This window comes from Clostridium tunisiense TJ, from assembly GCF_000300195.1.
Lineage (GTDB): Bacteria > Bacillota > Clostridia > Clostridiales > Clostridiaceae > Clostridium_J > Clostridium_J tunisiense.
This window is the reverse complement of the sequence record NZ_AMQH01000019.1, coordinates 57672-115342: the sequence shown is the minus strand read 5'-3', so window position 1 is coordinate 115342 and position 57671 is coordinate 57672. Positions and strand designations below refer to the sequence as shown.

Annotated in this window: 41 protein-coding genes and 1 riboswitch (2 of these 42 cut by a window edge); of the genes, 14 read left to right on the top strand and 27 right to left on the bottom strand. The window is 31.0% G+C overall.

Features of this window, described 5'->3' with window-relative positions; genetic code table 11:
* Window positions 1-692, top strand: the final stretch of a protein-coding gene (locus tag C661_RS0119125) for a hypothetical protein (RefSeq protein WP_017416950.1). The gene continues 946 nt to the left of window position 1, outside the view; the window shows 692 of its 1638 coding nt (coding positions 947-1638); the start codon falls outside the window, past its left edge; it ends in the stop codon at window positions 690-692.
* 149 nt (window positions 693-841) lie between these two features.
* Here the strand turns inward: C661_RS0119125 and C661_RS0119120 are convergent, their stop codons facing one another.
* Both C661_RS0119120 and C661_RS0119115 read right to left on the bottom strand, forming a co-directional pair.
* The gene (locus C661_RS0119120; RefSeq protein ID WP_017416949.1) at window positions 842-1987 is read right to left on the bottom strand and encodes a double-cubane-cluster-containing anaerobic reductase; all 1146 of its coding nucleotides are present in this window, start codon (window positions 1985-1987) and stop codon (window positions 842-844) included.
* Between the two features lie 149 nt (window positions 1988-2136).
* A complete protein-coding gene (locus tag C661_RS0119115) occupies window positions 2137-2895 on the bottom strand; it encodes an acyl-CoA dehydratase activase (protein WP_017416948.1) in 759 nt (252 codons plus the stop codon).
* A gap of 412 nt (window positions 2896-3307) precedes the next feature.
* Window positions 3308-3476: riboswitch (cobalamin riboswitch) on the top strand.
* A 388-nt stretch (window positions 3477-3864) separates the two neighbouring features.
* Between C661_RS0119115 and hemA the strand changes: the two genes are divergently transcribed.
* Both hemA and hemL read left to right on the top strand, forming a co-directional pair.
* Window positions 3865-5100, top strand: coding sequence for a glutamyl-tRNA reductase (hemA, locus tag C661_RS0119105; RefSeq protein ID WP_017416946.1), 1236 nt, complete (start codon window positions 3865-3867; stop codon window positions 5098-5100).
* A 36-nt stretch (window positions 5101-5136) separates the two neighbouring features.
* Window positions 5137-6420, top strand: a complete 1284-nt coding sequence (gene hemL, locus C661_RS0119100) for a glutamate-1-semialdehyde 2,1-aminomutase (protein WP_017416945.1) — start codon at window positions 5137-5139, stop codon at window positions 6418-6420.
* 121 nt (window positions 6421-6541) lie between these two features.
* On the opposite strand, the gene C661_RS0119095 is transcribed toward hemL, so the two are convergent.
* Both C661_RS0119095 and abc-f read right to left on the bottom strand, forming a co-directional pair.
* Entirely contained in the window at window positions 6542-6976 is a 435-nt protein-coding gene (locus C661_RS0119095; protein WP_017416944.1) for a GNAT family N-acetyltransferase, read from the bottom strand.
* A gap of 45 nt (window positions 6977-7021) precedes the next feature.
* Window positions 7022-8938: a ribosomal protection-like ABC-F family protein gene (gene abc-f / locus C661_RS0119090; protein ID WP_017416943.1), complete on the bottom strand. Its 1917-nt coding sequence runs from the start codon at window positions 8936-8938 to the stop codon at window positions 7022-7024.
* A gap of 649 nt (window positions 8939-9587) precedes the next feature.
* Between abc-f and C661_RS0119085 the strand changes: the two genes are divergently transcribed.
* Both C661_RS0119085 and C661_RS0119080 read left to right on the top strand, forming a co-directional pair.
* Entirely contained in the window at window positions 9588-11048 is a 1461-nt protein-coding gene (locus tag C661_RS0119085) for an aminotransferase-like domain-containing protein (protein ID WP_017416942.1), read from the top strand.
* Window positions 11049-11422: 374 nt separating this feature from the next.
* Window positions 11423-12562 (top strand): alanine/ornithine racemase family PLP-dependent enzyme, encoded by a 1140-nt coding sequence (locus C661_RS0119080; RefSeq protein WP_050551849.1) that lies wholly within the window; start codon window positions 11423-11425, stop codon window positions 12560-12562.
* A gap of 171 nt (window positions 12563-12733) precedes the next feature.
* Here the strand turns inward: C661_RS0119080 and C661_RS0119075 are convergent, their stop codons facing one another.
* Window positions 12734-14785, bottom strand: coding sequence for a YgiQ family radical SAM protein (locus C661_RS0119075; RefSeq protein ID WP_017416940.1), 2052 nt, complete (start codon window positions 14783-14785; stop codon window positions 12734-12736).
* A 605-nt stretch (window positions 14786-15390) separates the two neighbouring features.
* Between C661_RS0119075 and C661_RS0119070 the strand changes: the two genes are divergently transcribed.
* Window positions 15391-15936: a DsbA family oxidoreductase gene (locus C661_RS0119070; protein ID WP_083861721.1), complete on the top strand. Its 546-nt coding sequence runs from the start codon at window positions 15391-15393 to the stop codon at window positions 15934-15936.
* Window positions 15936-16769 carry a PHP domain-containing protein gene (locus C661_RS0119065; RefSeq protein ID WP_017416938.1) on the top strand — a complete coding sequence of 278 codons (834 nt, stop codon included), beginning with the start codon at window positions 15936-15938 and terminating at the stop codon, window positions 16767-16769. The genes C661_RS0119070 and C661_RS0119065 overlap by 1 nt, the downstream gene beginning before the upstream one ends.
* Before the next feature lie 126 nt (window positions 16770-16895).
* On the opposite strand, the gene C661_RS0119060 is transcribed toward C661_RS0119065, so the two are convergent.
* Both C661_RS0119060 and C661_RS0119055 read right to left on the bottom strand, forming a co-directional pair.
* A complete protein-coding gene (locus C661_RS0119060; RefSeq protein ID WP_100218839.1) occupies window positions 16896-18890 on the bottom strand; it encodes a S8 family peptidase in 1995 nt (664 codons plus the stop codon).
* A gap of 243 nt (window positions 18891-19133) precedes the next feature.
* Window positions 19134-22151, bottom strand: coding sequence for an exonuclease domain-containing protein (locus C661_RS0119055; protein WP_017416936.1), 3018 nt, complete (start codon window positions 22149-22151; stop codon window positions 19134-19136).
* Between the two features lie 190 nt (window positions 22152-22341).
* Between C661_RS0119055 and C661_RS0119050 the strand changes: the two genes are divergently transcribed.
* Window positions 22342-22587, top strand: coding sequence for a hypothetical protein (locus C661_RS0119050; protein ID WP_017416935.1), 246 nt, complete (start codon window positions 22342-22344; stop codon window positions 22585-22587).
* Between the two features lie 120 nt (window positions 22588-22707).
* The gene (locus C661_RS0119045) at window positions 22708-24042 is read left to right on the top strand and encodes a CoA-disulfide reductase (RefSeq protein WP_017416934.1); all 1335 of its coding nucleotides are present in this window, start codon (window positions 22708-22710) and stop codon (window positions 24040-24042) included.
* Window positions 24043-24085: 43 nt separating this feature from the next.
* On the opposite strand, the gene C661_RS0119040 is transcribed toward C661_RS0119045, so the two are convergent.
* Window positions 24086-27340, bottom strand: coding sequence for a DEAD/DEAH box helicase (locus tag C661_RS0119040; protein WP_017416933.1), 3255 nt, complete (start codon window positions 27338-27340; stop codon window positions 24086-24088).
* 485 nt (window positions 27341-27825) lie between these two features.
* Here C661_RS0119040 and C661_RS0119035 point away from each other — a divergent pair, with 485 nt between their 5' ends.
* Complete coding sequence (locus tag C661_RS0119035; RefSeq protein WP_017416932.1) at window positions 27826-28404, top strand: hypothetical protein; 579 nt, start codon at window positions 27826-27828, stop codon at window positions 28402-28404.
* 90 nt (window positions 28405-28494) lie between these two features.
* Here C661_RS0119035 and C661_RS0119030 read toward each other — a convergent pair whose 3' ends face one another.
* The 12 genes from C661_RS0119030 to C661_RS22365 form a co-directional block, all read right to left on the bottom strand.
* Entirely contained in the window at window positions 28495-29220 is a 726-nt protein-coding gene (locus C661_RS0119030) for a class I SAM-dependent methyltransferase (RefSeq protein WP_017416931.1), read from the bottom strand.
* A 117-nt stretch (window positions 29221-29337) separates the two neighbouring features.
* On the bottom strand, window positions 29338-29553 hold the full coding sequence (locus tag C661_RS0119025) for a 4Fe-4S dicluster domain-containing protein (RefSeq protein ID WP_017416930.1): 216 nt from the start codon (window positions 29551-29553) through the stop codon (window positions 29338-29340).
* Window positions 29553-30716, bottom strand: a complete 1164-nt coding sequence (hgcA, locus tag C661_RS22370) for a mercury methylation corrinoid protein HgcA (protein WP_252989038.1) — start codon at window positions 30714-30716, stop codon at window positions 29553-29555. Before hgcA ends, C661_RS0119025 begins: the two co-directional genes overlap by 1 nt.
* 69 nt (window positions 30717-30785) lie before the next feature.
* The gene (gene truA / locus C661_RS0119015) at window positions 30786-31523 is read right to left on the bottom strand and encodes a tRNA pseudouridine(38-40) synthase TruA (RefSeq protein WP_017416928.1); all 738 of its coding nucleotides are present in this window, start codon (window positions 31521-31523) and stop codon (window positions 30786-30788) included.
* A 178-nt stretch (window positions 31524-31701) separates the two neighbouring features.
* Window positions 31702-31947: an NAD(P)H-dependent oxidoreductase subunit E gene (locus C661_RS0119010; protein WP_017416927.1), complete on the bottom strand. Its 246-nt coding sequence runs from the start codon at window positions 31945-31947 to the stop codon at window positions 31702-31704.
* A 5-nt stretch (window positions 31948-31952) separates the two neighbouring features.
* Window positions 31953-33641, bottom strand: coding sequence for a [FeFe] hydrogenase, group A (locus C661_RS0119005; protein WP_017416926.1), 1689 nt, complete (start codon window positions 33639-33641; stop codon window positions 31953-31955).
* Between the two features lie 4 nt (window positions 33642-33645).
* Window positions 33646-35520: an NADH-quinone oxidoreductase subunit NuoF gene (gene nuoF / locus C661_RS0119000; protein WP_017416925.1), complete on the bottom strand. Its 1875-nt coding sequence runs from the start codon at window positions 35518-35520 to the stop codon at window positions 33646-33648.
* On the bottom strand, window positions 35521-35997 hold the full coding sequence (locus tag C661_RS0118995) for a complex I 24 kDa subunit family protein (protein WP_017416924.1): 477 nt from the start codon (window positions 35995-35997) through the stop codon (window positions 35521-35523). It abuts the gene before it with no gap.
* A 646-nt stretch (window positions 35998-36643) separates the two neighbouring features.
* On the bottom strand, window positions 36644-40102 hold the full coding sequence (locus tag C661_RS0118990) for an ATP-binding protein (protein ID WP_017416923.1): 3459 nt from the start codon (window positions 40100-40102) through the stop codon (window positions 36644-36646).
* Window positions 40103-40353: 251 nt separating this feature from the next.
* A complete protein-coding gene (locus tag C661_RS0118985) occupies window positions 40354-41559 on the bottom strand; it encodes an FprA family A-type flavoprotein (RefSeq protein WP_017416922.1) in 1206 nt (401 codons plus the stop codon).
* Between the two features lie 447 nt (window positions 41560-42006).
* Window positions 42007-42282, bottom strand: coding sequence for a hypothetical protein (locus C661_RS0118980; RefSeq protein ID WP_017416921.1), 276 nt, complete (start codon window positions 42280-42282; stop codon window positions 42007-42009).
* A gap of 364 nt (window positions 42283-42646) precedes the next feature.
* A complete protein-coding gene (locus C661_RS22365) occupies window positions 42647-44098 on the bottom strand; it encodes an amino acid permease (RefSeq protein ID WP_017416920.1) in 1452 nt (483 codons plus the stop codon).
* Between the two features lie 597 nt (window positions 44099-44695).
* Between C661_RS22365 and nadA the strand changes: the two genes are divergently transcribed.
* Genes nadA through nadC form a run of 3 tightly spaced genes read left to right on the top strand, consistent with a single transcriptional unit; the run spans window position 44696 to window position 47730 of the window.
* Window positions 44696-45601: a quinolinate synthase NadA gene (nadA, locus tag C661_RS0118965; protein ID WP_017416919.1), complete on the top strand. Its 906-nt coding sequence runs from the start codon at window positions 44696-44698 to the stop codon at window positions 45599-45601.
* A gap of 4 nt (window positions 45602-45605) precedes the next feature.
* On the top strand, window positions 45606-46952 hold the full coding sequence (locus C661_RS0118960) for an L-aspartate oxidase (RefSeq protein ID WP_017416918.1): 1347 nt from the start codon (window positions 45606-45608) through the stop codon (window positions 46950-46952).
* Window positions 46885-47730 (top strand): carboxylating nicotinate-nucleotide diphosphorylase, encoded by an 846-nt coding sequence (gene nadC, locus C661_RS0118955; RefSeq protein WP_017416917.1) that lies wholly within the window; start codon window positions 46885-46887, stop codon window positions 47728-47730. The genes C661_RS0118960 and nadC overlap by 68 nt, the downstream gene beginning before the upstream one ends.
* A 241-nt stretch (window positions 47731-47971) precedes the next feature.
* On the opposite strand, the gene C661_RS0118950 is transcribed toward nadC, so the two are convergent.
* The 7 genes from C661_RS0118950 to C661_RS0118920 all read right to left on the bottom strand — a co-directional run bounded on the left by C661_RS0118950 (window position 47972) and on the right by C661_RS0118920 (window position 56907).
* The gene (locus C661_RS0118950) at window positions 47972-48328 is read right to left on the bottom strand and encodes a DUF2512 family protein (RefSeq protein WP_017416916.1); all 357 of its coding nucleotides are present in this window, start codon (window positions 48326-48328) and stop codon (window positions 47972-47974) included.
* Between the two features lie 149 nt (window positions 48329-48477).
* Entirely contained in the window at window positions 48478-49887 is a 1410-nt protein-coding gene (locus tag C661_RS0118945) for an amidase family protein (protein WP_017416915.1), read from the bottom strand.
* Between the two features lie 343 nt (window positions 49888-50230).
* Window positions 50231-51982 (bottom strand): methyl-accepting chemotaxis protein, encoded by a 1752-nt coding sequence (locus C661_RS0118940; protein WP_017416914.1) that lies wholly within the window; start codon window positions 51980-51982, stop codon window positions 50231-50233.
* Between the two features lie 279 nt (window positions 51983-52261).
* Window positions 52262-52867, bottom strand: coding sequence for a DUF3793 family protein (locus C661_RS0118935; RefSeq protein ID WP_017416913.1), 606 nt, complete (start codon window positions 52865-52867; stop codon window positions 52262-52264).
* A gap of 137 nt (window positions 52868-53004) precedes the next feature.
* Window positions 53005-53430 (bottom strand): flavodoxin, encoded by a 426-nt coding sequence (locus tag C661_RS0118930; RefSeq protein WP_017416912.1) that lies wholly within the window; start codon window positions 53428-53430, stop codon window positions 53005-53007.
* Between the two features lie 276 nt (window positions 53431-53706).
* Window positions 53707-55989, bottom strand: coding sequence for an RNA polymerase recycling motor HelD (helD, locus tag C661_RS0118925; protein WP_017416911.1), 2283 nt, complete (start codon window positions 55987-55989; stop codon window positions 53707-53709).
* 546 nt (window positions 55990-56535) lie between these two features.
* Complete coding sequence (locus C661_RS0118920; RefSeq protein WP_017416910.1) at window positions 56536-56907, bottom strand: winged helix-turn-helix transcriptional regulator; 372 nt, start codon at window positions 56905-56907, stop codon at window positions 56536-56538.
* 157 nt (window positions 56908-57064) lie between these two features.
* Between C661_RS0118920 and C661_RS0118915 the strand changes: the two genes are divergently transcribed.
* A protein-coding gene (locus C661_RS0118915; protein WP_017416909.1) for a flavodoxin family protein crosses the window boundary here: on the top strand, window positions 57065-57671 show its 5' portion. The gene runs 20 nt beyond the window's last position; 607 of the gene's 627 nt are visible here — the first part of the coding sequence; the start codon lies at window positions 57065-57067; its stop codon lies off the right edge, out of view.

Below are 57671 nucleotides of genomic sequence, written 5' to 3'. Positions count from 1 at the left end.
AATTATTTTCTCTCATTAATTCTAGCGACACTTTAGTTTTAGATTTTCGTGGTGGCACTGATTTAGATTTTTCAATTGAAATTTTAGATTATATATTACCAAAGGATATAGAGCATTATAACTATAAGATTTTTAAAAAAGGTAAAGTAAATGATAAATATATTGAAGCCTTAAGAAGTAAATTAAATCCTTATATCCAAGAAGTTACTTCTCCTATTGACAGTTTAGAAAAAGCTTATCCTTTATCTAAGTACTATATTTTTAAAGAGCAAATCTTGAAAATCAATGGTGAAAATAAGTATAATGGGAAAGTTTTTGCACTTCATGATGGCTCAGTATACTCGGATAAAATTATCGAATTACTTAGTGAAGTTACTGAAAATAGTCTAGCTACTGTTATTTCCAATGTTAAACTTTACTCAAGGGACTTAAACTACGACTCTATGATATCTTTTACCCTTCCAAACTCCAACTTAACAATACAAACTAATAGTGGCAAAAGAGTTGATATCAATGGTGATTTTATTGGTAATAAAGTTGTTACGCCCCAAGTTTTAATTACCAAAGATATAAAACCTATTTTAGATGATTTAAGAAATGGAAAAGGTGTCAACTGGGATTTAGCGTTTAAGGATAGATATGGTAGTAAAGATGAATATTTTAATGAGGTTCTAAAACAGTATAAAAAATAAGACCCGCTTTCTCAGCGAGTCTTATTTGTATTTCAAGTTATTATATGATTCATATTATAAATCTTTAAGTGTAAGTATCTATATTGATGTATCTAATAATGTATTGATTAATATTCAATACAAATCTCACAATTATAAAACTTGCTAAACTACATCATTTCTATAAATGCTTCAATTCTTGTTTTAATTTGTCCTACATCAGATGGTGAATAGTTTGTTTCTATATTTAAATAAGGTTTTCCCTTTTCTTTGTTTACAAATTCTTTTACACTAAAGCTTTCTACTGCATAAGTATGACAAGCTTGTAGGGTTATATCAACTACTCCATCCACACTGTATTCGTCAATTAATTGGTCTAAGAAGTCTAATCTTCCAGTATTTGGTGACATAACTGAGCATGGAACACTCAAATATTTTTCTGCAAGAGCATCTATTGGATCAATATCCTCTCTAACAAGTTTATGTTTTTCTTTTATTCCAGTGCAGTTTTCTAAACAAACAACTACTCCACCACATTCTTCAATGGTTTTAATTACTTTATCTAAAACCCCACCACTTGGACATCCAGTAATTAATATTCTCTTAGCATCTTTATTTACTGGACTTTCTCCTCTTGCATATTTTTCTTTAAGATCTTTAATCATTTCTGTGAATTGCTCAGCTTGAAGCTTCTTATCCATACTAAAGTTTGAACCATCTATAACCTTGTGTAAATCATAACCCCAAAGTGCAGGTGGATTTAACTTAGATAAAGAATAAAACTCTTTTAATAATTCTCTCTCATTATTTCTAATTCTTATTGCTTCCTTAATTTTCTCCTCTGTTATTTCCACATCAAAATCTTTTTCTAATCTTTCTTTAAGCTTTATAATTTCAGCTTTCCATAATTCTAAAGAAGTTTTGTCCTGTGAATTTTGAGGAAGCTGCATAACATGCATATTCTTTTTTTGTCCTAAAAGTTCGTACATTTTTTTCTTTCCATCACAAGTAGTTTCCCCTACTAGCATGTCTGAAAAATAAATATATGGACATTTATCTGTGATTGCAAAGCCATAAGAAGATTTAATTAAAGGACATAAATTTTTAGGAAGATGTTGTTCTGCCTCTTCTGTAGTTTCATCACTCATTCCGCAAACAGATATTGGAATTGCTCCAGCTGCATAAATTACTTCCCATGGTGTGAAAGTACAAAAGGTTCCTACTATTTTCTTTCCTTCATCCTTAGCATTTTTCACTTTAATAAAACCATTTCTTCTTGCTTCTGCAAAGGTTTCAAAGTTTTTTGGCATATTCATTATTAATCCACCCCATCTAATATAATTTAAACTATGTTTAGAAATATATTGTTAATCTAGCGTACTACTTAAATTTTTAAGAAAGATTAGCACACCACTATTACCTTAAAAATAAATTAGCATATTTATTGAATACAAAACTGAAATTTCTATTTTATATTACTTGCAATTAAAGCTGCTCCTATAGCACCAGCATATCTTCCTAGTGGAGAGGATATAACCTCAGCATTAAGTTTTTCACTTAAAAATCCTAAGATAACTTGATTTTCACATAATCCACCAGTTAAAAAGTATTTCTTATCTTTGCTGTGCCTTTGGCATAGGGAAACGACTTTACTACATACTGAGTTTAATACAGCATAGGCAATGTTTTCTCTTGGCACTCCTTGTCCTATTAAACTTATAACTTCTGACTCTGCAAATACAGTGCACATGGAGCTTATAGTGACATCTCCCCCATTTTTAGCTAAATCTGATAGTTCCTCTATAGTTACACCCATTCTATTAGCCATAACCTCAATAAATTTTCCAGTACCAGCAGAGCACTTATCATTCATGATAAAGTCCTTAACCATACCTTCCTCTATTGATATTACTTTTGTATCTTGTCCTCCAACATCTATGATTGTGCCCCCAGCTTTGAAGATATAGGCAGCACCCTTTCCATGACAGGTAATTTCCGTAACAGATTTATTAGCATAAGGAACGGAAACCCTTCCATAGCCTGTGGCTACAATTTTGCTATTGGTCTCATTAACCCCAAGTTTTTTCAAACTTTCTAAAATTCCTTTGGCTGTTTCTAAGCTACTCCATCCTGTAGGACAAAGCATTTTTTCTATTAGTTTTTCATTTTTAAAAACTGCCACCTTACAGCTAGTTGATCCTATATCAATTCCTACAGAATACATTGCCATTCCTCCTATAGCCAACTCTATTATGTAAATACTAGGTTTTATTTATCTATTGGAAATAAAAATAACAGATAATATTTTATTTCTGTTTTTTTATCTGTGTAAATATATTAGAATTTTTATAAAACATACTCTTTTTCCATTGTTTCAAATTTAAATTATTTTTTCCATAAATATTAAAAACTTATATAAGTGTTACGACTTGTATTTGAAAAAGTAATACTAAAATATAAAAGATTATTTTTTTATTTGTAGCACAAGTGATTTTTAAAATTATAAGTAAAAGTACTTTATCTGAATTAAATTGATTCCTTAAGGCTTTTTAAACAATAGTTTTCCCCTTGACTTTCTGTTAGTTTTATTAAATTTACTTGCCAATTTAACAGAATTAGTGTTAAAATAGATTGAATTGAATATAGTTGTTTATGGTACACATTTGTTTAATAGGGAAAGTGGTAATTCCACTGCAGCCCCCGCTACTGTAACGAGGACAAATCTTAGACCACTGAATTTATTTTGGGAAGGTAAGATAAGGATGATTCGCAAGCCAGGAGACCTGCCATAAATTTGCTAACTCTTCGGTGGGAAGAAAACTGGCAGGAAACACTTTATTATTTTTCTGTTGAATATATTTGTGCCTTTTTACTCACTTTAAGAAGTGAGTTTTTATTTTTTGCAAATTTTATTAACTATTTTGCAAACTATATTATAAACACAGTGATTAAATTAATAGCTTAAAAGTATGGCGTTGTAAATAGATTATTCACCAAAACAGGTGTTACCTAGGCACGTATGTAGAAGCCTTATTTAAGATATTAATTTCATCTGTATAGAATGCAATTAATAAAACAAATAATTTTTTTAGTTTGCATTCTCATTAAAAACAAATTGCTTACAATTAGAGAACCTGTACATACCTTGTACTGCAGCTTGTATTTTAAATAATATTTTTAGGAGTTAATTTATATGATTCATTTAATTGGAATTGGAAAAGACGTGGATTTAACCATAAGAAGTGCTCTCTCTATAGATACTTTCAGCTTGAGAGATAAATTATTACTTTTAGGAGAGTTTTCTGAAGAGGTTGTAATTATAAGTACGTGCAATAGAACAGAAGTATATTTAAATTCTTCACTCAGTGAAGATAACCTGTTAAATAAAGTTTTCACTACGCTAAATTGGCCAACAGAATATAAATCTTTTATTTTTTATTGTAATGAGAAAACTGCTGCATCACACCTTTTTGAAGTTAGTTGTGGTTTTCACTCAAAAATTCTTGGAGAAGACCAGATTTTAGGTCAAATAAGATCAGCCTATGAAGATAGTTGCTCACTGCAATTAGTTAAGGGTGATCTAATGAAACTTTTTCAACTAGCTATTGCTTGTGGTAAAGAGTTTAAAACCACTACTATGCTCTATAAAATGCCAGTATCCTACTCATCAATAGCTGTTAAAAAAGCTCTATCTGAAAATAAAAAGAATTTTTTAATTGTAGGTTTTGGAAATATGGCTAGTTTATGCCTAAACTATCTACTTTCCAATTTGAAATCTGTTGATAATATTTATATCGCTGTAAGAAATTTAACCAAAACCCTAGAAACTGACTTTGTTAAGAGTAATATAGAACACTTAGAAAGTGGAAAAATAAAAATAGTTTCCCTAGATTTAATGAGAAATTATTACGATGAAGTAGATACTATTATTTGTTGCACGGCATCACCTACTCCTGTGGTTTTGGAGAAAGATCTTCCAAAGAAAGATTTGTTAATCTTTGACTTATCCTTGCCTATAAATGTTGAAGCAAGTGTAAAAAACATAGAGGCTATAACTTTATATAATATTGATGTTCTGCATTTAATGGATGAGGAAAATAAAGCTTTGCGAAAAGAAGTTATGGAAAACCATAGAACTGTTATTTATAAATATCTAAATAAATTTTATGAATACCAAAAGTTCAAGAAAATAAATAGCAAAATAATTAGTTTGAAGGTAATTGGAAATCAAGTGTCAGAAAAGCGGTATAAAGTTTATGAAAACAAAAAACATACTAAGGATAACAATGCTTTGGTAAAAACTCTTTTGCAAAGCACTAGTAACTCTTATATTAATAAAGCTATTGAGGTACTTAAGGAAGAAACTTATAAAGGAAATGAAGAAATCGCATTATCCATTATAGAAAAAATTTTTGGAAGCTGTGAATAATCATAAAGAAAACTAACTATTGCAAGGAGGATTATAATGAACAACTACTCAATTTTTGAAGAAAGCAAAAAATACATTCCTGGCGGAGTAAATAGTCCAGTGAGAGCTTATAAAGATATGGGGATTACACCTCCAGTTATTTCAAGTGGCTCAGGTGCTTTAATATTTGATGAGGATGGAAATCAGTACATAGATTTTGTTGGAGCATGGGGCCCAATGATTTTGGGACATTGTGACAAGGATGTAGTAGAAGCTATTACCTCAACTGCTTCCAAAGCGCTAGCCTTTGGCGCTCCTACTAAACTTGAATTGGAACTTGCTAAATTAATTTGTACAACTACAGACATTGATCTTATTCGAATGGTGAATTCTGGGACTGAAGCTACGATGAGTGCTGTAAAGTTAGCAAGAGGATATACAGGTAAAAACAAAATTGTGAAATTTGCTGGCTGTTATCATGGACACTACGAAGGTTTTCTTGTAAGTGCTGGATCTGGTGTTATGACAGAAGGCATACCAGGAAGTGCTGGAATTCCTCAAGATCATGTAAAAAACACAATCATTGCACAGTACAACGATTGCCAAAGTATAGAAGAAATATTTAAAGTTCATGGTGACGATATTGCTTGTGTAATCATCGAACCAGTAGCTGGAAATATGGGAGTAATAAAAGCAAAGGATGAATTCATGGATAAACTTCACAGTCTTTGTGTAAAGCATAATTCCTTAATAATTTTTGATGAAGTAATGTGTGGCTTTAGAGTTGCTTATAAAGGCGCACAAACCCTGTTTAAATTCAAGCCTGACCTTGTAACCTATGGTAAAATTATTGGTGGTGGGCTTCCTTGCGGTGCTTATGGTGGAAGAAAAGAAATAATGGAGATGCTCTCTCCAATGGGGCCAGTTTATCAAGCTGGAACAATGTCTGGTAACCCACTAGTAATGGCTGCTGGAATAGCAACACTTAAGAAACTTCATCTGGACTCTAAAAACTATGATAAATTAAACGATTTAGGAAAACTTTTAGAGGATGGAATAATTAAAATTGCTGAGAGTAATAAACTTCCTGTGAAGGTTAATAGAGTTGGTGCTATGCTAACTATTTTCTTCACAGATTTATCAGAGGTTAGCAATTATGATGACGCACAAAAATGCAATGTAGACATGTTTAAAAAATACTTTAAACATATGCTTTCAAGTGGGTTTAATCTGCCACCATCCCAGTTCGAGGCTTTATTTTTATCTTTAGCTCATACTGAAGAGCATATCCACAAATTTTTGGAGGCTTTTCAAGGTTTTTGCTCTAAATTCTCACTATAAAACTTAAATATCTAAAGTTTTAAATAAAAAGCTATAGGAATTCCAGCAATACAAAAGTATTATTGCTGAATTCCTATAGCTTTTATTTACATTTCCAACTTATCAAAATATTGGTTTTCATCTACCGCCTACTAGAAGGCTTAAGTGCTTTCCTAAAAAAGTATTGACTGTATCCATTAATGCACTTTTCTAAAGTTCCAAATAATTCATAGTTCATTCTCTTATAAAATTCTGGACCTTGAAACTCAAAAGTGTTAAGCCAAATAACCACACATCCACTTCTTTCTGCAACATCTTCTAGATGATTTACTAATACTCTTCCCAAGCCCTTTCCTCTTTTATCTTCATCAACCCATAAAAAATCTATAGTCATACACTCATTATCCTTTGATGCTATAATTCCACCAATAATTTTCCCTTTATGGTCTTTTAAGCAAAATTTAAATTCCTGAAAATGTGTTATAAACTTAATATTATGTTCTATCAACTTTTCATGTATATAAGTTGCTTCTTCTTCATTACAATCTAAAACTAAATCTAATCTATCACTATCCAATAATATCTCCCCCTAAGTCAAACATATTGATTAAATCAGTTAAGTTTAGTTATTGCTTTCTTTATTTTCATCATTATAAGTAATCCAAATTTCAATGGCTTCATCTAATTTATTTTTCAATTCACTCTTTTTAATAAACAACTTATTTAATTCAGTGTAATCTTCTGCAGCTAAGTTCATTTTATCATCCATATCTTTAATTTCTGCCTCTAAATCCGCTATTGTGTCTTCTAATTTCCATATTTCCTTTTCTCGTTTTTTTGTTTCGTCTATTACCCTTACTTTTTGTGGTTTTTCCTTAACTATTTTTTGCTGCTCAGTTACCTGAACTCTTAATTTATTCTTTTCATTTTTGTAATATTCATAGTTTCCAATGTAGTTTTTAAACTGCTTATTCTCTACTGCAATTATTCTGTTAGCCATTTTATTTATAAAATACCTATCATGGGATATAAATAATATGGTTCCTTTAAAATCTTCTAATGCTGCTTCCAGAGCTTCTATAGATTCAATATCCAGATGATTTGTGGGCTCATCTAGGATTAGGAAATTTATGTCTTCATACAAAAGTTTACTTAACTTTAGTCTAACTTTTTCACCTCCAGATAAATGCTTTACCTTTTTGAAGACACTGGAGCCATAGAACATAAACTTTGATAAATATTCCCTAGCCTTCCCCTCAAGGATCATAACATCTTCTCTGAAACATTCGACAACTGTTAATTCTTCATTGCTAAACTGGATATTTTGTGGTAAATATGCTAATTTTACACTTTCTCCAATTTTCACTGAACCCTCATCGCTAACCTCCTCACCAAGAACTATCTTTAAAAATGTAGTTTTACCGCTTCCATTTGCCCCAATAAGTGCAGTTCTTTCTCCATAGCTAACTAGTAAGTCTAGATTTGTGAAAAGTTCTTTGTCTTTGTATCTTTTTGACATGGCCTTAGCTACAATAACCTCATTTCCTGATCTACCTGTTTCTTTAAAATTCAGTTTCATTGTCTCATTTTCAAGCCTAGGCTTTTGAATTTTTTGCATTTTATCTAATCTAATTTGTATACTAGCAGCCCTTTTGAAGAATTTATTATTATCAGCTCTTATAGCCCAATCTCTTAATTCTTTTATGGCCTTTTCCATTGCTTTAATTTGTTTTTGCTGTTCTTTAAATTGTTGGAATTGTAAAAGCATATTTTCTTCCTTTTGTTTTACAAACTCCGAATAATTTCCTTTATAAGTTTCACACTCCATATCTTCTATCTCAATAATTTTTGTTGTTACATTATCTAAAAAGTATCTATCATGAGATACTATAATAACTATTCCTCTATAGGTTTTTAGGAAGCTTTCTAGCCATTCAATTGACTCCATATCAAGATGGTTTGTAGGTTCATCTAAAAGCAATATATCAGGATTTTCTAATAGGATTTTTCCCAGCATTACAATAGTTTTTTCTCCTCCGCTGAGTATATCAAAATCTTTACTAAGAAAGCTTGGGCTAAAATTTAACCCACTACATACCTTGCTAAGCTTCTCATTCTTTTCATATCCTCCTTTAATTTCATATTGTTGTTGTATTTCTCCATACCTCTTTAAGGCCTTTTCCAAGTCTATCTCTTCTAAATCCTTCATTTGTTCTTCCATCAATTTCATCTGTGCCTCAAGTCCTTCAATTTCTTTGAAAGCCAAATTTAAAACTTCTTCTACTTTAACATTTTCAAGAAATATTGGAACCTGCTGAAGATATCCTACGGTCTTTCCTCTAGGCATAGAAATACAGCCCTTATCATCTCTTGTCATAGGCTCAACACCAGCAATTATCTTTAAAATTGTGGTTTTCCCGCTACCATTTACCCCAACTATTCCTACTCTTTCATTATCATATATATTAAAAGATATATCTTTAAGTACTAAAGTAGCATCTAGATACTTCATTACATTATTAAATGATAATTCCATCATAACAAAATCCCTCATTTCAACATTTTCATAAAATATAATCGCTAACTAATTCTTTACTTTTTAACTAATTAATAAGTAAAAAGACTATAAGAAGACAAATCTCCTTATAGTCTAAAACAATTCATAAAACTCTTATAATAAGATAAATCCAATGAATATTCCTAGGTATTTCTAAGAATTTTTAGGAACATTCTTTATCGAAATTATAATTTAATTTTAATAGTTTAGTAGTATAAGTTATCCTCCAAATTGCCAACATCTTAAAAGAGCACTATAAATAATCCTAACCATATGTTATGACATAAGGCCCTCTTAAAAATAATCATTAACTTTTGAAAAAATTAATTTTAATTAGCAATTTGCTGGTATCATAACATATACCCCTTTCAGTAATATTCTCTTACAATTATACCACATTATTACATTAGTGCAATATTCTATTTTTTCTAATACATTATAACACTGATAATTTATAGTTATACTAGAATATTGTCTATAGGGTTTAAAGATGATATTTTTAAATTGGTTTTCATAGTTACATCTCATCATATTATTTACTCATTGTATTTACTAAATATATTCATTACAATTAGTGTATGAATTTTTCTGTAAAATTTATTTTATTTCGATAAGGAGAATTTGATAAATTATGTTAAATTTAGACTGGAAACCTAATAAAGCCTCTTCAAAAGCACTTTACTTACAAATAGCCGATTACATCAAATTTAAAATTAGTACCGCCGAATGGCCTGTGGGGTTTGTTATTCCTCCTCAACGTGAGTTATCAAAGCTTTTTAATGTAAATAGAAGCACTTTAGTTTCAGCTTTAGATGAATTAAAGGCTGAAGGTCTGCTAGAGGGAAATGGTAAAGGTGGTACAAAAATAATAAATAATATATCTCAACTTTTAAATAATATACAGCCCAATTGGCAATCTTACATAGAGGAAGGCATTCATATGCCTAATTTTAAGACTATTAAGCAAATTAACGACTTAGAATTCAAAAGTGACTATATTAGATTAAGTACAGGAGAAGCTTCTCCTGAAATGTTTCCACAAGAGAAAATGTCTGTAGTTTTAAATGAAGTTACTAAATCAATGAAAAACTTAGGTTATGAAGGCCCTAAAGGCATGTTATATCTTAGAGAACAAATTAGTAAGTATTTGAATACTTTTGGCATTAAAGCGCCTGCATCTTCTATATTAATCGTTTCTGGTGCTCTTCAAGCAATTCAACTAATTACTATAGGGTTGTTACAGCAAGGAGCCACAGTATTTTTAGAGGACCCTTCCTACATGTATTCTCTCCAAACATTTCAATCCTTAGGTATGAGGAGGAGTGGCATTCCAATTGATGAGGAAGGAATTAAAGCTTCACTAATTCCAGAGTATAAAAAGAAAAATAATTCTTCCATTTTATATACCATACCAAACTTCCAAAACCCAACTGGAACTGTTATGTCACAAAACAGAAGACAGGAGTTAATGAAAGTATGTCAAAAAGAAAAGCTCCCAATTATTGAAGATGATGTGTATAGAGAATTATGGATTGACACCCCACCACCTAAACCAATAAAAAGTATAGACAAAACAGGGCTTGTTCTATATGTGGGAAGTGTTTCAAAAACCTTAAGCCCTGGATTAAGAATTGGATGGATTGTTGGTCCTGAACCAGTTATTGAAAGATTAAGTGATATTAAAATGCAAACGGACTATGGTTCTAGCTCCCTATCCCAACTCACTGTAGCTAAATGGATAGAAACAGGTCTATATTTTGACCATATAGAAACCTTAAGAAAACAGCTTTCTCTGAGAAGGCAAGTAACCCTTGAGGTTTTACAAAAGTACTTTTCTGAAATAGCTACTTGGAATATTCCTTCAGGAGGATATTATGTGTGGGTTACACTAAAATACAAAATAGGAATGTATAAACTTTTTAATGAGGCTTGCAGAATAGGAATTTTGTTATATCCAGGTTATATATATGACTCCAATTTTAATTATTCTCTAAGAATTTCTTATTCCTATGCTCCCATAGAGGAATTGCAGCAAGGATTGTATAAGCTATCAAAGTTAATAAAAAAATTAATAAACTCTAAAGATACCTAATAATTATGAGTTTATTTTATTAATGCCTAAAAAGGCATATTAAACTTTATAGCCTTCACACTTGATTCAAGGATTTTTCTAAATTATAACTTTCCTCAACCATAAACTTATTTTCAAGTTTATGGTTTTTTATTTTTATAATTTGAAGCCTTCAGAGTCCAAACACGTTGACCTCTTGATAATAAAAGCTTCTGTTATAGTTACATTTCTTTAGACTTAAATAACCAGAACTCTAATATATTCCTCATAGATACCTTAGTCCAACTTTTGGTTGGTATTATTTTATTTAATATGGATGGAGATGTAGTGTTTGAATTTTCTTATAATATACTCATCAGAGGGGATTAAGTATGTTAACTCAAGGGGGATTAAGTATGTTTCAAGTAGCTTCAAAAGAATTGTTAAAAGAAAAAGAAATCGAGTCTAGTACAAGTTATCCACTATTAGAAGTAAATCTTACAAAAGTTTATGAGAATGCAAAATATACTGTGGATTTATGTAATTCTGTAGGTATTAATGTTGCTGGTGTTGTTAAAGGCTTTAATGCACTACCACCAGTGGTAGAAGAATTTATAAAAGCTGGGTGCCAGTATATAGCTCACTCAAGAATGGATCAAATAATCAAATTAAGGCAGCAAGGTTATAACATTCCTATGATGCTTATTCGTGTTCCTATGCTAAGTGAAATAGAAAATTTGGTTAAATATGTGGACATAAGCTTAAATTCTGAATTAGAAACTCTCAATAAAATTCAAAGGCAATGTGAATTGCAGAATAAAACTCACAAGGTAATACTTATGGTAGATTTAGGCGATTTAAGAGAAGGTTTATTTAATGAAGATGAAATAGTTCAGCTAGCACTTTATGTAGAAAATCACCTTAAAGACGTTAAGCTTTATGGTATTGGTACAAACTTAGGTTGTTACGGGTCGATTAAGCCAACAGAAATAAATCTAGGAAAACTATGTAGTATTGCTGAAACTATTGAATCAAAAATAAATAGAAAACTAGACATAATCTCTGGTGGTGCCACTTCTTCTTTAACAGTTATAATGGATGGTAAAATGCCCAAAAGAGTAAATAACTTACGACTTGGGGAAGGAATTTTAAATGCCAGAGATTTAGATGATTTTTGGCAATATGACATGAGTAAATTCCATAAAGATGCCTTCCTATTAAAAGCAGAAATAGTGGAGATAAAGCAAAAACCCTCACATCCAGTAGGTGAAATTTTTATAGATGCTTTTGGTAATAAACCAACCTATGAAGATAGAGGTATTCGTAAAAGAGCATTATTAGCTGTTGGTAAGCAGGATTTTGCTTTTCAACACAGCTTACTTCCACGAACTAAAGGTATAGAGGTAATAGGCAGTAGTAGCGACCATCTTATTATTGATATTGAAAATTGCAGTGAAAATTTAAAGGTTGGAGATATTCTTACCTTCGACATATATTATCCTAATATGCTTTATTTAAGCGGTTCTACTGGCATAAATAAAGTTTTCGTAAAATAATTTTAATTTAGTAAGATTTAATTTATCCATTTTCGGTTTAAACAAAAACTTAATAAAAAGATTTTTAAGATTTTAAAGGGTCTGTCTCATAATGCATAAAAATGCAATGTGAGAAGACCCTTATTTGTACTATAATAAAGCTTGTCTAAATTTATCAAAAACAACTTCTAATTATCTTCTCGTAACCTTTCTTCCTTCAATATGCTTACTTGGTCTATTGCTTTTTTTCCCTAAGCCTTCTTTAATGAAACTTTTTTCTTTTTTATTTCCTGCTTTTGTTTTATTATTTGTGGTTTTATCTTTAGATCCTTTTAATTTACCCTTCTCTTTGCCATATTCACTTTTACATGAGGTTTGATTTTTTTCACAGTTTCTTATATTTCTTAAACTATCTTTATTACCCTCTCTTTTAACTCCATCTTTCTTTGCTCTTGGCTTAATTAAACAATTAGGCCCAAATCCGATTAGATCTTCTCTTCCTGCTTCAACTAACGCAGAATACACTAAATCATATTTCATTGGGTCCTTATACTGAAGCAGGGCTCTTTGCATTGCCTTCTCATGCCTAGTCTTAGGGATATGAACCTCCTCCAAAGTCAAAGGATCTAACCCCGTATAAAACATTGTGGTAGAAAGTGTTCCTGGTGTTGGATAAAAATCCTGAACTTGCTCCGGCTGATATTTAATATCTCTCAAATACTCTGCTAGCTCTACAGCATCTTTTACAGTGCATCCTGGATGACTAGACATTAAATAAGGGACAATATACTGCTTCTTACCCATTTCGCAATTTATTTTATAAAACTTATCCATAAACTTATCATAAGTTTTTCCTGCTGGCTTACCCATAAATTTTAGAACCACAGGAGAAACGTGTTCTGGTGCAACCTTTAATTTTCCACTTACATGATATTTAATAAGCTCTTTAAAAAATGTATCTTTATTATCTGCCATCATATAATCATATCTTAACCCTGATCTTACAAATACCTTTTTAATTCCCGGTAATTCTCTTACATTCTTAAGGATTTCAAGATACTCAATATGATCCACATCTAAATTCTTACAGGGGCTTGGATACAAACATTGTTTATCCTTGCAAGCACCAACCTTTAATTGCTTTTTACATGCAGGATATCTAAAGTTTGCTGTGGGACCTCCCACATCATGAATATATCCTTTAAACTCTTTAAACTTTGTAATTTCTTTCGCTTCTTCTACAATTGAATCTTGGCTTCTACTTTGCACAATTCTCCCCTGATGGAAGGTTATAGCACAAAAGGCACAACTTCCAAAACATCCTCTCGAACTAACTATACTAAATTTCACTTCTTCAATAGCTGGTATTCCACCTAACTCCTCATATTCAGGATGATAGTTTTTTTCATAGGGCAAAGCATATACCTTATCCAGTTCTTCTCTGGTAAGCGGTAATTCAGGTTTGTTTTGAACTAAATATCCACTAGTATGTTTTTGAACAACGGTCTTGCCCCTAACTGGGTCTTGCTCATCATACTGTATTTTAAAAGCCTGTGCATATTTTATTTTTTCTTTACAAACTTCTTTATAAGAAGGTATTTCCATATAGTTTTCAACTTCATCCAAGTTTTCTGCTATATAGCAAGTACCTGGTATATTAGTAATTTGCTTTATAGGTTCACCTTCACTTAACCTTTTAGCTACCTCTACAACTTGTTTTTCACTCATTCCATAGATCAATAGATCTGCTCCACTATCAACTAGCATAGATTTTCGAACCTTGTCACTCCAAAAATCATAGTGAGCAAAACGTCTTAAACTGGCTTCTATTCCCCCTATTATAAGGGGAACACCTTTAAAGGCTTCTCGAATTTTATTACAATATACAATAGTTGCTCTATCTGGCCTTAAACCCATCTGTCCACCAGGTGAATACATATCTTTATCTCTTAACTTCTTGCTAACAGTATAATGATTTACCATAGAATCCATGTTACCCGAGTTAACTAGAAATCCTAATCTTGGTGCTCCTAACTTTTTAAAATCTTCTGTGTCCTTCCAGCTAGGTTGAGCAATTATACCAACCTTATATCCTTCATTCTCTAAAACTCTCGAAATTATTGCAGCTCCAAAACTGTGATGATCCACGTAGGCATCACCAGTTACTAAGATAAAGTCCAGTTGCTCCCAACCTCTTTCCAATATATCTTCCTTACTCATTGGTAAAAATCTATTACTCACCATAGTTCCCCCATTTTTCTTATATATTTAACTTTGATAATATTCTACAGAGATTTTTTTGAATCAGGTTTATATTATATCATTTTTCGACATAAATTTCTTTATAAATGTTTTTATTATTTTATATAAGAAAATTCAAATTGCGAATTTTAATAACTTTCATCAATGTACATTATGATTTAAAATCTTCCAAATTATAACTGGTGATGGTGGTGAAAAGCTTTAAAATAAATATAAGGATAAAAAAGGAGTCATAGTTAAACCTAAGGCAGTAAATCACTTTCTGATAGTTGATGTAAATAATACATCCTTAAGCATTAAAGTTATATCTGTTGATGGAAAAACAATTGATTGCTTTGCAATAAATAATTAGCTTATAAACTCTTTAAAACTTAGAAGCATTTCAATTTATTAATTATTCCTGGAATATTCCTTTCAGCCATAGTAAATCCTTTAAATATATATTAAGAGTACTTATTTTATATTGTTTTCTTGGATTTAAAGTGTTATTGTTTATTCAATTAATAGTAATTAAACATCGAAAGGAATGACCTTAAATGAAATATAATATGAAAATATTCTCAGACTTTATTTGACCCTTTTGTTATATAGCAACAGGTATAGTTGCGGAGTTAAAAAACTACTATAATATTGAAGATACCTGGTATAGTTTTGAACTACATCCTGAGGTTCCTCCTTTTGGAGAAGATTTATCTGAGGTATTCCCTAATATGGATCTTCAAAGAATGTATAAAATGCTAAATGCTAATGGAAATCCATATGAAATTGAATTTGGTAATTTTACTAAACTGTCAAATTCTAACCTTGCAATACAAGCTAGTGAGTATGCAAGAGATATGGGAACTTACCATAAGTTTCATGAACTAATGTTTAAAGCTTATTTTTCAGAATGCAAAGATATTGGTAATATGGAAGTTATAGATGAGGTGGCTTTAAAGTGCAATCTAGACTTAGATGCGCTTCATAAGAGTATAGCGGAAAAACATTACAAACAACGGCTTAAAAACATTAAGTTAGAAGCTGAGAAATACGGTATAAATAGTATGCCTACTTTTATAATTAATGGTGAAAAAAAAGTGGTAGGCGCTGTAAGTATTGATGAATTCAAAAGAGTATTAAAGGATGTGTTCTAATGAATGTAAGAGCAGAATTTCACTGTCATACTACCGCCTCTGATGGTCGTCTCTCTCCTTCTCAAGTAGTAGAACTTGCAAAGGAAAAATCAGTAAAACTTCTAGCCATAACTGATCATGATACTACTGAAGGCATTGAAGAAGCTTTAAATAGAGGTAAAGAACTAGGTGTAACTATTATTCCTGGTATTGAGCTAAGTTGTCTACACAATGGAGAAAGTGTCCACATTTTAGGATATTTTAAAGGTGAAGGATATAAAGATTCAGAACTATTAACCTATCTTTCCTCTTTAAAAAAATCTCGTCTAGAAAGAGCAACTTTAATGGTTCAAAACTTAGAAAAATACTTTGATTTAAAGGTTGATTTAAATAGGGTTTTAGAACTTGGTGAAGGTGTAGTTGCAAGACCTCATTTAGCTCAAGCAATAATAGAAGCTGGTTATAACTATGAATGGAATTATATTTTTGATAAGTTTATTAGTAAAAATAGTCCTGCTTACGTAGAAAATAAGAAGATTTCTATACCTGAAGGCATTGCTTTTCTTAAAAGATATGATTGTATTGTTATTTTGGCCCATCCAAAACTAATTAAAAAAAGTCCTATTAAAGAATTTTTAAACTTTGGTTTTGATGGATTAGAAGCTGTTTACTTTCAAAATTTCAAAAGAGAAACTGATGAACTCGTAAGTCTATGCAGATATAATAATTTACTCATTACCTGCGGTTCAGATTTTCACGGAATTTTTTCTGGAGATACAAAGCATGGTGTCCTAGGAGATATGAATATAGACGAAGAATACTTTAATAAATTTCTTTACAGATATAACAGTTAGTTTACTTAAACCATTTCTTATACTTGAAATCGTATAGTTTATATGTAATTTCTTAACACTTATTATAGTTTAAAAAGCTTCTCTATTTAGGCTTTAGAGAAGCTTTTATTTGTTCATTTTAAAATATTAATCATTAATTATTTTGTCTTTTAATCTTCTGCAAAGTTCTTTTGGTATGGAAATAAATAAGCCTTTCAAACTCCCCTTAACCTTTTTACTTGCTACTTCCCTCTTTCTTCTCTCTTCACTAGATACCTGGTTTAAAATTTCAAATAACCTCTTTATATTAAGAACTCCAAATCCTGTTTCAATATTTGGATAAACTTGCCCTTCCTCTCTCTCTGCTGCTGAGATGAGATAACTTTTTATCTTAGAATAGTATATATTTATATCATTACCAAGAATTATTCCCCATTGATACATAAGGGTTACTATTCCAGTAAGAATAGCTCCTGCTACTGCCGTGCCACTTACCACCATAGATTTATTGTTTACTCCTATAGTTCTGATGGTTTTTCCTGGTATTGCAATTGTAGGTACGATTCTTCCATCTCTAGTAAATCCTTTACCTGACTCAGGAAACACTTTCCCCTCTAACTGATTATATGATGCACAAACAATTATATTTTGGGAAGTAGCCGGTGTCATTAAGGTTGTATTTGGTATTGCACCTATGAACCCAGTACCTTCTTTTAAAAATTGCTTTTGTTCTAACCACAAATCATATTCTCCATTAAAAAGATATTCTCCAAAAATAATAATTGTCCAAATTCCTCCTACAGCATTTCTTATAAAAAAATCTAATCTTTGATCTAATCTATTGACCCCAGGTCCTTTCCTTTCTGTAAAATACTGTATAGTAATTCTGCTCTCTCCTAGTGAAAGGCTTATTTCTTGACCATTTATAGGCTGAATATTAACCTTCTCTACCTTTTCTCCAGTTGGTGAAATAATTCCTATAGATACCTGATCGGGCGCTATAACATACAAGAAAAAATTTAAATTTTTTTGTTCTTCACCAACTTGAAGTTGAACTTCCTTTCTAGTATCACTTTCTGAAAAGGAACCTCTTAAATGTATTGGTCTATCCCCTTGATTTCCTGTACTTGTAACAAAAGTGAAATTCCTATTGTTTGTGATGCTATCTATATACCTCTCTGCTATTGCACCACCATCATGACCACCTAAGTTGGTTCCTGTTGCTGAATATACCACTAATGGTCTTCTAAGCCTTTGCTGTATTTCATCAAGATACCTAAAAGCTGCTACTATATCATTGCTATCATAAATACTGTTTTCATAGTCCTCTATTCCCCAAAGTTCAGCATTGCTCTTTTTTATTGGTTTAAGTTTTACAATAATAAATTCACAGTTTGGTGCAAAGCTAGTTATAATATCCATGTCCCTTAAATTTCTTCCCCCAACTATACCTGCTATCGCAGTTCCATATCCAGTCTCATCTTTATGACTTACAACTTCATAAGGATTTTGGCCACTCTCACTAGCTTTGATGGCTTCATTTATGTTTTCTCTAGTAAATTGAGTCCCAAACACAAGACCTGGTGGAGTATTTCCTTCATTAATGGATTGATCCCAGATTGTAATTATTCGTGTAGTATTATCAGAATTCATGAATCTTGGGTTTAGGTAATCTATTCCAGTACCCACTATGGCTACAATAACACCAGTACCATCTAAAGTAGTATCACCTCTATTAATCACTACATCAGCAACATTACCATCTTCATATAAATCAAATAGTGTAAAAGGAGCACTTCTTTCCAGATTTATAATTTGAGGAAACCTCTTAAGAACTTCGCTTATCATTCCTTTTTTAACAAATAGAATCGCAAAAAACCGGTTTGTACTAAAAAGATGAGCGAAATCCACATTGTTAATTTCACTTGGCAAATCTCCTACGTACTCTACAAAATAAGTTTGATAGTTTTCGTCAAAATAATACTTCTCAGCTTCTTCTGGAGTAATCCCAATTTGTTCCTCTGATTCTCTTGTGTTTTTCAGACACAGCCCAAAGGGTTTTTCACCTATGTTAAACATTACACTATCACCTACCTCTAATAAACCTTCAGAATGATATATAAAATATATTAATGAATCCATAAATGACCAAATAATATAAGTCCTAGCCAAATCAAAGGTTTTATATATTTTATGATAAGTTATATTGTTTTGTTCAACAAAAATATAATCCTTGCCTCTAATTTTTATTAATTACCTGAAAACTTTTTCTACCCCTCTAATGTTTTTGTTTTTTTTACTCGTTCTTTATAAAAATCTGATAACTTTATAAAAATAAACTTTCTTTTATACAAAAAAGAAGCTTTATTCTAATAAAGCTTCCTTCTAAAGTACATCCTTAAAATACTTAAATATCTTTTCCTTATTGTTTCCTAAATCAATATACTCTCCATTAATTCTTATTTTAACCTCGTCTTCCAACTCAATGTTTACATCCCAAAATAGTTTCCTTTTTTCATACTCTCTGCTTAAATATGATTCAAAATATTTCTCAATATGTTTTATGTTGTTTAACTCATTTTTACATTTGCTTAACCTAATTTCCTCTTTTAATTCATCCTTAACTTCTCCTAAAATTTTGAATAAATTCATAGTCTTCCATCGGAGTGTTTTAATTCTTAAATCTCTAAAGGTATTCTTTAAGTCTCCCCTAATAATAGGAACTCCATGAAGAAGTTTCTCCACTTTGTTAACTGTAGTATTTTTAGTGCTACTATTGTTAAATTTATCTAAAATGAATAAAGCACCATAATCATATTCTGTTCTTATTAATCTTCCATAAATTTGTTTTAAGTCAATGGACACAATTGGAAAATTAATATTTTCATAGGCTTGCCAATAAGTTTTGCCTTTGTTTATCTCACTTTCTATCAGTGCTTGAAAAAAGGGTTCATTACTATTTATATTGGGCAACTTATCTAATATCACATTAGTCATCACATCTCCTGGAATATCTACACCTTCAAAAAAACCTTTTGATCCAAGAAAAATATATCTATGATCTCTAGCTTTAAGTTTCTCAATTTCCCTTTTATTTTGTAATATCCTTATGCCCAAATTATTAAGTTCAATGCCTGCTTCCCGTTTAAATGCGTTCAGTCTTTTTTTGCTTGTAAAAAGTATTAATATATTTCCTTGTGTATTCTTTAATAGTTGTAAAACAAATTCCTTCATCTTAGGGATAAAAGCTTCCATTTCCTCTCCGCATAAAATATCTGGTGCATAAATAGCACTTCTTTTACTGTAGTTAAACACAGGTTTCACAGGCTCAACTTCTATTATTTTTTTATTTTGAGATTTTGCTATATCAATACCTAGGGTTGCCCTAAATCTACCATATCCTCTGTCAGTAGCTAATGTTGCTGAGATAAAAGAGCAACTTCTCACTTCACTTAAAACCTTATCATAAAAAATCCTAGATACATCCAAAGGAATACTTGATATTTTCCACCACTTTATATTCCGTTCTACTTCAAAGTAGTAGCAGTAATCTTTCTTTTTTTGATCTATCATATCTTCTACTAGAGAAATGTATCCATTAATTCCTTCTACTTTTTCCACTAAAATCTTTAATCTTTTATCTCGTTCAAGATTGGAAATCTCTTTCAAAAGTCCTATTGCTTTATCTAAATATATATTTAAAGTAATTAAATTTTCTTTAAGCTGTCCCAAACAACTATTTATCTCTCTGTATTTATAATCATTAACTTCCAATTGTTCTTTTAGGTTATATTCCATATAAATATTGAACTGGGCTATGTGTCTTTCAAAACTCTCCTTTACCATGTATATGCTTTTATAGCAAACTTTAAGGTTTCTCTCTATGTCCTCCATAGGCAAACTTTTAACATTACCTTTTTTAATAAGATAAAACAAATATCCCGTTTTATTTTCTTTATCATAGACCTCTTCTAAATACCTTACCAATTCATCTGACACTAAAGTATTTTCAAAAGCATCAAAAGCCTCCTTTGAAAGATTGTGTGCTTCATCTACTACTATATTTTTTATTGGAAGAATCCCTTTATAAGGCCATTTTAATAAAAGAGAATGATTTACCACCACCAGTTGGGCTTCTTTAAGTTCCTTGACTTTCCCTGCATAATAGCATTCTTCTTTAAACCTACAAGTATTCACATCACAAAATTCTCCATCACAATTGCACTGCAGAATTAAGGATTCCAAGTTAAAAGCTTTTCTTATTGCAAAGTTTATTAGTTCAATATCCCCTAATCCCTTTTCTCTTATATATCTTTTAATATAAATATATCCAAGTAGAGTATTAATGTCTTTAGGGTATTCTATTTCTAAAAATCTCTCTAGGCAAAAATAATTTCCCTTTCCTTTTATCAAAGTATGTTTAACCTCTTGACTTAAATTTAAAGCTTCTAGAAGATTTGGGATATCCTTTTCAACTAACTGAGCTTGCAAACCCTTGGTATTAGTTGAAATTACCACTTTCTCTTCATCTTTATCTCTATTTAAATAAGTATATATTGCTGAGGGCAATATATACGCCAAGCTTTTACCTAAGCCCGTTGGAGCCTCCATTATGGTGATATTGCCTTCCTGAAGTCCTCTCCTCATATGCTTTGATCCTTGTATTTGCTCAGGTCTCTCAGTATAAGCTTTACCACTTCTCCTCCATATATCCAAATTTGCAAAGAGCTTTTCATAGTCCTTTAAAGCAAAATTTATATATTGTTTTGAAATTACCTTGGAGCTGACCTTTGGTTTACTCTTAACAAAACGATCAACATATTCAGCTTTTAAGTTAGTTAAGTATTTATACCACTTCCAGTTCTCCAATTCTAAAATGCTCATTGGAAGTGCATAACCATTCTCTATATAAAGCTTGCTTAATACACAGTTTAAAACCTCCATGGTTTCTTCTGCGTCACTTAATGCCCTGTGATTTTCTTCTTTAGGATAAGGCAAAAACTTCTTCATCAGATATTGAAGACTGAATTCTGGTAGTTCAGGATAAAGAATCGCTACAAGTTCCATAGAGTCCAAAAACTCATTTTCAACCTTTAAAAAACTCTTTTCAAAGGTTGCATTGTGACACACTAATGGGAAATCTTCAATGAATCCTAGTAACTTTTTCATTGCCACATCTATGGTACAAGAGTTCTCAAGATCCTCTATTCTTATTCCTTTACATAAATCAAATATATTTAAGGGCACTTCTCTTTCTGGATTCACTAAAATATTAAATTTAATTACTTCATTATCTTTAACCTTTACTGCACCTATTTCTATTATTCTATCCTTATAAGGATCTATTCCCGTAGTTTCTATATCTAAAAATATTACATTTTGAAGTAACGAATGGGGGTTCATAAATACCACACCTTTGTCTATTATTAGAATTCATAGTTCTTTGTTATAAACTTATTATTTACAAATTTCATATATAGTTTAATAAATTTTTCTTCTTTGGTAAAGTTATATTTATATTGCACTTTGTAATTGGTAAATTATGTAGTATAATTATGTACCATGAATAAATACACTTATAAGGAGGACTTCTATGAAAATTACTATAAAAGAAACTGAGGACAAGGTTTTAAACTATCTTTATGAAAGCAGAGACTCATCACCACAAAGTCTAACTAAAATTAGATTAGCTCTTAATCTTTCTGATAACAAAGAACACATTAGAACTTTAAAACTATGTCTTGAAGATTTAATTAAAAAAGGGTTTATAAAAAAACAATCGGATAGAGGCAATTACAAAATTGACACTAAAGGCATAGAACATGCTGAAATAAAATAATTATCTACATTTGTCAAGTTTACTTTAATTATTAATTAAAACCTGGTTAAAAAGGTAACTTTAAGGTAAAATTATCCTTGTATTTAATTTACTATTAACACATAAGAAGGAGGCTTAACTATGAGAATTGTTATAATAGGTGGAGTTGCTGCTGGAATGAGTGCAGCTGCAAAAGCAAAACGAATTAATAAGAATGCTGATATAATAGTTTATGAAAGAACTGAAGTGGTTTCATGGGGCGCATGTGGTCTTCCATACTTTCTAGGGGATTTTTTCACAGATCCTGAAGTGATGATAGCTAGAACCAAGGAAGAATTCAAGGAAAATGGCATAGAAGTTAATATAAAACATGAAGTGTTAAATATTGATGTGAATAATAAAACTTTAAAAGTTGTAGACCTGAACACTGGTAAGGAATTTCAAGATAATTTTGATAGATTAATGATTGCCACTGGAGCTAGTCCTGTTATCCCCCCAATTGAAAATGTTAACCTTGAAAACGTGTTTACTTTGAAAGAGTTTGAGGATGGCATAGCTATAAAAGAACAACTTAAAAAGGAAGAAGTTAAAAATGTAGTAATAATTGGTGCTGGATATATTGGAATAGAAGCTGCAGAAGCTATGAAAAAATTAGGAAAGAACTGCCGCTTAATTCAACTAGATGCTAGGGTACTTCCTGATTCCTTCGATAAGGAAATTACAGATATTATGGAAGAAGCACTAATTAATCACGGTGTAGACTTACACCTTAAAGAAATGGTAAAGCAATTAGAAGGTGAGGGTAAGGTACGTGAAGTTGTAACTGATAAAGGAAGTTATTCCGCTGATTTGGTAATAATTTGCACTGGAGTTAGACCAAACACTGCTTTTCTTAAGGATGTAGGCTTTGAAATGCTTAGAAATGGTGCTTTAATTATAGATAATTATGGTGAAACTAACATAAAAGATATTTATGCTGCTGGAGATTGTGCTAGTGTATATCACTTAGTTAGGAAGGATAACATTTACATTCCTCTTGCAACTACTGCTAACAAGATTGGAAGAATTGTAGGTGAAAACCTAGCTGGCAAAAAAAACTATTTTCAAGGAACTTTAGGCTCTGGAGCTATTAAGGTTATGGATTTAGAAGCTGCACGGACAGGTATATCTGAAAATGAAGCTATTAAAAATAATATTCCCTATAAAACTATTTTCATCGAAGAAAAAAATCAAACTAGCTATTATCCTGGTCAATGTGACCTCTATATAAAACTAATTTATGATCCGAATACCAAAGTAATTCTAGGTGGACAGATTATAGGTAAAGATGATGCCGTATTAAGAGTAGATGTAATAGCAACAGCCATATTTAATAACATGACTACTGAACAACTTGGAATGTTAGATTTATGCTATGCTCCTCCCTTTGCTAGAACTTGGGATGCAGTAAATGTTGCTGGAAATGTAGCTAAATAAATAGTTTAAAATAAAAGCATAGCCCTTTTAGTGGCTATGCTTCTTATTTGCTTTGTACCTGGAACAGCTCTAAAATCTCTCCTTCACTTAAAGCAGAAAACCCTTCTCCACTTGAAAACTCATCTCCCATAAGTTCAGATATTAATTTTTTCTTCTCCTCCTGAAGCTGAAGAATTTTTTCCTCAATAGTACCTTTTGCTATGATTTTTATCACCTCTACCACATTCTCTTGCCCTATTCTATGTGCTCTATCCGTAGCTTGGTCTTCTACAGCAGGATTCCACCAAGGATCAAAATGAATTACTATATCTGCTGAAGTTAAATTTAGCCCTGTACCTCCAGCCTTTAAACTTATAAGGAATACAGAATTTTCTCCCTCATTAAAGTTTTTTACCATATCCATTCTTTTTTCTAAGGGTACTGCCCCATCTAAATAGCTATAAGTTATACCTTCGCTAGATATCCTTGACCCAATATTTTTTAATACAGAGGTGAATTGCGAAAACACCAGTACTCTATGTCCTCCTCCTATACTCTTGTGAAGTAATTCAACCAAGGCCTCTACCTTTCCACTTTCTCCCGTATAATCACTCATCAGTACCTTGGGATCAAGACAGATTTGTCTTAGCTTAGTAATGTACGAAAGTATTTCAATTTTACTAGTTTCAAATTCTTCATTTCTTACTTTCTTTTCAATTAATTCCATGGCATACCCAGCATAAACTTTATAAATTTTTTTTTGCTCTTCATTTAAACTAACCCTAATGGTTTTCTCTATCTTTTCAGGCAACTCCTTAATAACATCACTTTTTCTTCGTCTTAGTATGAAGGGGTTAACTAGTTTTCTTAGTTCTTCTAAAATCTCAGGTCCTTCTTTAAGTTTTTTATGATATCTCACACTAAATCGCTTTTCATCATATAAGTATCCTGGCATAACAAAATCGAATATAGACCATAATTCCATAAGGGAATTTTCAATAGGTGTCCCTGTCAGCGCAAATCTATTCTTCCCTTTGATTTCCTTAACAGCCCTGGCATTTTGAGAATTGGCATTTTTTATATTTTGAGCTTCATCTAGTATTACATTATAAAATTCTATTTTATTGTAGGACTGCAAATCTCTCTTTAAAAGATTATAGCTAGTTATAGCAACATCAAACTGCTCTAAGTTTTCAATTATCAGCTCTCTTTCACCTTTTGTTCCACTTATAGCAACAACTTTGCAGTTCGGAGCGAATTTTTCAAACTCCTCCACCCAATTGTACACCAAGGATGTTGGTGTAATAATTAAAGCTTTAGTTTTTTTACAAGAGGCCACGTATGCAATGGTTTGGAAAGTTTTCCCTAGCCCCATTTCATCTCCTAAAATTCCCCCAAAACCTAAGTATTCTAAAGTCTTGAGCCAATTATATCCTACCTTTTGATACTCTCTTAAGGTTCCCTTTAAGTCTGTAACTTCCTTAAACTCTAATTTATCAATTTTTTTTATTTTCTCTGTTATTTCCTTTAATTTTGATTTTCCTTTTATATATCTAATAGAATTTTCTTCTAAATAAGTTTCCAAATAAAGTGCTTTATTTTTAGTAATCTCTAATTTATTGTTCTCTATATTATCTTCTGATAAGCTATCTAACAATTTTAAAAACTTATTCATTTCTAATTCTTCTAAGTCTAAGTATTCTCCAGTTTTTAATTTGTAGTATTTAAGGTTATCTCTAAAAGCTCTAAGAATTTTAGTAGTTTCTTTTGAATCCACATTTCCAATTTGAAAGTCCATCTCAAAGTAGTTATGCTTTCCTGAGCTTATAACTGCGTTTATTCCTTTTGTTCCAATTGATTTTATACCTTTGAAATTTTCAGAATAGTAAACCTCTCCTATTTCTTGAAGCTTGTGCACCTCACTTTTAAAAAAGTTGAATATGTAATCTTCACCTCTTCTAAAATAAAACTTTCCTCTTATCTCCTCAAATCCTAGCCTTTTAATAGTTCCAATAACTTGTGCTTCGCTTTTATGATCTCTATATATTACTTTTTCCGTAAAATCTTCTAATATATTAAACTCATAAGTTTCATATTTAACCTTCAAAGTTACGGTGATATCTTTTCGCCTCTGATCAAAGTAAAATTTAAAACAACAACTTCCCATGACAATTTTATCTCTTACAGACTTTGCTAAAGTAACTTTAGGTGATAGCATATTAAGATTTGGAATTAATTTTCTTAAGATGGTATCCTCCTCTGCCATATCAATAGATATTACCTTATCATCACTAAATACTTGAAGGTAAGGTTTAATTTTATAACAAAACTCATAATTAGGAAGATATATTGTAGTTCCATATAGAAAAACATCATCATTTATGCCTAAGACCTTAGGCATACCTCCTGGAGATTTAAGAACATAGTTAGTCTTGATTGTTTTTATATCAAAATCTATAAAAGGAGCTTCTAATAGAATTTCAGTTTCTGTAGTTCTACTGAAAAAACCTTCATTTAAATAAACCCTGTGCATTCTTATTGTGTTGAAAAATTCTCTTACTAGATAGTTAGGAATATTAATGTACTTCCCCTCCACTACAGGTTTTCTATCTCTATTTCCATATTTACCGTTTCCTTCAATGGTTTTTAGCATTTTAATAAAATCTATAAGCTTCTTATCCTTTGGGCTAAGTTTATGGTTATCCCTATAAAAGTTAAAATTTTTACTATATGTCACTGGAAAACTATTATCGCAAGCTAATAAAAACTGATTAATATCTCTCATTACATATAACTCGCTAGAACCCATAGATCTGAAGCCCACTTTAAACTCAGCTGTTAGTTCATCATCCCACTGACTTTTATTTATGTAAACTTCTATTTTAATCTCTTCTTTGTCTTCCTCATCCCCTAAAAGCATAGACAATATATTTCCTTTATGCTTATAAGCAAGGTTCTTTGTCTCCTCTTCATGGCTCAATAAAGGATGCTTAACTAAATTGTCTATAGAACTAAAGAAGGTGGCAACTAAATGTTTACAACAATAATTGCTACTTTTATATCCATTTTTCTCAAAATCAGCACAAGTACAACCTGTTGATATGAAATTCTTACTTCTTCCATTCATCTCAATTTTTGTGCTATACTCATTAAAAAGATTTTCTGAAATCACATTACCAGTTATACAAATTAAATCTTCATCTGCAATAATATCTACTGATGAAACCAGCTCATTATTAAGGATTCTTTGACCTTTTATATGATTTTTACCACTAGTTTCTTCAGTAAATATTTGTAATAACATATCTTCTGTTACCATACATTCTCCTTAATAAACCACATGAATTTTTACATATCATTTTATCTATTGTGTGAAAAGCCTCATTATCATTTTTATTAAATCTTTATAAAAACCCAACATTTATTGTCAAAGTTTTATTTAGTTCTGTTTTAATAATACTATATAAAATTATTTTGAATTTATAAATGTAGCTCAATTTAAACCAATAAGTCACAATAGATTATTCATCATTTTTCTGTTTTCTAATTCCTTTATTATACCATACTGAAACAACTGTTAATCAAGGAAAAACTTTAATTCTATATATCTATAACCAAATTTACACTTTATTAATTTTACAGAATTTATGACAATTTATCTATGGTTTATACATATATATAATTTACAAATTTTACATAAACCTCTTTTATGTAAAATTCTTTAATTTTGTTATTGTTTTTTGTGAAATTTATGCTATACTAAGCTTGTGAAATAAAATACATATTTTTAGGGGGACTTAAAACATGAAAGCAAAAGCTATTTTATTATCTATAGTAATGGCTACTACAGTACTTGTTGGATGTGGAGCTAAAGAAGAAGCTAAAACACCAGCACCAGCTACTCAACAAACTCAACCTGCAGCTACTGATAAGAAAGCTGACGTAGTAACAACAGCTTCAATAGTAAAGGAAACTGAAGCATTTGAAAAAGCTTTAGGAAAAGAAGGAACTTGGATTATCGCTTCATTAAACGATATCACTTCAACTAAAGATCTAGTATTAGATGGCGAATTCAAGAATGGTAAAAAAGATAAAGATGGTAAAGATGTTATTCAAAGAAAAATAGCTCTTTACACTCAAGATGCTGACAAAAAAGTAACAGATAGATTTACTTTAACAGCTCCAAAATTAACTATAAAGAGCCCAAATGCTAGAATTCAAAGCGGAACTTTCAAGGGTGATCTTTATGTTGAAACTAAAGATTTCCAATTAGTAGATGCTAAAATTGAAGGAAATGTTTACTTTGCAAATGAAGAAGCAAAAGCTGGCTTCAAAATGGATGCTACTTCTTCAATAAGCGGAAAACAAGAAATAAAAAAATAATATAGCTTATTAAGACAAGCTATAAAGATAAAAAAGCAGCTAAATTATTTAATTAATAACTTAGCTGCTTTTTATTTGTTAATTTTCTTATTATGATGCAACAATAACTAAAGCATATGAATCATCTTTGTTGAATTTGTTCTCCTTAAAATCTCCATATAGGCTAACTTCTTTAAACCCAACAGAATTTAAAATCTTTATCAGGTCTTCAGATAACAATGGATATAGTGGAATTTCATTTTCTAGTTTCTGTCCTTCTACTTGTAGAATAGTTTTAAATAAAACTTTATTTAAATTTTCATCATATTTATAGATACGTTGAAAGGTTAATCCCACTTCCTGATTTTCTATGGTAGGAAGTGACGTAATATTTTGAGATAACACTCTGTCATAATTAATTATTTGAATTACAAGTTTTCCGCGTTTCCTTAACAGAACTTTCATATCTTTTAAAAAGCTTTGAATTTCCTTTTCTCTATCTAAATGAACCAAAGAATTCCCTATACAGAAAGCTAAATCATATTGAGACTTTATGTTATCACTTAATTCTAGCATATTTTCGCAGAATGCATTTATTTGCAAGTTTCCTTCAACGGCTTTATTTTTTAGCTCTTCTATCATCTTTTCATCTAAATCCACTGCTGTTAGCTTGTGACCTAGTTTTGCTAATTCTATAGAATATCCCCCAGTTCCACAAGCAATGTCCAATACATCTTTCGATGGTTCCCCAATAAATTTACTTAAAAACTTAATTTGTGCCTTCCCAGTAGGGAAAATATAATCATAATACTTTGATATTTCTTCATAAAATTTCATTATACCTTCTCCTTTTATGCTTCATTTCGCATATAAAAACTAATAAACTATCTAATATTAACAACAGTTAGAATTTTTCCCACTACCAGTGAGAATGCCTTTAACAACCGCCATAACTCATCCTACACCTTGAGAAACAGTAATAGCTTTAGGCTCACAATTATTCATACACCCACCACACTCTATACAATTATCTTTGTTTACTATTATTGCTTTTTTGTTTTCTATAGCAAATACATTGTGGGGACATACCGTAACACAGAGTCCACAGCCTACACACTTTTCGATATCAAGTTTAAGGGTTACTACATTTTTAATATATTTTTGCTTCATCACACCACTCTCCCTTGCACTAAGCTTATAATCATAAGAATTGCACCTATTATGGCAAAAGCTATGCATGCTGGAAGTGCCCATAAAGTTTCCTTTACCACACCTGAGAAAGAAGTATAGGTTGTACTCCCTGTGAAATTTAAGCATATATTAGTAACTAACGCTACAGTAATCAGACTATACCCAAGGAAGTACATATTATTCTGTATCATAAAATTATAGCTCATACTACTGAGTATACCTAAAAAAACCAAAGACAACACAAAACCTTTTAATGCAAAAGATTTAAAAGGAATAACTGGTAGTACAATAGGAAAAATCATTGCAGCAACTACTGTAGCTAGAAGCATTGGAATGCTCTGAATTATAGTAATTTTTATTAGTTCTCCAATTCCAAAAGATACAGCGCCTCTAATAGCATTCATTAGTAGAATTATTACTAAAGCTACAAAGTAATACTTAATATTCTGTACAAAACTTAAAGGTGTAAGCTTCGCCCTATCACTAATAGTAAATTTCACATTTCTCATTTCCTTCGATGCTTTGAACTTATTCTTAATATAATCCTCAATATCCTCGCTTCTTATTGGCCCAAACATCCCTCTAAAACCCGTTTCCTTTTTTAGTTTTGAAACATCTACTCCAGATGCTCCTAACTGAGGAAGTATTAATACCCTGTGGTTAACTAGGGACTCTAACTTTACTTTTCTTATTCTTCTGATAAGTTCCTCCGTACCAAAGGTTCCCTTCCCCGAGGCACACCATACATTAACTCCATTAGTTTCAAGAATTAAAAGCCAACAATCTACGTTTTTTAAATCTTTTCTTAATATATCAAAGGTAAGTTTATAATTACAGGATACTATTACAGGGGAGCTAGGTTTTGGGTTTCCTATAGCATATATCCCTGGTTTTATCATATAATTGTTCCTTTTATATCCCCACATAACCCCAAAATGTTCCAACTTATCTTTATATAGAAGTTCACTACTTATAGAACTTATGCTTCCTATTGGAGTATCTAAATACTCAGCAGTAATTGGTGTTATATCTCTATAGAATTCTTCATTAACATCTTGACCGCTTTTAATCATTAAGTCCATCCTGGACGTTATTTCCTTAGGTGTTCAGCAAGCCTTATCCATTAATTTATCCTTTTCCATAGTCTTTCTCCTTTTATTCAATTTTAATAAATTTAAAAACTTAGTTCATATTACAACTTTATAAAAATATTAATATCTAACCTCTTTTAAACATAGACCCTTTCCTTGTGCAATTGGACCATTTTCTGGTCTTTTCTTATTATTTAATACTCTTTCCACATCCTTTATTTTTAGTTCTCCTATTCCAACTTGTAAAAGATATCCAATAATATTATTTGCCATATTCCATAGGAAATCATTTGCGTTTGTTTCTATCTCTACTATACCATGATTTTCACGTATATCTATGTAATTAATAGTTTTAACAGTAGATTTTGAGTTAGGTTTTAATGTTGTGAAGCTTTGAAAATCATTTGTTCCCACTAAAAACTCTGATGCATTTCTCATTGCTTCTAAATCAAGCTTTTCATCAATATGATAACAATATTTTCTATTAAACACACTTCTAAATCTTTTATTATTTATTGTATATGTATAAGTTAAAGATTTTCTATTATATCTAGCATGAAATCTTTCATCTACCTCTTCAATATCTTTTACTACAATGTCTTCTGGCAAAAATTCATATAAATAATCTAGCATAGCATTTACACTGTATCTGCAATTAGTATGAAAATTAGCTATATAGTTTTCTGCATGCACACCTATTTCAGTTTTTCCGCAACCTATTAATTCAATTTTCTCTTCTGCCATTTTTGACAAAACATTTTCTAATTTGCTTTGTATTGTTAAGTCATTATCCTTTAGTTTTTGCCACCCTTTATATTTACTTCCATCAAATTCAATTACCATTCTTAAGTTTCTCATATTAACCACCTTTAATTTATTGTATTCTTTACCACTTAATTTTACTATTAATACTTCAATCATACCCATGGTACTTAATATAAGCAATAGAAAATATTTTAATTTAATCGGAAAGTTAAATAAAGACTGCCCACAATATAATTGTGAACAGTCTTACATACTTAAATAGAAATTCTCACTATAACTTTGCTATTACTTCTGTTTCAAAAAACTTTCTAGCACTAAGTCCTGAAACACTATGAACTTCGCCATCATCTATTTTTACAGATACACCATTAGTACAGTTTCCTAAGCAAAATACTGCCTCAACCTTAACTTTTTCTGAAAGTTTATGCTCTTCAATGGCTTGTTGAAAAGTGTTAATAACATTGTAAGAGCCTTTAATATGGCAGGATGTTCCCACGCAAATACGTAGAGTTACCATAAAATCTACTCCCTTCCTTTATAGTGTACGTGTAATAAATCATGAACTCTTCCCTTTAATAATCCTGAGTATAAAGAAATCATCACTGGGTTTTCCTCAGAACGTTTTATACTGCTCATTCTATCAGCTTCATATAATCCCGCACCACGTTTAGCTTTTCCTTCATTCATGGTAAACGGTTGTCCTGCACCAGAAACGCATCCACCAGGACATGCCATAACTTCTACGAAATCATAATGTACCTCTCCAGCTTTAATCCTTTGTACTAAATCATCTGCATTTTTAAGTCCACTTACCACTGCAATTTTTAGTTCACGGCCTTCAACAGTAATACTTGCTTCCTTAAGTCCTTCCATACCTCTTACACCATTGAATGCAATGCTGCGTAAAGTAGGAGTAGATTTGTCGTCCATTACTCTACGAATAACAGCCTCTGTAACCCCTCCAGTTACTCCAAAGATAACTCCAGCTCCACTGCTAACTCCAAATGGCATATCAACAGCTTCTGGCTCCACCTCTGAGAACACAATTCCTGATTCTTTAATCATTTGGATAAGTTCTTGTGTAGTTATTACATAATCTACATAAGGAATTCCATCTTCCTTAAATTCATCTCTTTGAGCTTCAAACTTTTTAGCTGTACATGGCATAATTGCTACCACTACAACTTTCTTACTTGAATGTTTATAGTGCTCTTTTAAAACAGACGAGAACATTTGCATTGGTGAGCGGCAGGTTGAAATATTAGTTAATAAATCTGGGTGAGTATTTTCTGCATAGCTTACCCAAGCTGGACAGCAAGATGTGAATAATGGTAACTTTTCATTTTTCTCAAGTCTTGCTAGGAATTCTCCTGTTTCTTCTAACACTGTAAGATCAGCACCTGTAGATGTGTCAAACACTGCATTAAAGCCCATTTTCCTAAGTGCTCCAACGATTTTACCCATTACATTTTCTCCATCTTTGCAGCCTAGTTCCTTGCTTATTCCAACTCTTACTGCTGGAGCAATTTGTACAACTACCTTTGTATCTTTATCACTTAGCTCTTTCCATAATTTTGAAGTGTCATTTTTAATTACAAGAGCACCTGTTGGACATACTGCAGCACATTGACCACAACCAACACAATTTGATTCTGCTAATGGCTCATCATATGCTGTGCTTACAGTCATTTCTGAACCCCTTCCAACAAAATCGATAGCTCCAACATTTTGAACTTCATCACACATTCTTACACAGTCACCACATAGTATGCACTTACTTTTATCTCTTACTATGCTTACTGAAGATTTGTCTAATGCTGGTTCTTCAGAAGTATTGTTGAATCTTATTTCTTTAATTCCAAAACGTTGTGCTAGATCTTGAAGCTTACAATAACCATTCTTTTCACAAGTTGTACAATCTCTACAATGGTGTGAAAGAAGTAGCTCAAGAATCATTTTTCTATATTTTCTTAGTCTTGGAGTGTTTGTATATACTTCCATACCAGCTTTAGGTGGTGTAGAACAAGCAGCTTCAATTTCTCCCCACTTGTTTTCTACCATACACATACGGCATGCTCCATAAACTGAAAGCTCTGAGTAATAGCAGAAGGTAGGTAAATCTATACCTGCTTTTCTTACTAATTCAAGTACATTTTTTTCTCCATTTATCTCAACAGGCATGTTATCTATAAGCATAAACTGTCCGTTCATTCTGTTAATCCTCCTTTATAGCTTTGAAGGCACAAGATTCAATACAAGCACCACATTTAATACACTTATCTTTATCTATCACAAATGGTTCTTTAACTTTACCTGAAATTGCACCTACAGGACATAGTCTTGAACACTTAGTACATCCTTTACAAGCATCTTTTTCAATATAAATAGTTTTAAGCTTTTGACAAGTTTTTGATGGACATTTCTTATCCACAATATGAGTTATATACTCCTCACGGAAGTTTTTAATAGTACTTACTACTGGGAATGCAGCTGTTTTTCCAAGTCCGCATAGTGCTGTTGAAGAAATTGTATCTGCAAGTTCTAAAAGCATATCTATATCTTCTAATACCCCTTGTCCTGCTACAATTCTCTCTAGAATTTCAAGCATTCTCTTTGTACCTTCACGGCAAGGAACACATTTTCCACAAGATTCATTTTGTGTAAAGTTCATAAAGAATCTTGCTACTTCTACCATGCAAGTATGCTCATCCATAACAACAAGACCACCTGAACCTATCATAGCTCCAGCTTTTTTAAGGGAGTCAAAATCTAGTGGTAAATCTAAATGCTCTTTTGTAAGACATCCACCTGATGGACCTCCTATTTGCACAGCCTTAAATTCTGTACCTCCACGCATTCCTCCACCAATATCAAAAATTATCTCTCTTAATGTTGTACCCATTGGTACTTCAATAAGCCCCGTATTTTCAATGTTTCCAGTTAATGCAAATGCCTTTGTTCCTGGGCTCTTTTCTGGTCCAATTCCTCTATACCACTCTGCTCCATTTATAATTACTGATGGAACGTTAGCAAAGGTTTCTACATTGTTAAGTACTGTTGGTTTTCCAAATAAACCTTGTTCAACAGTTCTTGGCGGCTTAACCCTTGGCATACCTCTTTTTCCTTCGATAGAAGCTGTAAGAGCACTTCCCTCACCACACACAAAGGCACCAGCACCTCTATTAATCTTTAAATCAAAACTGAAGTTAGTTCCAAGTATATTTTCTCCAAGTATTCCATATTCTCTTGCTTGCTTAATTGCATTATTAAGTCTGCTAACTGCAAGTGGATACTCAGCACGAACGTAAATATAACCTTCTTGTGCACCACAGGCTATACCTGCAATCATCATTCCTTCAATTACTCTATGTGGGTCACCTTCCATGATACTTCTATCCATGAAAGCACCTGGGTCACCTTCGTCTCCATTACAAACTACATACTTAGTCTTTTCTTGTTGACGTTTAACTTGAGACCACTTACGCCCTGCTAAGAAGCCACCGCCTCCACGTCCTCTTAAGTTTGACTCTTCTATTTGTTTAACAATTTCATCTGATTCCATTTCAAATAAAGCTTTTTCAAGTGCTTTATATCCGCCTACTGCTAAATATTCTTCTATAGAAGTAGCATCAATATGTCCACAATGCTCTAAAGCAAGTCTAGTTTGCTTTTTATAGAAAGGAATTTCCTCTTGTTTCCTATGTATTTCACCATCTTTTTTGTAAGCAAGTCTTTCAACACACTGATCATTCATTATGGTTTTTTCTATAATTTCTTCACAGTCTTCTGGTTTAACTTTTATATATAAATATCCCCAAGGTTCAATTCTTACCAATGGTCCCATTTCACAAAATCCGTGACATCCACTCTTTTTCATTCCTACAGATTCATCATGTGGCTCTTTTTCAAGACTTACGTCACATTTTATACCTTTTTCATTCATTATTCTTAAAAATTCATCATATATGTCTAAAGCACCACCAGCTACACAACCTGTACCTGCACATATAAGAATTTTCTTAGTTTGCATTTTTAAACTGTTACTATATAAATTTGAAAGTTCAATTAATTCTTGTTTGTTGCGAAGCATTTATTTTACCTCCTTTAAAGTTTTTAGAAGTTCTGCAACTTTTTCTGGAGTCATAGCAGGATGAACTTTTTCATTAACTGTTATAACTGGAGCAAGTCCACAGGCGCCAAGGCAAGAAACCGTTTCCACAGTAAACATTAAGTCGTCAGTAGTTGTTTTTACGTCTGAAAGACCAAGCTCTTTTCTTAACTTATCTAATATTGGAATAGACTTTCTTACGTGACATGCCGTTCCATCACACACTTTTATTACATATTCCCCTCTTGGTTCAAGTGAAAAGTTTTCATAAAATGTAGCAACACTGTAAATTTTGGCTCTACTAATGTGAAGCTTTTCTGAAAGATATGCGAATACTTCCTTTGGTAAATATCTATATGCTTCTTGAGTATCTTGTAATATTGCAATTATACTGCTTGCTTTATAATCATGATTTTCTAATATTCTGTCTAAGGCACTATAATCAAATGTCTTATTCATTATTTTCCCCCCTGAAATATTGTTAAATTATTATCACAAATTTATATTATAATATACTCCACAACATTGCAATAGTGAAAATATTCACAAGTTTACAAAAACAAGTTTATATTTTTACAATTTTATCATTTTTGATTTTTAATTATTTTATTCCTTCAACAACTAAAATTAAATGATTTTTTTATAATTGACAATTCAATCTAAATAAATTATGGGGCCTTCTAAGGATTTAAAAATTAATAATTATCCCATTTTTACTAGAGTTTATATATATAAATATACCTTTTATTGTATTTAAGCAAATAAAATCAGAAATACTATTAGGGAATATTTATTATTTTCCTTAAAGAATATTGAAATAATTGCAAGTAATCCACCAATACCTTGCTAAAAATTTAACTATTTGTTCATTTATATTTCTATGGTAATTCCATTAATTTTGTCTTATGTTTTTATGAACTTATCATCAATCTTAATGTACTTTTCATTCCAACCCTTGATAACGAGTCAAACACTAATCCACTCAGCATCTTTATGGCCAAATTATTACTAACAAAAACTCCCATCTTAAAGATGGGAGTTTTAATCCACAATAATTTATAATATATTTTATATACTAAATACTCTCCTTATTCAAAATAATAGTTTATTTAGAATATATATCTGAAAACTCTATATACAATCGTTCCTCGTATTTTGATCTAGCTACTTCTTTGCTAATTATATTATGTTTTTCTTCCTCCTGGCTTAATACCCTTACTGGAAGTGAAATAGTGAATTCACTTCCTTTATTAATTTCACTATTTACAGAAATTTTTCCTCCGTGCATTTCCACTAAAGATTTTACAAGAGCAAGGCCTATACCGCTTCCTTCATTTTGCCTTGTAGTTGATTTATCTATTTGAGCAAATCGTTGAAAAATAAACTCTAATTTATCTTTAGGAATACCTATGCCTGTATCTTTTATAGATATTTCTATAAAGTCACCCTTATCATAAATATTAACAAAAATCGTTCCATTTTTAGGTGTAAATTTTATTGAATTTGACAAGATATTTAAGATAATTCTCTCTATCTTCTCTTCATCAAAAGCTATGATTTTTTCTTCCACTTCTGTATCAAAAATAAGTGTTATTTCATGGGTTTTTATGTATTCTGCTACAGATTGTGATATTTCTTCTATTATATAAACTATATCACCATTGCATAAATTCAGATTAATATATCCACCTTCTACTTTTGTTGTATCTATAAGGTTATTTATTAATCTTAATAACCTAAGAGAATTTTGGTTCATTATAGAAAAATAATACTGAATTTTTTCATCCCTTAGACTTCTTGACTTATCTAATGAGGATAATAATTGTATGGTGCTTGAAATTACATTTAATGGTGTCCTAAGTTCATGAGATATATTGGCAAAGAATTCCGTTCTCAAATTTTCATACTCAATAAGTTCCTCTACTCTTTTAGTTGTTCTTTCATTATTAAGACTTAAATTTTCCACCTGTTCATTCGCAATTGTTATCTCCTCAGTTAAACTTAAGGCTTTTCCTACAGAGTCCTTTAAGGTTAATAAGGTATTAACTCTGGAATTTAGTTCATATTTATTAAAAGGTTTCTTTAAATAATCATTAGCTCCACATTGGAAGGATAACACTAAGTTTTCTAGACTATTATCAGCAGTCATTATTAAAACAGGCAGTTGGAAAAGTGAGTAACTTTTCCTAATAACCTCACAAACTTCATAGCCTAAAAAGTCTGGCATCATCATATCAAGGATTACTAAATCTAAATCCTTATGTTCTTCTATTAATAAAAGTGCCTCTTTTCCGTTAAAAGCTTCTAGTATTATGTACTTATCCATTGAAAAATGATTTCTTAATACTTTTATATTTACATACTCATCATCAACTATTAGTATTTTATGTTTCCTTAATGTATCAGTATTTAAGTTATATTTTTCTTTATAGTTTATATAATCATTAATATTTTTACCTTCTTCTAAGCCCTTTAGGTAACTTGGATATAACATTTGATTATACTCATTATTATCATTCTTTGATACCTTATACATATGTGTTTTTTGTATTTTATCATTTTTTTTCACTTCTATATCTTCTAGTGCTCTACAGTCTACACATTCCTCCATACTTTCCTGTGTATATAAGGGAAGTGTAAAAACAAATTTGGTTCCCTTTTCAATCTTTGATGCTACAGTGATGGTACCACCATGAAGTTCTACTATCTTTTTAGTTATATATAACCCCAGTCCTGTCCCACCATACTTTTCTGAAATCCCTTCTACTTGCTCATAAAGGTCAAAAATTTTATGAATTTTCTCTTCAGCAATTCCAATTCCTGTATCTTCAACATAGACTTGCAAAAATTCATCCTGTATATTATATCCAATAGTAATTTCCCCTTCATGGGTAAACTTCACTGCATTGCCTATTAAGTTATGAAAAATCTGTTGAATCCTATTTTCATCACCAAATACATTCGGTGTATTGATATCCATCAAATTCCATATCGAGACATTTTTGTTATTGCTATAAGCCTCTGAAAACTTAATGACCATATCTACAATTTTTCTAACATTTACTGGTTTTCTTTGTAGCTTTATTTCATTATTTTTAAGGCTAGAAAATATTAGCATGTCGTTGACCAAATTCGATAACCTCTTTGCACTAGAATTAATCAAATTCAAGTCAGATATTCCATTGTAATCCAGCCCAGTACTATCATTACTTACAAGTGTTTCTGAAAGACCTATAATTCCATTTAAAGGTGTTTTTAATTCATGAGAAGTTACTGCTAAAAATTCATCTTTTAATTTATTTAATGTTTTAAGATTTTCACTTGTATCTTCAACTTTTGAAAATGCCATACCTTGACTTTCCGCTAAAACAAAATAATTTGCTAGTATAAAAGCCAAAATTCCTAATGCTGCAAATGATCCTGTTATTATAATGCTATACTCATATAAAATATCATTAATTCTTACTATAAACAAAGCAAAAAGCCCTGCTACAGCTATGTATTCACTTTGTTCATTTTTAAAATATAATTTAGAAATTTTAATGATCATATGACCAAGCATAAATAATGCAAATATTTCGAAAGGAATTATATAATCCAAGTACACACCATAGGGAAAAAATATTACTATAGCCGTATATATTACAATGGACCAATTAGATAATTTCATAAGCTTTTCTGACAAGATACCTCCATAACAGTAGTTTATAAATAAAACTATGAATGGAATATATAAATAAAAGGTTAGTACCTTTATTTTTCCTGAAATCACATATCCAAAACTAGGAAATAAGGATAATAAAAAGCCCTCACCTACAAAAATAGTTCTAATAGCAACTATTATACATACTATTGCGAAATATAGGGAAGCTTTATCTTTTCTTCTAATATGAAATATTCCCAGACTATAAATTGCAGCTATCACGGAGCACCCAAAAAGGAATAAATCAAAGGCTAATTTTTTATCTCCATAAGCTTTTATTTGATTTGAAGTTCCTAATAGTATAGTATCTATAAAACCATAATTATTATAAAAATTACTTACCTGTAAGGTAAGATATGCCTCACCCTTTTCAGTATGAAAAAAACCTAACTTTGGAGCTAGTTCCGGCACCATTTCTTCTTTATCTTTTCCTACTTTTCCGGCCAACATTACTTCATGATTATTAGCCCAAAGTTTATATGCACTTTGAATAAAGTCTATTTTGATAGAAAAGAGCTCTTCCTCATCACTAAAAAGCAATTTCACCCTATATGTACCATACCCTTGATTAGGAAATACCCCTGGAATATTAGCATACTTAAAATTCCTTAGCCCATTGTTTTCAAAATCCTTTGGCCAAAGAATTTGATTTTCATAGAACTCCCACTGACCATCCACTCTCAACATTCCATCTTCTTTAAAGCTCCATTGCCGTAAATCTAGAACCCCATTTTCAGCTGTAGGTACATCTTTGCTTGTACTATTAACATTTGCACTATTTTTAATTATTAATAACAAGATTGTAAGTGTTGCTATCAACAATACAGCAAATTTTACTTTTGTAACTTTTCTACATACCATAATATACTCCTTATCCCCCCTGTACTTTTATACTCACTACATAAATAGTTTTTTATTAGATAAATCTCCGCTTAATTATTATAACATCACATTAGTTATTATAATATATTAATTATTGCCTGACGCTTATATATTATAGGATTATTTTATTAAACTTATGCCACTGGCTACAATAATCTGAAAATTAATAAAAGAGCTATTGAAGCCAATAGCTCTTTTGTAAAATTTTTAGTAGCTTTACTTTTAAGGGACTAAACTCTCCCAATTATGAGTTTTTGGGCCATTTCAGCTGCAATATTAGTGCATGCCTGATAATTTTCCTCCTTAGGAGATGATTTTGCCTCCACAGAAATCCCTACTTGTTGCCATTTTATTCTTTGAGCAAACAAATTCAAATTAGAGACACCACCTCCACTCCAGGTAGAGGTTCCAAAAATGCCTAGATATCTATTTTTAAGTTGAGAACTTTCAATCTTATGTATTACAGTTTCCATAGCAGGAAATAACCCTGTATTGTAAGCACAACTTCCTAATATTACACCTTTAAACCTCCAAATATCACTAATTATATATGAGACATGAGTTTTAGAAGCATCATATATACGGATATTCTTAATCCCAAGCTTCGAAAGTTCCCTTGCCATAAAATCCGCCATTTTTTGAGTGTTGCCATACATAGAACCATATACGATAACAACCCCCTCTTCAGCTTCTCCCTTTGACCATAAATCATAATATTCTATAATAGTAGCTGGGGTGTTCCTCCATACAGGACCATGAGTAGGTGCAACAACTTTAATATCAACATCTGCATCTCTTAACTTTTTTAAAGCTTTTTGAACCATAGCTCCATACTTTCCAACAATATTAGAATAATAACGTCTAATCTCATCTGTGTAAAACTCTAGATTTATTTCATCATCGAAAATCCCACCATCTAAGGTTCCGAATCCACCAAAAGCATCCCCAGAAAAAACAATATTATCTTTCATGTCATATGTCATCATAGTTTCTGGCCAGTGAATCATAGGTGTTAAATAAAACTTTAGCACATGAGTCCCTAGGCTTAAGGTATCCCCATCTTCTACTATAAGGTAATTTTCCATTGCACCATAAAAGCTCTCTAAAATTTCAAAGGTTTTCTTATTACCAACTATAGTAATGTCTGGATATTTTTCAGTTACTTCTTTTATAGCTCCAGAGTGATCTGGCTCCATATGATTAATGATTAGATAATCAATAGATTTACCATTAATAAGACCTTCTATCTTCTCAATAAAAGTATCAATTTTTGTATTCTTAACAGTATCTATTATTGCTATTTTTTCATCACTAATTAAATAAGAGTTATATGAAACTCCTTTATCTAAGGGCCATAAGTTTTCAAACAGATAGGTTTCTCTGTCATTTACTCCTATGTAATACACTTCATTACTTATATTTACTGTATTTATCATGTCTTTCCCCCTATAAATTTTATTGTTATTTTTGCTTTTATTTAAACTACATTGATTGTTAATAATATAAAATTATATCTAATAACATAAATTTTTCCCAACTACTATTATGTTTATGTTTGTTATTGGCGTGCTTTTGTGTAAAATAAAAGTTATTCCTCTTAACTCCTCTACAATTTCTAATAATGTACAGGTACTATAAGTACTATTATTAATTTTAAATACTGAAGTGGTTATTTTCTTTGATATCAATAAAAATTATAACATATTTTTTCTATATTATTCCACAACTAGCGCAAAACTAACTTTCTAGTTAATATATTAATTCACTTGAAAAATTAAAAACTCTACATAATCTTATTACTAAGGATTACATAGAGCTTTTATCTAATGAAATTTTTCTTTTACTTTTATCAGTATGAATTTTTACTCCAATTCTATTTGGAGTTAATTCAAAATCAAATTTCTTTGCTTAACCTTTGCAATTGCCTCTTCAACTTTGAATAAATCGCTAATTAGAACATTAGCTGGAGATAATACATTTACCTTACCGTTATATTTCATGAAAATACATATAGCCTTTTGTTCATTACCATCTTTGTTCCAATCCACAGTACCATAAAATACGTGATAAAATATATCGCTTTGCCCACTATGACTGCTTAATACTTCCTCAAAATCAATCTCCTTATAAACTTTTCCATTCATAAGCTTTCTTTCCACAATATCCTCCAGATAAAATTAGTTATCTATTATATATTATGCGTTAGAACTAAACAATAGTCGTTATTTAATTGTTTTTTTCCATATACTTCTATATTTTAATTAAAATATTTATTACAATCCTTTCTCTCACAGCAACAAACTTTTTTCCAACTATAGGAATCGCATCTACAGATTTCATATTAGCACCAGTTTTATTATTGCATTTACTATATATTATAAAAAGAAAAAAGGTTGTAAATATAGTCTTCCAGGAAAAATACTATTAAAAACTCCACAGTTAAGAGCATTTACTCTCTTTTCTGTGGAGTTTCTTTATTAATAATTAATATCTAAGTAGCATGTACATTTCTAGTTTAAACTATTATACTGCCTCACTCTTAGATTCTTCTTTATTAGAATTTCTAGCTATTAACGGAAGTATTAATCCTAATCCTAATAGTACTACTGGAGTTAACACATTAAGTGTCATTTGGAACTTCCACTGGCTAGAGAACATTTCTACCCCTTTAGGGAACATTCCCATGATGCAAGCAAAAGCTGTAAATCCAAAGCACCATAATCCCACTATGAAACCAACTGTTTTATTTTTAGTAAATTTGTAAGTTGATTCGAATCTTCCTTCTGCAGCCTTCTTTAATGCCATATAAGCAAAGAATACCCATAAGTATCTTAATGGCATAACTACCGCATTAAGTCTTAATAACCAGTTAAACAATGATGTCATGTCGCCTATTCCAAAGGCTGGAACTATTATAAGAATTCCAACAAGAACAGCTGTCATTTTATAACCATTTACTGGTGTTCCATTTTCATTAACTTTTGTTAATGCTTTTGGTATAAATCTACTATCAACGTCAGCTAATAAAACTTTTATTGGCGCATCAATTGAGAAAGCTAATGCAGAAATTTGTGCCATCATATTAGCAAGGGCATATATTACTAAGAATAGATTGCCTACTCCATAGTATTGTCCTAATTTTTGGAATGAGTAATAAGCACCATTCATCATTAAGTCTTTTGGAATGTTGTTTGGATCAAACATCATTCCCATTGCAAAAGTTCCAAGTAAAGCTGTAACAGCTACCATCACTGCAAGTGCTATCATTCCTTTTGGGAAATCTTTTGATGGATTTTTCATATTGTTAACATATGGTGATATCTTTTCACATCCACCAACTGCAAATACCAATATAGCTAAGCTTGTTAAATACTCAAAATTAAAATCTGGCATAAGGTTTTTCATGCTAAAATCAATGCTAAATGTTTGAGCATCTGTTATTGCAGGTGCTGCTATTGCTAATACTACATAAAGAAGGGACATAACAAACATTGATGTTCCTGCTATAGTACCAATTCTTTTTATTGAGCTTACTCCTTTAGATGATATCCATAAGAATGCTAGGAATATAACTAAGCATATTAATTGTAATACCATTGGATTCATACTCTTTACTAAACTACCATCTTGTTTAACAGCCCATCCTAGAGCAATTAATACTCCTTGTGGTTTTTGAGCTAAGTAAGGAACGTGAACTACCCAGTATGTCCATCCAGCTAAAAAAGCTAATTTAGCTCCAGAAGTTGTTCTAATCCAAGAACTAACTCCACCTTTGCCCTCTTTAAAAGTTGATCCCATTTCCCCTACCATAAGAGCATATGGTACAAAGTACAATGCGAACATTAGTATCCATGAAATAACTACTTTCATACCTTGGGTTGCAAAACCGTTTACTACGTTTCCAAATCCCCAAACACTTACAAAAGCCATTAATGCAAGGTTATTCCAACTTAATTTTTTGCTGTTGTCTGACATGGAACTCTCCTCCTCAAAAAAATATTTTTTAAAAATACCGAATAATTATACCAATCATTTCGTTGTTTTATATGATAGCATGGTTTTTTTTACTTTACAATGACAATTTTGAACACGTTTTTTTATTTTTTAGTATTATTCTATATTTTTTGACAGAACAAAATTATCAAACTTCAATTGATAGGTATTCCTATGTATTTATTAATAAATAATAATTTAAATTAAAACAAATTTAATATTATTGCTATTTTTATACATAATATATAATTTCAATTCCAAATTCACTATAGAATAAGAAACTGAAGTTATTACTATAATTTTGAAATTCTTGAATATATTTAATTTGATTTAAAATATTCAAATAAACAACTTTTCAAATGTTTAAAATTTTATTTTTTTTAATATTGCGTATTTTAAAATTATACTGATTTGACTCATTTTTTAACATATTACCTATCTAATTATTCTATTATCAAATGTTACCTGTGTTTTTAGATCCTTATTATATTTTTACCAAGGTTGCTATACTAACCTATCGATGTTATAATGTTTACAAGTGTATATACACTTGTAAACTAAACTATGGAAGTGATATGTATGTCATTATTAGAAAACATAATTAAACTGAAGAAAGAAAAAAAAGCCCTAATTTTAGCCCATTATTATCAACGGCCAGAAGTCCAAGATATTGCAGATTACGTGGGTGATTCTTACTACTTAAGTAAAATTGCTAAAGATTCGCCAGAACAAATAATAGTATTTTGTGGTGTGAGATTTATGGCCGAGAGCGCTAAAATTCTGTCTCCTGAAAAAACTATTCTTCTGCCCGCTTTAGATGCTGGCTGTCCTATGGCTGACATGGCTGATGGAGAAGCTCTTTTAGAATTGAAAAAGGAGCATCCTAATGCTGCTGTTGTTTGCTATATAAATTCTACTGCAGAAGTAAAAGCACACTGTGATGTTTCTGTCACTTCTTCAAATGCAGTTAAAATTCTAAGAAAATTGGACAAGGATGAAATTATATTTCTACCAGATAAAAACCTTGGTTCTTATTTAGCAGAACAAATGCCTGATAAAAAATTCATACTCTGGCCTGGCTTTTGCATAACTCATAGAAAGGTAAATCCTTCTCATATTCTGGACATAAAAAGAATAAAGCCTGAAGCATTGGCACTTGCGCATCCTGAATGTGAAAAAGAGGTGAGAGATATATCTGACTTTATTGGAAGCACCTCCGAAATCATTGAATATGCAACTAATAATAGCTCAAGGGATTTTATCATTGTAACAGAACAAGGTGTCCTCCACGAACTAAAAAAGAGAAATCCTAGTAAGAACTTTTATACCCCTGGTAGCACTATGACCTGTGTAAACATGAAAAAAACAACCCTAGAGGATGTATATGAATGTCTTCTAGATTTATCTAATTCTATTGAAGTAGATGAGGAAACTAGAGTTGGAGCTCTAAACTCCTTAGTTAATATGCACAATTATGCGAGGTAATAAAATGGACATTTGTACTGATGTATTAATTATTGGAACAGGTGCTGCTGGACTTTACTCTGCTCTAAATCTAGATGAAAAACTAAATATCCTTATGGTTAGCAAAGGACTTCCTACTGAATGTAACTCTTATTTAGCTCAGGGTGGAATTTCTGTGGCTGTTGACCAAGAAGATGTCACTCCCTTCATTGAAGATACGCTGAAAGCAGGTAATTTCAAAAATCAGCGTGAAAGTGTAGAAATACTTTGTAGAGAATCTATAGAAACCTTGGAAAACTTAACTAACTTTGGTACGCCCTTTAATAAAGAGGAGAACCAAATATGCTATACACGAGAGGGTGCTCATAGTAGGCCAAGAATAGTTTATTGCAAAGATAACACAGGAAAGCATTTAGTTGATACCCTGCTAAACAAGGTAAAAAAGAAAAAAAACATATCTTTAATGGAGCATTGTCAGGTAGTAGATCTAATCACTGAAGGTAATTTATGCTTAGGTGCTGTTCTTATTCAGGGTACAAAGCAATTAAATATTTTTTGCAAGTCAGTTATTTTAGCAACTGGCGGCATTGGAGGTCTATTTAAAAACTCTACTAATGAAAGATCTATTACTGGTGATGGGTTATTTTTAGCACTAAAGCACCATATTGAGCTAAAAGATATTTCCTATATTCAATTTCACCCTACTGCTCTATATAGCAATGCTCATAATGGAAGAAGATTTTTAATTTCTGAATCCTTAAGGGGTGAAGGGGGCAAACTTTATAACTTTAATAAAGAATATTTTGTTAATGAACTTTTGCCTCGAGATGTTGTAAGTAAGGCCATTGAAAAAGAAATTCATACTCTAGGTGTTCCCTATGTCTATTTGGACATATCTCATTTACCCTCAGAATATGTGAAAAGCAGATTTCCTTCTATCTATAAAGAATGTCTACTTCAAGGAATTGATATAACTAAAGCTCCAATTCCAGTATCTCCAGCACAACATTACTTTATGGGTGGAATTAAAGTAAATATGTTGTCTGAAACATCAATGACAAATCTTTACGCCGTTGGAGAAACTGCATGCACCGGAGTACATGGAAGTAACAGGTTAGCTAGCAACTCCTTACTCGAAGCTTTAGTTTTTTCTAAAAGAGCTGCAATAAAAATTAATACTCAGGCTTCTAGTATTACTGTTAAAGTAAAAAAGGTACCAAAGATAGTATCAAAAATTGATACCATCGAAACTTATTCTAGAAAAGTTGTTATAGAAGAATTGAAAAGGAGGGCACCACATTTAAATGATGAATTATTCAGTTATAGACAAGATAATATTAAATGCACTAGAGGAGGATATGCCTTGGTATGATATATCCACCTCAGCTATTTTAAAAGAAGATACTCAATGTAGTGTTCAATTAATCTCTAAAGATACAGGTATTATAGCTGGACTTGTGATATTCAAAAGAGTGTTTGAATTACTAGGAAAAGTTGAGATAAAGTTCTATAAAGAAGATGGGGATAAGGTTAATAATGGAGAACTTATTGCTGAGCTTTCAGGCTGCACTTCAAATATACTATCAGGTGAACGTACAGCTCTTAACTTTTTACAGCGAATGAGTGGTATTGCTACCTTAACTTCAAAATTTGTCTCCCAATTAGAAGGTACAAGTTCAAAGCTTTTAGACACCAGAAAAACTACTCCTGGTCTTAGAATACTCGAAAAATATGCAGTTAAAATTGGTGGAGGCTATAATCACAGATTTAACTTATCTGATGGAGTTATGCTAAAAGATAACCACATTGCAGCAGCAGGTGGAATCAAAAAGGCTGTGGACTTAGTTAGATCAAAGGGATGCTATGGAAAACAAATTGAAGTGGAAGTAGAAAACTTAGATATGGTAGAAGAAGCTTTAGATGCAAAGGCTGATATTATAATGCTAGATAACATGAATATTGAAACAATGAAAGAAGCTATAAGAATAATAGCTAAGAGAGCAATCAGCGAATGTTCTGGTAACGTTAACTTAAAAACTATTAAAGACATGGCATTAACGGGAGTAGACTACATTTCCGTAGGTGAGCTTACTCACTCCGCAGATATTTTAGATTTCTCAATGAAAAATTTAGTTATTAAAAATAAGTAGCTCACATTTAATCTTTTTATATTTATATATCATATGTTTTATTTACAATACTCATAATTATACATTATATGTTTGTTAAATATAAGCAATTCTATTTGATAACTTTATTGAAACTTATATATTATTATAATATTTCCTATAAAAGGATCAAAATATTTGAGATTTAATAATTAAAAGGCTAGGACTATAAAACAAATAAAACGTCCTAGCCTTTTAATATTATATTTATTAAACCATTCTATTATTGTTCTCTACTTAGAAAAACATTATTAGCCACGTATTTGTGAAAAAACCATTCTCCTGCTCCTACCACTACTGCGGCTATCAATGAATCTGTTAGTGATATTCTACTAATATTCCAAGCATAATTAAAAGCATAAATAGTAACTAAAGTTAGCCCAACATCTGCTATTGTTGCTATAGTGTTATTTGTCATAGAGAGTACAAAAATATCTCCTACAATATAAGCCAAAATTGTTACAGTTGCAGCTATATATAAGATGTCAGTGAAAGTTAGGGTTGTTAACATACTAAGAACCACTTCTAAAGCAATAGCAATCATTGCAAACTTTATAAGCAAAGCAATAATATGCCTCATTCTTTTCACCTCCCTCCAAAACTTTCAAGTAAAACTATTATTCCTCTGTTAAGAAAAAGTATCCCCTAGAAAACTGTAGGCAAACCTAGTAAAACCTCTATACAACGGATTGTATAGAGGTTTTTATTTGAAAAACTTTTATTTATAACTTAAATTAATGGACTTTTCCTCTTATTATATGCACACTCATAAGCATAAGCATAAGATAGCAACTTATCTTCCGTAAATCCAGTAGCTGTAAAGGTTAAGCCTATAGGTCTATTATCTTTTGTATATCCAGCTGGGACTGTAACTGACGGATATCCAACCTTTGCCGCAATACCAACCCCACTTGTATTTAAAAAAACTAACGCATCTAACTTATATTCTTTTACTATATAATCTATTTCTCTTCCGTAGCTTATACTACTTCTTAGAGTATCTTGGTACTTTTCATCATAGTCCTTTTGCATTTCCAAACATCTTTCAAATATTCTTTGATCATAAGGAACTCTCTCTAGAAGATTTTCCGCATTAAATTTAACTATCTCCTCTAAAGTTTTCACAGGAGCCAAGTCTCCTAAAGTTTTAAAGTATTCCTCTAAAGCCTTTGGAAACTCATAGAATAAAACATCCCCATTTATTAAGTGATTTTCCTTAGGAATATGCACTTCCGTTATTCTTGCCCCAAGTTTTTCTAATTCCTTTACAGCAGTTTTAAATATCTGCTTTGTTTCCTCATCTTCATAATCATCAAAATTACACTCTGGAACTCCTATCACTGCTCCATTAAGTGAGTTTTTATCCAATATTTCTAAATAGTTAGGTACAGTTCTTTTCTCCAAGTCATAAGTCGTCTTATCATTAATATCTTTACCACTAATAATACTCAAGGTGATTGCCGCATCCACCACATTTCTTGTTATTGGTCCTGCAATATCTTGTGTCCACGATATTGGAATTATACCGTATCTACTTACAAGCCCTACCGTTGGTTTTACTCCTACCACTGAGTTACTAGAGGCTGGACTTATAATTGAACCTGCAGTTTCTGTTCCTATGGCAATCTGACACAAATCTAAAGCAGCAGCTACTGCAGATCCAGAGCTTGAACCACCTACATCAAAGTTACCATAAGGGTTTTTAACTTTGCCTCCTAATGCGCTAAATCCATTTGGGGAATCTTCTGAAATGAAGTTTGCAAACTCAGAGAGATTTACTTTCCCAAGAATTACAGCTCCTGCTTCTCTTAGCTTGTCTACAATAAAAGCATTATAACTTGCATATAAATCCTTTAAAACAATAGACCCAGCTGTAGTATGAAGATTGTAACAGTTAGTATTTATATTGTCTTTTAAAAGTATAGGAATTCCATGAAGTAAACTTCTTTTTCCCCTTATCTTTTTATGATTATCCAGCTCTTCAGCAATCACCAGTGCCTCCTCATTGATTTCTAAAACGGCATTATAATTTGCATTGTACTTTTTAATTCTTTGCAAATAATACTTCGTAAGTTCTACTGAAGTTAACTTCCCACTATCCATTAGCTCTTGAATTTCAATAATATTTAAGTTTTCCATTTTTCCCCCCATAATAAACATTTTTTCTTATCCTATAAGAATTTATTCTTATAAAGTTATTAATATATTAATAAGCTTTTTATTCTCATGTTAAAACACTCTACACATCAATAATAAATTCCTTAGAATAAGTTCTTCCCCTATATACATTATATAGGAAAACAACGATGCTCTATATAGTTAAATTCATATAAGAAAAAGATGTTATCTATCTTCAGATAACATCTTTTTTAACAATCATATATTACATTATATTAAAATTTTAGTTTAATATAAATTTCTATGCCCTTTAAGTAGTTTTTTGCTTCATCACTTAACTCACTAGAATGATTATTTAATAAATTTATACTTTGAATTCTTGTACCAATTCATTTAATTTTTCTGCTAACTGTGCCTGACTTTGTGCAGCTTTTGCAATTTCCTCAATAGCTACAGTACTTTCACTTACTCCGCCCATTATTCCTTCTGAGCTTGAAGCTGCTTCTTCAGTAGTTGCCGACACATTTTGAATAGCCAAATTAATTTGTTCAATTGTGTTAGACATTTCATCTGTTGCTACTGCAATTTCTTGAGCCATTATGTACAGAAACTTTGCATCCTCTTCATACCGCTCACCAGTTTCCACCATAGTTTCATAATCCTTCATTACATTTTTATCTATATAAATCAAAGTTTCTTCAGCACTGTTAGAAAGTTTTTCAAAGGCAATTCTAACTTGATTTACTACCTTTTGAATACTAGCCACAGTACTAGAAGATTGTTCCGCTAACCTTCGTACTTCCTCAGCAACAACAGCAAAGCCCCTGCCTTGTTCTCCTGCCCTTGCTGCTTCAATAGCCGCATTTAATGCAAGTAGATTAGTTTGTTCTGCTATTGCTCCAATAGATTCTGTCATCACTGTAATTTCTTCAACTACTTTTCCATCCTCAATTGCTTCTTTTACCTTATTAAATTTCTCTCTGTAAATTAACTTAGAGCTTTCCATAGAATCCACGCCATTATTCTTAACATTAATTGCGCGGTTTTGTATTTCCTTAGAAGATTTATATCCCTCTTGTGCTCTATTAGCTAGCTCTTGCGTTGTAGCACCAATTTCTTGCATAGAAGCACTAATCTCCTCCGTTGATGAGCTTACTTCTTCAGTACCCCTCACAATTTCTGATGTTGCCTCATTTACAAACTCCATTTTTGCCGAAACTTCTTCTAGGGTTGCTGATAATTCTTCACTTGTAGAACTAACGTCCTGAGCTCCTACATTAATTTCCTTAATTAGACTTCTAACATTCTCCATGGCCTTGTTTATTGATACTTCTACCATACCTATCTCATCATGAGATTTAATTTCTATGTTTTGGGTTAGGTTTCCGTCACCGAACTCTTTAACAAATCCAACTACTCTTTTTAATCTTTTATCTATACTTGTTGCTAAGTAAGCTCCAGTAGTTATTGCAACAATAACACCAACTGCTATTGCTACTATCATAAAGTAAAAAGATTTTAAATAAATGGAGTTATTTACGGTTTTTAATCTTTCACTCTCCTTTAAGTTAGCTGATATCATTTTTGTTAAAGCATTTTCCAATAATGTACTTTGACCCAACAACTCAAAATCATATAATCTTCTAGCTTCTGCATAATTATTTGATTTAACTGCTTCAATAACTTTCTCTCTTGTTTCACCATATTTCGTTAACTCTGGTAAAATTCGTTCCTTATAGATTTCTTCTTCCTCTTTTGTCTTGTTTGGTATAGCCTCTAGTTCTTTAAAAAGCTTATCATTTAAAGCTACAGTACCTGAAATATCTCCTAAGTAATCTTGGATTTTATTTTTTTGACTTTCATCTAAAATACTAACCATATTAACTCTTATAGCTAAAATATTATGCCTTATGTATGTACCTTTCTCAACAGAAGCTAATTTACTATCTGATATTACCTTTCCATTGTTGTTAACCCGCCTCATTGCTAAAGTTCCTAAGGTACCTATTGCTCCTATAAGCAAAGACATAAGAAGAAATCCAATTACTAACTTCATCTTAATAGTTAATTTACTTTGCAATCCAATATTACTCCTCTTTTGTTTTAACCTTTTCATTAGTTCATCCCTTTCTAGTAGTATTTAATAACAAGTACGCTAAAAGTTTCTTGTTAATTTTAAAATCACTTTACTTTCTTAATCGTCTGATTTTAGTAATGCTTTATATATCCTAGTATTTTTTTCTGTTTTAATTTTGGAATTATTCAAAATTCTTATATTTAATAAAGTAATAACCCTCCAACTATCTTAACTTTTGTTTAAACAAAAAACATGCTAGATTTCTCCAGCATGTTTTTTGCTTAAAAATAGCGTAATAATTTAAACACTATTCTTCTTTTATAAAGCTATAGTTCTTAATCTATCTATACCTTCATAGAGTATATTTAAAATTTCTACTTTAGCTTCATCATAATACTTAAAGGTTTTTAAAGCATTCTCTTTATTATGATAGACTTTCCAATATCCGCATAACAAACATTCCTTATAAGGATTTGTTATAAATTCCTTAACATCCTCAAGAGGAAAACCTAAGAATATCCCTAATTCATGAGGGCAGACCAACTTGCTATATCTCGCTTTTAAGTTTTTTAAACTCTCTTCTAAACTTTCATCTGGCCTATACCCTAGCTCAATTAAAAACTTTGCATTATACTCCTCTTGAATTTTTTCTAGCAAAAACTTCTCATCATAGAACAGCACTACAATTGCCTTCTCCGTCTCTTTTAAATCAAAGGCACATATATTTAGTTTTTTTGTAACTTCCGTCCTATAAACCTTCCAAAGGTGTGCCATATTTCTGTGATTATCACATAAGGTTACAGTGGTAGCAGCTTTTAGCTTTTTTAAGGTTGGTGCAATATTATAAGCAATAATACTTACCATATAATCGATATCATTTAATAAGTTCAAATTCTCTCTAAAGTCTTTTGCTGCTAATTTCACTATAACCACTCCTTATTGATTGTTATCTCACTTATATTCTTAAACTGAAGTTAAAAACTATTGATTGACCTAACCTGACTTTTCAAGCGTATGATTATGTTAATGATCTATTTTATTAATGCTTAATCACATAATTTTTACTGAGCTATTTTTTTGCCTAGTTCTACACACTCTTCTTTTTTGTCTTCATCTGGCTCATAGTTTGCAATAATGCAATCTAATTGAATTACTGCTCCATAACTAAGCATTCTTTCTTCCCAATCTCTCATCCACTGTCCATCTCCCCATCCGTAAGAGCCAAATAACACTATTTTCTTGTTTTTAACATAATTTTTTATTTCTTCAATAAAAGGTTCCATTTCGGATTCCTCTAAAATTTCATCTCCCATCGATGGGCAACCAAGAGCAACAACATCTGCTTGCTCTATATCTTGGATAGTTGCCTCTCCTACCTCTTTTAATACAACCTCTGAACCCTTACTTTTTGCTCCGGCTTCAATAAATTCTGCCATAGTTTTTGTATTTCCTGTACCACTCCAATAGATTATAGTAACTTTACTCATATTAAACACCTCTTCGTAATTAATTGATATTGATTATCATTTTCGTTAACTAAATTATATTCTTGTATTTTCCAAATGTCAATAATCTTCTGCAAGTTTTTATTAAAATATGAAATTAAATTACATAGCTACCAATTAAATGACTGATTAATAAAATTAACCCCCTATGAGATTTCTTCATAAGGGGTTAATTATGATTTTGAATTAAATTTTTAGTTATATATTTTATTTAAAAGCCATTACATATTAAGTAGTTGTTATTATTAGTAATTTTATTTACAACTGAAGCATCTCTGCTTTTTCTCCAACTGAGTAAATATAAAGCCTGTGGAGTGGTCTTGTCATTGCTACATAAAGAAGTTTTACGTCTAGTGGATCTTTAGTAAAAGTTTTTTTACTTGCATTAGCAATAATTACAACATCAAATTCTAGACCTTTTACTAAATAACTTGGTATTAACACCACACCACCTGAGTATTGACTCTCACTTCCTGTAATTACTTCAACATTTAACTCATACTTTCTTAATTCTGTTTTCAAATTTTTACACTCATCTAAAGTCTTGCAAATTATTGCTACTGATTTAAACCCTTCTTCTAGCACAGCGTTAACCTTGCTTACAATTCCTTTTGATACCTCACTTAGATCGTGTTTTTCGAATATTGTAACAGGCTCTCCGTGTCTGATTACTGGTTTAGGATTAGGAAGGTTTGAATCTTTTAAAGAGTTTATAACTTTACTGGCGGCATCCATGATTTCAATGGTAGTTCTATAACTTTGCTCTAAAGTAAGCATTTGAAAGTTATCTTCTCCAAAAACTCTTTTTGATACCTGTTCCCAATTGTTTATTCCTCTATAGGAGTATATACCCTGACATAAATCTCCCAGAACTGTGAAAGAATTTCCTCCAATTAATTTTTTTAATATAAATAGCTGGAATTCACTAAAGTCTTGAGCCTCATCTATTACTACATGTCTTACTGAAATTTTGTCATCCAGTCCTTGAATTTGCTCCTTTATATACATCAATGGAGCTAAATCCTCCATTTCAATTGTATTACTTTCTATGCTTTTCAGTGTTTCAACTCTTAAATCCTTAGCTACTTCTTCCTTAATATAGTTCATAGTAAATTTATTAAATATAATCTCATCCATAAGGAACCTTTTATAATATTCTATTGGACTTAGTATTTTAAATTTATTTAAATATTCCCTTACTATGGTTTTAGATTTTTTTCTTATTTTCTCCACAAGAGCATCTCTGGTGTCTGCAATTTTTATAATAGATTTTCTCCTTTTATCGCAATCCCCCATTTCATCCTTTATAGCTTCTATCCTCCCATCATACTGTCTTATTACTTCTTCTATAATAGATTCTTTGTTTTGTCTTAAGGTATTTACTAAGGTTTTTTTGATTTCATTAATCCTTTTTACCATTGGTAGATGTTTATATTCTACTAAAAACATTTCCCTTATTCTTTCATATTTAATTAAAGTGAAAGTTTCTATAGTAAAATCTCCATTTGGTATTAGGTTATCCTCTATAAGCTTAATGTATCTATTTATAGAGTCTTTAAAATCCAAGGAAGACTTAAAGGTAGAATTTAACTTTATTAAATTGTTTTTCTGTTGGAAATCTTTATGATTATTATTTATTAAAAAAGAAAGTTTTTCATTTGAACTTTTTAATTTGAGCTTCTTTCCAAGTATACCAAGAGCAAAATCCTCAAAGGTAGTTTGTAATACATTTTCTACACCTAAGTCAGGAAGCACTTCTGAAATATAGCTTAAAAAGAATCTATTAGGTGCGATTATCATGAAGTTTTTTGGATTTAAAGTACTTTCGTAGTTATATAGAAGATATGCTATTCTATGGAGAGCTATGGTGGTTTTTCCTCCACCTGCAGCACCTTGGACAACTAAAGGTTTCCACATATCTGCTCTGATTACTTTATTTTGTTCTGCTTGAATGGTTGAAACTATATCCTTTAACCTATTATCTTTACTTGACCCTAACGCAGCTTGAAGAAAATCATCATTAGTAGTTATATCTATGTCATATATTTCTTGTAGTTCAGCTTTTTCAATGGCATATTGCCTTTTTAGTTTTATTTCACCTTTTATTTCCCCATCAGCACTTTGGTAAGATGCCTCACCCAGCCTTCCTTCATAGTAAAGAGTTGCAACAGGAGCTCTCCAATCAATTATAATCAGTTCCTGATCACTGTCTCTCATTAAGGATACTTTGCCAATATATAAATCTTGTTTTATTTTTGCCCCTTCTTCCACAAAATCCACTCTTGCAAAATAAGGTTTTGAAAGACTCTTATCAAGATTTTTCAATTTCTGTGATAAGGATTCATTGATGTTCTTATTTATCACTAGTTCATTGAATTGCTCAGCATTATCTGAGTTGTAGTGACTTAAACCGTACTCAACTTCCCTATCTATTCTTAGTTTTTCTTTTAGCACACTACTATTATAATTCTTTAAATATTCAAGTGTATAGGCTAATCTTTCAACCTCGCTTTTATATTCCGGATGACTATGTGCAGACATTCTAACACCTCACATTCTTTTAAGTAAATTGAAACTTATTTAAATTATTTTTCTCTCCAACTACCAAATTTTTCTGCCAACTATTATATTTTACAGTATTAAACAAAAAACATAAAACTCTCAATAAAGCCAATTCTCTTGAGCTCCTACTAAGTTACAAGAGAAATAGATAAAAAGTCCATTTTTCATTTATTTACTAGTTTTTCCTTGACAATGTGATGATTTTGTTATATGATATTAATATAAGTTATTAGTAAAGTTAAAATAATGAATCTATATAAAAAAACGACTATTTTTAGTTGTTTTATTTTTTTACATTAATTTATTAACTGTAGTGTAAATTGATTTTCTATATTCATGGTTGTGAAGCTAATGTATTATAAAACATGTAGAAAATTTATAAAAATAAAAACTATGTAAGAAATCTTACATAGTTTTTCCTTTTATAAGTAACTGTTTCTTCTATCCCATGTTTTTTCTCTACTCTAATATATTGTAAAAGATTACACAGTAGTATTTAATAGTTATAACTTTACACTTATTATCTCACTTAACATTTAATTCACTTTCATAATTGCACATTCTTTCATAATAACCTTCCCCCCATTGACACATCATCCTTAAGATAGGCATTAAGCTTTCACCTAAATCTGATAAAGAATATTCTACCTTTGGAGGTACTTGAGGATATACTTTTCTTTCAACTAAACAATCACTTTCTAGTTCCCTTAATTGTTGTGTCAGCATTTTTTGAGTTATTTGGGGTAGAAGTTTTTTTAACTCATTAAATCTTTTTGTTCCCTTAGTTCCGAGATGCCATATTATAATAGGTTTCCACTTGCCTCCTATTAAATCCATTGCTATCTCAAAGGTACATGCATACTCTTTATTCTTAATATTTAAAACACATCTATCCATGATTGCATTTTCCTCCTTTTTTAAGTATCTTTTTAGGAACTATACCACAAAAAAGTACGTACTTGTATGTATAACACTTATATTCTAGAATATTATCATAGATTAATAAAAGTATCAAATTTAATAACAACTTTTATCAAAAGCGAGGTATGATAAAATGAAAGTATTACTTATTAACGGAAGTCCTAGATTAAAAGGATGTACTTATACTGCCTTATGTGAAATAGCAAAGGAACTAGAAAAAGAAAATATTGAAACTGAAATTTTCCACATAGGAAACAAACCTATTCGTGGCTGTATGGCTTGCGGTGGCTGTTATAAAAATGATAGTAATAAATGTGTTTTTAATGATGATGTAGTAAATATTGCTTTGGAAAAAGCAAAGGAAGCTGATGGATTTATTTTTGGTTCCCCAGTTCATTATGCTGGAGCCTCTGGTGAAATAACTTCTTTCTTAGATAGATTCTTCTATGCTGGAAGTGGCTTTGAATATAAACCTGGTGCTGCAATTGTAAGTTGCCGTCGTGGAGGTTCAACAGCAGCTCTTGACCAACTAAACAAATACTTTACTATTTCCCAAATGCCTATAGTATCCTCTCAATACTGGAATATGGTTCATGGAAATACTCCAGAAGAAGTAAAACAAGATTTAGAAGGAATGCAGGTTATGAGAACTTTAGGTAAAAATATGGCCTGGCTTTTAAAGTGTATTCAAGCGGGTAAAGAGTACGGTATTGCACTCCCAGAAAAAGAAGAAAGAGCTA

Bases quoted from the DNA above. Each gene is read 5' to 3' on its own strand.
- C661_RS0119120 (WP_017416949.1), bottom strand. From the start codon at position 1,987: ATGAATATGCCAAAAAACTTTGAAACCTTTGCAGAAGCAAGAAGAAAT.
- C661_RS0119115 (WP_017416948.1), bottom strand. From the start codon at position 2,895: ATGTATTCTGTAGGAATTGATATAGGATCAACTAGCTGTAAGGTGGCA.
- hemA (WP_017416946.1), top strand. From the start codon at position 3,865: ATGATTCATTTAATTGGAATTGGAAAAGACGTGGATTTAACCATAAGA.
- hemL (WP_017416945.1), top strand. From the start codon at position 5,137: ATGAACAACTACTCAATTTTTGAAGAAAGCAAAAAATACATTCCTGGC.
- abc-f (WP_017416943.1), bottom strand. From the start codon at position 8,938: ATGATGGAATTATCATTTAATAATGTAATGAAGTATCTAGATGCTACT.
- C661_RS0119085 (WP_017416942.1), top strand. From the start codon at position 9,588: ATGTTAAATTTAGACTGGAAACCTAATAAAGCCTCTTCAAAAGCACTT.
- C661_RS0119080 (WP_050551849.1), top strand. From the start codon at position 11,423: ATGTTTCAAGTAGCTTCAAAAGAATTGTTAAAAGAAAAAGAAATCGAG.
- C661_RS0119075 (WP_017416940.1), bottom strand. From the start codon at position 14,785: ATGGTGAGTAATAGATTTTTACCAATGAGTAAGGAAGATATATTGGAA.
- C661_RS0119065 (WP_017416938.1), top strand. From the start codon at position 15,936: ATGAATGTAAGAGCAGAATTTCACTGTCATACTACCGCCTCTGATGGT.
- C661_RS0119060 (WP_100218839.1), bottom strand. From the start codon at position 18,890: ATGGATTCATTAATATATTTTATATATCATTCTGAAGGTTTATTAGAG.
- C661_RS0119055 (WP_017416936.1), bottom strand. From the start codon at position 22,151: ATGAACCCCCATTCGTTACTTCAAAATGTAATATTTTTAGATATAGAA.
- C661_RS0119050 (WP_017416935.1), top strand. From the start codon at position 22,342: ATGAAAATTACTATAAAAGAAACTGAGGACAAGGTTTTAAACTATCTT.
- C661_RS0119045 (WP_017416934.1), top strand. From the start codon at position 22,708: ATGAGAATTGTTATAATAGGTGGAGTTGCTGCTGGAATGAGTGCAGCT.
- C661_RS0119040 (WP_017416933.1), bottom strand. From the start codon at position 27,340: ATGGTAACAGAAGATATGTTATTACAAATATTTACTGAAGAAACTAGT.
- C661_RS0119035 (WP_017416932.1), top strand. From the start codon at position 27,826: ATGAAAGCAAAAGCTATTTTATTATCTATAGTAATGGCTACTACAGTA.
- C661_RS0119030 (WP_017416931.1), bottom strand. From the start codon at position 29,220: ATGAAATTTTATGAAGAAATATCAAAGTATTATGATTATATTTTCCCT.
- C661_RS0119025 (WP_017416930.1), bottom strand. From the start codon at position 29,553: ATGAAGCAAAAATATATTAAAAATGTAGTAACCCTTAAACTTGATATC.
- truA (WP_017416928.1), bottom strand. From the start codon at position 31,523: ATGAGAAACTTAAGAATGGTAATTGAATTTGATGGAAGTAAATATAAA.
- C661_RS0119010 (WP_017416927.1), bottom strand. From the start codon at position 31,947: ATGGTAACTCTACGTATTTGCGTGGGAACATCCTGCCATATTAAAGGC.
- C661_RS0119005 (WP_017416926.1), bottom strand. From the start codon at position 33,641: ATGAACGGACAGTTTATGCTTATAGATAACATGCCTGTTGAGATAAAT.
- nuoF (WP_017416925.1), bottom strand. From the start codon at position 35,520: ATGCTTCGCAACAAACAAGAATTAATTGAACTTTCAAATTTATATAGT.
- C661_RS0118995 (WP_017416924.1), bottom strand. From the start codon at position 35,997: ATGAATAAGACATTTGATTATAGTGCCTTAGACAGAATATTAGAAAAT.
- C661_RS0118990 (WP_017416923.1), bottom strand. From the start codon at position 40,102: ATGGTATGTAGAAAAGTTACAAAAGTAAAATTTGCTGTATTGTTGATA.
- C661_RS0118985 (WP_017416922.1), bottom strand. From the start codon at position 41,559: ATGATAAATACAGTAAATATAAGTAATGAAGTGTATTACATAGGAGTA.
- C661_RS22365 (WP_017416920.1), bottom strand. From the start codon at position 44,098: ATGTCAGACAACAGCAAAAAATTAAGTTGGAATAACCTTGCATTAATG.
- nadA (WP_017416919.1), top strand. From the start codon at position 44,696: ATGTCATTATTAGAAAACATAATTAAACTGAAGAAAGAAAAAAAAGCC.
- C661_RS0118960 (WP_017416918.1), top strand. From the start codon at position 45,606: ATGGACATTTGTACTGATGTATTAATTATTGGAACAGGTGCTGCTGGA.
- nadC (WP_017416917.1), top strand. From the start codon at position 46,885: ATGATGAATTATTCAGTTATAGACAAGATAATATTAAATGCACTAGAG.
- C661_RS0118950 (WP_017416916.1), bottom strand. From the start codon at position 48,328: ATGAGGCATATTATTGCTTTGCTTATAAAGTTTGCAATGATTGCTATT.
- C661_RS0118945 (WP_017416915.1), bottom strand. From the start codon at position 49,887: ATGGAAAACTTAAATATTATTGAAATTCAAGAGCTAATGGATAGTGGG.
- C661_RS0118940 (WP_017416914.1), bottom strand. From the start codon at position 51,982: ATGAAAAGGTTAAAACAAAAGAGGAGTAATATTGGATTGCAAAGTAAA.
- C661_RS0118930 (WP_017416912.1), bottom strand. From the start codon at position 53,430: ATGAGTAAAGTTACTATAATCTATTGGAGTGGTACAGGAAATACAAAA.
- helD (WP_017416911.1), bottom strand. From the start codon at position 55,989: ATGTCTGCACATAGTCATCCGGAATATAAAAGCGAGGTTGAAAGATTA.
- C661_RS0118920 (WP_017416910.1), bottom strand. From the start codon at position 56,907: ATGGATAGATGTGTTTTAAATATTAAGAATAAAGAGTATGCATGTACC.